Source organism: Pseudomonas sp. HP_12, assembly GCF_055283955.1.
This window is the reverse complement of the sequence record NZ_JBTOQG010000001.1, coordinates 1-55578: the sequence shown is the minus strand read 5'-3', so window position 1 is coordinate 55578 and position 55578 is coordinate 1. Positions and strand designations below refer to the sequence as shown.

The window sequence follows — 55578 nt, the reverse complement described above, 5'->3', positions numbered from 1 at the left end:
CCTGGCATCTGGTCGGTCTTCTGGCGATCTTCCTGTTCGCGGTGTTTCCGTTCTACTGGATGGTCGCCACCAGCCTCAAGACCCAGGCCGAAGCCCTGGCCTCGCCACCGATCTGGGCGTTCACGCCGCACCTGGATAACTACGTAAAAGTGCTGTTCGAGCGCGACGTGCTGCATAGCCTCGGCAACTCGCTGATCGTCGCGGTCTGCACCACGGTGCTCGCCGTCGGCCTCGGTACGCCGGCGGCTTACGCCCTGGCGCGGTTCGAATTCAAGGGCAAGGAAGACCTGTGGTTCTGGTTCATCACCAACCGCATGCTCAGCCCCATCGTCGTGGCACTGCCGATCTTTCTGATGGCGCGCAACATGGGCCTGATCGACACCCATCTGGTGCTGATCCTGATCTACCTGACCTTCAACCTGCCCATCGTCGTGTGGATCTGCACTGACCAGTTTCGCGGCGTGCCGAAGGACCTGGACGAAGCCGCGCGGCTGTCGGGCGCGTCACGCTTCACCATCTTCTGGCGCATCGCCCTGCCCCTGGCGATGCCGGGGGTGGCGGTGTCGGCGATCTTCTCGTTCATCTTTTCCTGGAACGAGCTGCTCTATGCCCTGGTGCTGACGCGCAACACGGCCCGCACCGCGCCGGTGACCGCCACCAGTTTCATGAGCGGCTACGACTTGCCCTGGGGCGAGATCATGGCCACCGGCACGCTGATCGTGTTCCCGGTGATCATTTTCGCGCTGATGGTATCCAGGCATCTGGTACAAGGGCTGACCATGGGCGCCGTGAAATAGACGCCCCGCTTTACCGGCCACAGTAAGGACACCGCCGTGCAGAACCTTTACCCGGACACCCCCTTCGCCACCGAACCGGTGAACGCCGAGGATCAGCTCAATATCCGCATCGCCTGGTCCTATTACGTCAACAGCATGACCCAGCAACAGATCGCCGACCGGCTGGGCATCACCCGCGTGCGGGTCAACAAGGCCCTGGCGACCTGCCGCGAAACCGGCGTGGTGCAGATTCGCATCACCTCGCCGCTGGCGGCCTGCATCGAACTGGAAGAGCGTCTGCAGAATCGCTTCGGCCTGCGTCGCGTCACCGTCGTGCCCTCGCCCGACGATCCGTCGACCATCTTCCGCGTGCTGGGCGTCGGCATTGCGCCGATCATCGAGGAATACCTCACCGACGGCAGCATCGTCGCCGTGGGCTGGGGCCGCACCCTGCGCCAGGCGGTGCGCGAACTGTCCGCGCGGGCGCTGCCGAACCTGACCGTGCTGTCGCTGCTCGGCGGCCTGCATTACGGCTCGGCCAACAACACGGTGGAGATCGCCTCGAGTTTTGCCGGCCTGTTCGGCGGCTCCTGGTACTACCTCGCCGCGCCGGTGTTCGCACCTTCAGAGCAATACCGCGACATGTACCTCGAAGAAGCCTCGGTGCAGGCCGTGCTCGGCAAGGCGCGGCAGGCCGACCTGGCCTTGCTCACCGTCGGTGATCTCAGCGAGCGTTCACTCATGCTGGAACTGGGGCTGGTCAACGATGAGGACGCGCGCTCGCTGCGGGCCGCCGGTGCCGTCGGTGACCTGCTCGGCCGCTGGCTGGACCGCGACGGCATCGAAGTCAATCACCCGCTGAACCGCCGCGCCGTCTCCCTGGACCTCGAAGAACTGCGGCGGATCAAGAAGGTCGTGCTGGTCTCCGGCGGGCCGTACAAGGCCGACATCATTCGCGCAGTGCTGCTGCGCAATTTCGTCCACGAGCTGGTCATCGACGAAAGCGCGGCGCGGCAACTGCTCGATCAGGACAAATAAATCCCCCTTCTGGAGCGATCGCGATGGCCCATCACGACTTTGGCGGCAAGCGGATTCTGGTCACCGGCGCAGGCAAGGGCATCGGCCGGGAAACCGTGCAGTGGCTGGAGCGATGCGGTGCAGAGGTGATCGCCATGGGACGCAATCCGGAGGATCTGGCCTATTGCGCGCACTCAGCGGTGGCGGACCTCGCTGACGTCAGCGCCACGCGCGCGGCCGTGGCGTCGGTGCTGCCCATCGACTTATTGGTCAACTGTGCGGGGGTGGTCGAGCTGGAGTCTTTTCTCGACACATCGGTCGAGACCTTCGACCACCTGATCGCGGTGAACACCCGGGCGCCCATGGTAGTGGCGCAAATTGTCTCCCGCGACCTCATCGCTCGCGGCGTACCGGGCGCCATCGTCAACGTCTCAAGCCTGGCGGCAGCGGTGGGCACACGGGATCATCTGGCCTACTGTGCGTCGAAAGCGGCGCTGGATGCCATGACCCGAGTGATGGCCGTTGAGCTTGGCCCCTACGGTATACGGGTTAACAGTGTGAATCCGGTGGTGACACTGACGCCGATGGCAGACAAGGCCTGGAGCGACCCGGTCAAGGTCGGCGCGATGCTGTCGCGGATTCCCCTGGGCCGCTTCGTTCAGCCCGGGGAAATCGCTGCGACCATCGCCTTTTTACTCAGCGACGACGCCGGCATGATCAACGGCGTGACCCTGACCGTAGACGGCGGTTTCAGCGCGGGCTGAGGCGCACGTCTAAACCGGCGCTCAGCCCCACAAGGTGCGGCCGAAGAACGTCAGCGCGCGGTCCATGGCCAGTTGCGCCCAGACCGGGTCGTATTGCGTGCCCGGAATGCGGCCAGGGCCGACGGCTTCTTCGTTGGCGAAGGCGTGGTGCGCCAGGTAGCGGTGGAATTCCAGGTCGACGCCGCCTTCGCTGAGTTTGGCTTCCAGCTGATCGACGCCGTCCGCCGGGAAGAATTCATCCTGAGTGCCCCAGTGCGCCTGCACCGGCACCTTGATCGCCGCAGGGTCGAGGAACTCCAGCGGCGGCATGCCGTAGAACACCACGCCGGCGGACAGCTCGGGGATGAAGTTGAGTGCCAGCAGGGTCAGCGCGCCGCCCATGCAAAACCCGGTGACGCCGACTTTCTGGCTGTGACCCTTGAGGTATTGCACGGCGCCGCGGATGTCCTGGGTGGCGGCATCGGCGAAGTCGAGTTTGTCCATCAGGTGATGGGCTTCTTCTTCCTCGACCGTCATTTCGCCGCGATAAAGATCAGGCACCAGCGCCAGGTACCCGGACGCCGCAAGACGATCGGCCACGCCACGGATCTGGTCGTTGAGGCCCCACCACTCCTGAATCACTACCACGGCCGGTGCGCCTTCGGTCTTGGCCGGGCTGGCCAGGTAGCCACTCAACTCTTTGCCGTCCGGGCGTTTGAACGTGATGGTCTTGCCCGTTGCCTGTGTCGATGCTTGAGTCATGGGGTTCTCCGGATAAGAAATTCGGTTGGATTAACAGCGTAAGACGACTGACCGTCAGTTCTACGGCAGCAACACGACGGTGAACAGCGTGACCCACGTGAAATTACTGACAGGTTCGGCGTGGACCCCGTTCAACCGTTCTGCAGATCCGTGCCCATGGCAGCGCCGGTCATGTCTCGACGACGCTCGTCACGTGGGGCAGCGCGATGCTCGCGCAACTGCTTTTTCAGGGTGGCCGCCGAAGGCGCGTAGAGAAAGCCGAACGACACGCTGTTGCGTCGGCCTTTCACCGCGTGGTGCATCAAGTGCGCGTGGTAGAGGCGTTTGAGGTAGCGATTGCGCGGCCGTGGTCGCGCAGGCCAATGGCGATGGACCATTCCGTCGTGGACCAGCATGTAAATCAGGCCGAACGCCGCGACGCCTGCGCCCACCCATTGCAGCGGGTCATGGCCGTGGTTGCCGGCAACGATCAGCGCGACCGCCACCATGCCCAGCGCCAGCAAATAAATATCGTTGGTTTCGAAGGCGCCGAGCTGTTCTTCGTGGTGGGATTTGTGCAGGAACCAGCCCCAGCCGTGCATGACGTACTTGTGGGCGAGAAAGCCGACCCCTTCCATGGTGACAAGGGTGAGGAGAAAAATCGTGAAGTTGAAGATCATAGCGTCGGGAAGGCCGATGGGTCTGGACGTCGACGTGCAGCATACCGGGGTCACGGGAAATTTCCAGATTCGCGCTCACAACGTTTGCTTTCCTGACCAACCGATGTAAAAAATGGCCCCATGGGTGAGCGTCCCGGACGTTCACTGTATTCGTGCCCTGCCCCTCGCGGCGGCCGGCACCGCTTTCAAGGAATCAAGCATGGCTCCAAGACACGTCATCAACGCTTCGGTCAGCCCCAAGGGCAGCCTGGAAACACTGTCGCAACGTGAAGTCCAGCAACTCAGCGCCGCAGGCTCCGGCAGCATCTACACCCTGTTCCGCCAGTGCGCCCTGGCTATTCTCAACACCGGCGCCCATGTCGATAACGCCAAAACCATCCTCGAGGCCTACCAGGACTTCGAAGTGCGCATCCACCAGCAGGACCGTGGCGTGCGCCTCGAACTGCTGAACGCCCCGGCCGACGCCTTCGTCGACGGCGAGATGATCGCCAGCACCCGGGAAATGCTGTTCAGCGCCCTGCGCGACATCGTCTACACCGAGAGCGAGCTCGACAGCCAGCGCATCGACCTGAGCAGCTCCCAGGGCATCACCGATTACGTTTTCCACCTGCTGCGCAACGCCCGCACCCTGCGCCCCGGCGTCGAACCGAAGATGGTGGTGTGCTGGGGCGGCCACTCGATCAACACAGAAGAATACAAATACACCAAGAAAGTCGGCCACGAGCTGGGCCTGCGCAAACTGGACATCTGCACCGGTTGCGGTCCCGGCGTGATGAAAGGCCCGATGAAGGGCGCGACCATTGCCCACGCCAAGCAACGCATCACCGGCGGCCGTTACCTGGGCCTGACCGAGCCGGGCATCATCGCGGCCGAGGCGCCGAACCCGATCGTCAACGAGCTGGTGATCCTGCCGGACATCGAAAAGCGCCTGGAAGCCTTCGTCCGTGTCGGCCACGGCATCATCATTTTCCCGGGTGGCGCAGGCACGGCAGAGGAATTCCTCTACCTGCTCGGCATCCTCATGCACCCGGACAACCAGGACCTGCCGTTCCCGGTCATTCTCACCGGCCCGAAAAGCACCGCGCCGTACCTGGAGCAGCTGCACGCGTTCGTCGGCGCGACACTGGGCGACGCCGCGCACAAGCATTATCAGATCATCATCGACGACCCGTCTGAAGTGGCGCGGCAGATGACCCTGGGCCTTGCGTCGGTGCGCCAGTTCCGCCGCGACCGCGCCGACGCGTTCCACTTCAACTGGCTGCTGAAGATCGAAGAGAGCTTCCAGCGTCCCTTCGACCCGACCCACGCCAACATGGCCAGCCTGCAACTGCGCCGCGACCTGCCGCCCCACGAACTGGCGGCCAACCTGCGCCGGGCGTTTTCCGGGATCGTGGCGGGCAACGTCAAGGACAAGGGCATTCGCCTGATCGAGGAACACGGCCCGTACGAAATCCACGGCGACGCGGAAGTGATGCAGCCGCTGGACAAGCTGTTGCAGGCCTTCGTCGAGCAGCACCGGATGAAACTGCCGGGCGGCGCGGCGTATGTGCCGTGTTATCGAGTGGTTTCCTAACGGCGCATGGCCTGAGGTCATACTTCAGGCACGATACTGCATCACCCTTGTGGGCGCCCAATTGTGGGAGTGAGCTTGCTCACGAAGGCGGCATCACTGCCGCCAGAGATGCGCAGGCCGAACGGGCCTCTTCGCGAGCAAGCTCGCTCCCACAGGTATTTCGTTCGCTGCAGAAAACCGTTGTGCCTGGAAGACTTATTTCCACACCTGCATCTCCCCGAAATTCCGGAACCCATCCATGATCCACATCCGCCCCATGACCGCCGATGACTTCGCGGTCTTTTGGCCCACCTTTCAGGCCGTCGTTCTGGCGCAGGAAACCTACGCCTACGCCCCCGACCTGAGCGTCGAGCAAGCCCGGCACCTGTGGCTGGAATACCCGCTGCACACGCTGATCGCCGAAGAAGACGGCATATTGCTGGGCAGCTATTACCTCAAGGCCAACGCGGCCGGCCCTGGCAGCCATGTCAGCAACTGCGGCTACATGGTCACCCCGGCCGCGCGCGGTCGTGGCGTCGCGCGCCTGATGTGCGAGCACTCTCAGCAACTGGCGCTGGACAGCGGCTTCTCGGCCATGCAGTTCAACTCCGTGGTCGCCACCAACGACGTCGCCGTCGCGCTCTGGCAGAAACTCGGTTTTGAGATCGTCGGCCGTCTGCCCCGCGCTTATCGCCATGCCCGGCTCGGGCTGGTGGATTGTCTGGTGATGTACAAATGGCTGGCGGACATGCCGTCCTCGCGCAAAGCCAAAAGCCCGTTGCTGATCGGGCGCAAGAACATCGAATCGGTGATCTCCCGCCCCCGGCGCAAACCCTCTGACGGGCCTGTCTGATCTTTCCGGAAATCGGGAACCACCTGCCTGCCTGACGCCACTCACCCTGCAAAGTACTCACTTGCACGGACGGCGTCAGCATGGCTTTATCTCCAGTCTCACGTGGCCAGACCACCAATGTCGGCACCACCCATCTGAATCCTGCCGCTGCAACGGCAACCGGCCCCACGCAGCGTAAAAACGTTCTGGCGCGCATGGCCACTGCCAGCCGGTCGACGCTGCAGAAAAGCCGCCACTTCGCAGGCGGTCTGTTCAAGGCCCGGCCGGGCGATGCCTCGTCCATCCCACGCGCCTCCGGGGCCGGGAACACCACCAACACTGCGCTCGCACCCAACGCGGTGGCGGCATCAACTACGGCCGCTGCATCAGCCGCGCCACAGGCGAACGCGCCGGTGCCGCCCACCGGTCCTGCGACAACCCAGCTACCCGCCATGGCGATGACACCCCGGCTGAGCATGGCGTTGCACAATCAGCAACTCACTTTTGGCGGCTCCGGCCAGCCCAACCGCACCGAGCGCCTGCTCGAAGGCATTCTGAGCAAGCACGACCAGCGTTATCAGGGCTTGGCGGAGCTCAATCAGACTGCAGAGAAAACCGAATACCTGCTGGTCGACACCCAGAACCGGCTGCTCCACGCCCATGCCAGTGACGCGGCCATTTCCCTGTTCAAAAGCAGTGAAAAACGCGCCAACAACGCCTTCGATGTGGCGATGCCCACCGATGCCCACCGCGCGCAGGTCACCGGCGTGCACAAAGACGCCAACAACACCGCCTGGCGCATTCACGAAAATAAGCTGTACGCGTTGCAAGGGGGCCAGTGGCAGGAGAACACCCAAGGCGCAACGCTGAAAACCCTGCACAACATCGGCGCTGGCAACCTGTTCGGGCTTAACGACGAGGGCAAGGTGTACTCGCTGAATGATCTGAATACCCCGTTGAATTTCGATCACAAGGTCACAGCACTGGGGCGCTCGCCGGAGGGTCAACTGATGGCGCTCAGCGAAGACACTCAAGGCCAGCGCTTGCTGGTGCAGCGCAATGCCCTGGGCGCGGGCGTGCACGATGTGCACCACTTGATCACGCCCACCGGCACGGACAACGACGAAGCCCTGAAACCCAAATCGGTGGCCATCGCGGGGCAGCGCCTGCTGGCGACCACGGCGTCGGGCAAACTGCTGCAGGCGACGATGCCGGCGGTAGATGATCGCAAGAAAACGATGTTCGTCACCGGCGAGCTCACGCTGCAGCCAGCGCCACCCTCACCCGCCCTGCTGGCCGCCTTCGGCAATCACACCGTCAGCGACTTCTTCCACGACGATAAAGATGTCCTGCACGCCCGAGTCAAGGACCAGCAAGGCCTGGAGCACAGCGCCGCATGGGATGACAAAAGACAGGACTTCGTCCCCGGCTGGTCCATGGCGCCGCTGGTCATGGACCGTCAGCACGGCTTGCCGGTCCTGACACCTGACGCCGCCGCGCAGATCCAGCTGCCACGGGGCAAAATCGCCAGCCACGACAACACGCTGCTGGTCCAGGACCCGCGCACCGAGGAATGGAAGAAGACCACCGAAAAGGACATCAAAGCCCTGCAGGCAGGCCAGGACGGCTTCGCTTACATCATCGACAAGGACGGCAAGCTCAAACAGTTGAAAGTGGTGCCCCAGGCCGCCGCCCATGACATGGATCGCGGCGCCGATCTGGCCCTGCAGGGTCGCGGGACCGAAGCCAAGGGCACCGCCCTGCGCGGCGCCGAGCATCTGGTGGCAGACAAGCTGGCGGTACAGAACGATCAGAATTTCATGACCCTGAGCGACGGTGAACTGCGTTTGCATGACCAGAACGGCGAACGCGCGCAGTTGCCCAAGCCACCCGGCACCGGTGATATCCAGGCGATCAGCACGGGCGGCAAGGATTGGTTCGCCCTGCGCGGCGGCGCCCTGTTTCGGCTGAGCGGCGACGATGCCAACGCTCGAAAGCTCAATCCTCAGCGGACCTGGCAAGCGGTTCAGGGCCCGGCCACCCCGCCGGGGGCCGTTCTTCAGGACCTGCGCCCCAATCACGACGGACGTTTGCTGGCTACCACCAGCGCGGGAGAATTCGTCAAAACCGCGACCGGGTGGGAAGCCGCAACACCCGCCCCTGCGGCCCCGCGCAATGACCACGCGGCCTTCAATCGGCTGGCAGCGGCCGAGCCGGAAACCCTGCGCAGAGGCTCGGCCAAACTCACCGTCAACGTGATGGGCAGCAACAACGTCGAGAGCACAAAGGTGAAGCAATATGCCCCCGCCACCCTCAGGCAGAATTACCTGACGGCTCATCTGTCCTTGACCGGCGCGGCGAAAGTGCCGGCCGACAGCCTCCAGCACGCCTGGAAAGGCCGCGAAGGCCTGAGGCCGATCTATACCGAAGAAACCACGCTGCTGCGCGAACTCCACACCCGCGCGACGGCGGCGACCGGAGCACCGGGGCGGCCAATGGCACAGCGCATTGATGACCTGGCGCCCCGAATGACGTCACCTGAATCGGGCGAGCTGGCAGAGCTGTTCAACTGGTTTCAGACCAGCGTCACCGAGGACCTGCAGAAAACCCTTCGTGAACTGGCCCAGGACGAGGGCGCCTTGCTAAAGAACGGTGCCGTCAATCCGGCCTTTCGGGGCAAGCCGCGCACCAACGACATGCTGCCGCAAGTGGCCAGCGTCTTGCGCCACAGCGGCATCGACAACGCCCATGAGCTGGGGCAGTTGCTCAATTCGCTGGAAAATGCGCATTTCACCCTGGAGCGTCGCAACACGGAGAAACCGCTGAATGGGTCCCGCACCCAGGGCGATAAACAGGCGCTGCTGCGCGCCCGCCTGGCCCTGGACGTCAAGGTGCTCAACGACATCAGCACCGCCCTCGACGGGTTCGCCGATGAAGTGAAAAAACCGGGCGCCAAGGATTTCGCCCCCATCGCCACGGCGCTGGCCGCCCTGCACAACGACACCTACGAAGGCAGCCCGGTCAAACGCTACACCGACGCGGGCTTTCGTGACCACGCCTCCCTCGAAGCCAGTTACGACGCCACCAAGAACCTGCTCAAGCACTTGCGCAAGGACAACCACCCGCTCAAGCGCAACATATTGCAGGGCCTGGAAACCCCTGCCGGCCCCAATAACGCCGATGTCACGCGCAGCCTGACCCAGGCGCTTCGCGATCTTGAACCCCGGGAAAGCGTCAAGCTGAACCGCAACTACGGCGGCGGTATCACCGGCGGCGTCGCGGGCCCGGCGGAACCGGCCTTCCTCGGCTTTCGCGGCAACATCGATCCGGAGCGCACCTACGGCCTGACCTTTACCCGCTTTGATCGCGGCCTGAAAGTGTCGATGAGCCGCGAAGGCGCCATCAGCGGCACAGGAAGCTTCGGTTTTGGTGGCGGCAAAAGTGACACCAAAACCACGCCGGGCGACAGCCACGCCAACATCCAGTCCAACGGGGGCTGGTTCGGCGGCAGCCTGGACGCCAAGTACAAATACGCCAACGGCACGGCGCTGAGCTTTTTCATCCGTGACGACGAAATCGATGATTTCATGGCCGACCTGATGCAGACGCCGCTGGCCAGCAGCAAGCGCCCGACCCAGGGTGGCCTCAAACCGATGGAATTGATGGATCGTGGCGTCGAGAAGGAAGTGCGCACCACCGGCAAGCACGCGTTCGACCTGGATGCAGGGGTCAACCTGGAATCCCGTACCAACAAGGGCCAGACCGATGCGGAGCCCGTCGCCGGCTTCATGCGCTTCGGCGCCGGCCTGCTGGGAACCGTGTCACTGCTCAGCGCCGAACGGGAACGCACCGAGGGCCATGGCAGCGATGGCCTGCACACCGATATCTACAGCAGCAACCGCGCCCGCTTCCTCGAAAAAGGCTCGGTGACCGGCTACGCGCGGATGTTCAGCACCGTCTTTACGTCGCGCCCCAGCAACCTGTTCGTGGCTGGCGGTGCACCCTTGGGGGTCAGCGCGACACTGGCGTTCGACAACAAGACCGGCAAGAGCTACGACGTGCGCTTCAAGAACGCCCTGCCGCTGCAGACCGCCGACGTCAAAACCCTGGGCGAAACACTGGAGAAGGCCTTCCCCGGCATGAGCAAGAATCCGTCGGCTGAAGGGAAGAATCCTGAGCAGGTGCTGCAGGACCTCAAGAGCAAATACCTGACGGCCACGCCAGACGAGAACGACGCGCAATACGCCGCGCGCCAGAGCCTGCGCCAGCTCGACCGGCAGAACACCGCGGCCGGCCAGGGCTCGAGCCTGATGTCCCTGATGGACATGGTGGTCAAGCACAACAACGTCAACCGGCTGGATCAGGCGGCGCCGTCCAAGCGGCAGATCGACCGGGTCAAACAGATGCTCGGCCGCGACTGCAACGAAGGCAACGCCGAGCGCATTCACGACATGATGAGTGCCGACCCGCAGTTCAAAGGCCTGCTCGACGCGATGAAGGACACCAAGGGGACCACTCGCGCGGAAATCAAGCTTGAGGTCCGCGACGACATCAAGGAACGCATCGAAACCAGCGCGTTGGACGGAAGCCTGACCGACGCGATGCTTAAGGACATGCTCAGCGACAAGAACAATCTGCGCATCAAGAGCATCGCGGTGTTCAAGACCGCAGCCAAGGAAGACTCGTTCGGCACGCCCTTCCCGTTCGTCAGCTACAAGAGTGGCAGCGCCCTGAGCATCGAACGCCTGATGGGCGAAGTCACCTTCGAGTACGGCATGGACCCGACGAACCCGAAAAAGGCCACCGCCGACGGCGACATTGCCGACCGTGGCGACGCGCAGCCCGCCCTTGAACTGGGCCAGGTCGGCAACGGCGCCTTCCGGCCGCGCTAGGCCGACGCCCATGACTTTCCATTGATCCAATCGAAACCCCGGACAGGACACCGCAGATGATGAACACGACGACACAAGCAGACGCCTGCATTCAGGCACTGGGCAAACAACTGGGCACGGCGTTGCAACTCGAAAACGGCGTGTGCGCGCTGTTCGACGAGGGCCGCGAGGTGGTCATCATCGAGATCCCGGCGGGCGGCGACGTCGCGATCCTGCATTGCAAACTGTCGCTGCGCCCCGACCCGAGCCTGTACGAGCGGCTGATGAGGCTCAACTTCGACAGCGGCGCCATGAGCGGCTGCTGGCTGGCGCTGGATGAACAACACTCGGTTCGCCTGTGCACGCAACTGCCACTCAAGGCATTGGATGAGCTGACCTTCGTGGACTGGGTGCAAGGGTTCGTCCTGCAGACCCGTGACGTTGCCGGCCTGCTGCAACAGCGCCCTTCATCGCCGGCAAAGGCACCGACTCATGCCCAGGGACAAGGTGGCCTGTCGCGGCGGATCGGCTGACATCGTGCCGGCGCGCCGATGCTGCATCGGCAAACCGGGCCGGTGACGTTTTCAGGGCCGGGCATGGCGCTTTCAAACTTGCCGGAATGCCATCTCTCGACGATTCTCTATGCACGGCCAGACAGGCCGTGCTCACAAGAAACGCGCCGGAGAGGCCAGCATGACGACCGTAGCCGAACTACTGAAGTTGAAAGACCCGCATCACGCTGACGTTCACACCGTCGGGCCTGGGGAGATGGTCCTCGAGGCGATCAAGTTGATGGCCGAAAAGAACATCGGCGCCGTGCCGGTGGTGCGCGATGGCAAGGTGGTTGGCATCGTCAGCGAGCGGGATTACGCCCGCAAGATGGAGCTCAAGGGCCGCGCCTCGGCCGGCACGCCGATCAGCGAGATCATGACCCACGACGTACAGACCGTGGGTTCGCAGCACACCGTCGAGCACTGCATGAACATCATGACCGACCGCCGGCTGCGCCATTTGCCGGTGGTGGACGAAGGCCGGCTGATCGGTCTGCTGTCCATCGGCGACCTGGTCAAGGCGGCCATCGCCGAGCAGGCCAGGCTGATCGAAAAAATGCAGGAATACATTCGCGGCGAAAGCTACTGAGCATCCACACGAAAAAGCCGGAGCTTTAAGGGCTCCGGCTTTGTGTTGTGCGAGTGAATGAATCGCCGGTTAGCGAACCTTGAAGCGATCGATCATCGCCACCAGTCGCTCGTTGGACGCCATCAGCGCGTCAACGCTGGTGTCGGTCTGCTGACCACAGCCCACCAGTTCACCGACCATGTGCCGGATGGCGATCATGTTCTGGTTGATCTCCTCGGTCACCGCGCTCTGCTCCTCTGCCGCCGTTGCGATGTGCGCGCTCAGGTCATGAATGCGCAGCACAGACCCGGCCATGCCATCCAGGCCTTCGTTGACCCGCGATGTACGGTCGGCGGTGGACTGGCAGCTGACTTTGGTTTTTTCCATGGCGCCCACGGCGGTGCTCACGCCCTGCTCCAGCCGCGCGAGCATCTCGTTGATCTCCGACGTGCTCTGCTGGGTACGACCGGCCAGCGCCCGCACCTCATCGGCCACCACCGCAAAGCCACGGCCCTGCTCGCCTGCCCGCGCCGCTTCAATGGCCGCGTTGAGGGCCAGCAGGTTGGTTTGCTGGGCGATGCCGCCGATAACCCCGAGCACATCGGTGATGCGCTTGGCATCGACCTGCATTTCCTGCACGTATTTCGTCGCGTCTTCAACTTCCGCCACCAACGCCCGCACGCTGACCGACGCTTCGTCGACGACGTCACGGGAACGCTGCGCTGCGTCATTGGCCGACTGGGTAAAGCTCGCCGTCTGCGTCGCGCTCTCGGCGACGCTGTCGGCGGTGGCGCTCATCTCGTTGATCGCGGTCACCGCCTGATCGGTTTCCGAAGCGTGGCGGTTGAGGATCTGGTTGATGTTGCGCGACTGATCCTGCAACTGCACCAGCCCGGCCGAGATCTGCTCGGTGCCGTTGCGCACCTCGACAATCATGGCTTGCTGGAAGGCGATGAACTTGTTGACCGAATGGCCAACAGCGTCCAGTTCGTCCTGGCCTTTGATCGGAATACGGCGGGTCAGGTCGGCTTCACCCGAAGACAGCGCGTCGATGTTGGTGCGCAGAACGGTCACGCGTGCCAGCAGACGGTGGAAGGCAAAGCCCAGCACCACCAGCAACAGAATGACCAGCGGGATCTGCAACCAGCCCAGGGTCTTCAGCACTTCGGTACTGCTGGCGGTGAGCATGGCGGTCGGCAGCGACGTGGCGATGACCCACGGCGTGCCCGGGACCGGACGCAGGAAGAAGGTCAGATCACCCAGTTGCGGGTCGATGTATTCCTGGGAATACACAGCGTCGCCGGATATCTTGCCCAGCCCCTCCTGAATGGCCTTGGCGAACATCGACTGGCCGCTGAAACCGGAAATGTTCTTGAGGATGATTTCGCCGGGGATGCGGCTCTGGTTGGTCAGGATCTTGCCGTCGCGCTCGACGATCATCACCTGACCCTGAATGTCTTTTTCCTTTTCCTGGATCAGGCCGTTGAAGAAGCCCAGGGTGACGTCGATGGTCGAAACGCCGTACAGCGCGCCATCCTTGTAGATGCCCATGGCGCAGTTGGTGCGCGGCTGCGGGCTGGCTTCGTCCTGATAGGCAGCGGCCCAGGCGCATTTGCCCTTGGGTGCGTTCTGCCCGGCGCGGTGCCATGGCTGTTCCCAGTAGTTGGGCGCAGGGTCGGAGTTCCAGAAGCTGCTCACCACCAGTTGGCCGCTGCCGTCACGGTGGAAAAACGAGCTGTGCTTGTTGCGCCCCGGGGTGCGCTTGTCCGGCATCGGCCAGACGCCGCCGCCAAATACTTTCTGATCGCCGTATTGGTCAACCAGACCTGGCAGCACCTTGTCGATACCATCGCTGTCCAGCAGCGGCACCGCCTGGGTGATCGCCCGGGACTGGGCCTCTACGCGGGCCAGGTCCGACAGGATACGCGTGCCGATCTGATCAACCTGGCTCAGGACTACCTGCTCCTGGGTCGCGCGGACCTTGGGCGTGACCAAGTGAACGATGCCCTGCTCGGTGATCACCGCGATCACCACAATCAAGGCCACAAATATGACCGTATAGCGCGCCTGCACTGTTTTAAACATCGTCGTCCCCATGCCAAATATTTTGTAATTGTTTTGCATACTCCTGATGGGCTATCGACCGAAAGTCGCCAAGGATGAGGGGCGCAAAAAAAGGTTTTTCCCCCGGCCCGGCGGGGCGTTATTGCACCGGGAGGAAGTTCAGGAACAGCAGGCTCTGGGCGTAATTCAAACCGATGCGTCTATATCGCTCGTCGAGCATCTGGGTGAGCAGGTCGAGGAGCGCCACGATCTTGCCGAATTCGGTGGCAAAACTGAGGTTGCTGCCCTCCTCCGAAATTTCGTTGGAGAACAGCAGCAGCTCGCCATTGGCGTTCTGTCGCTGGCTCAGCAGCCAGGTGGCCTTCTCGATATTGCGCGCGGCGTTGCTGACGAAGGTCGGGTTGATCTGGTCGGTCATGAAAAATTCCAGGCGCCCGCCGTGGGCCGTGACCAGCATGCTGCCGATGGCATAAATGAACGCACCGACGCGGTCGCCAAGAAACTCCGGGCTCAGGGCGTAGCTCAGCGCGGCGAGGTCACGCCGGGTGCCCAACTGCGGCAACGGCTTCTGCTGCTCGATGGCCTGTCGCACGTTGCGCTCCGCACTTGCGGCGTCAACGAAGCCGGACTTGCGCCACTCGGCGGGATTGCGCAGGTAGAGTTTGTTCATCAGCAGATAGAGGCTGTCGAGGTTGTCGGCCATGGCCAGTGTGGCCATGCGGTCCACGCTGGTCTGGAAGAACTCCTGGGGGCGGGTCTCGCTGAACTGCGTGGCGACATCCCGGCCGTCCTGGCGCGTACAACCCGCCGCGCAGAGCCCGAGCATGCACAGGGCAAACAGCGGGCGCAGGTGACGGCAAACGGATAAAACAGTGAACACGGCGAGCATCAATCCCAGGTTTCAACGAACGGGACACCGCGTCAATCGCCGCGTCCCGGCCAAGGTCAGAACGGCTGAAGGCAAAAAAGTGCAATGTCGGCGGCAAATCCGCGTTTAAAGCGATTCGGCGGGCATGTGAGCTTTCATGCAAATGATTCCCTCATCCATTTGACGCCGCCGTCCGCTTTCACCAAGCTAGCCGCCTTCGCATGATTCTCAGGAAACACCCCGCGTGATGACCACAAGCCTGCACTGGCGCCGTTTCGTATTTTGCCTCGCTCCCCTGATCGCCCTGCTCGCCGCCTGTGACGGCGGTGCGCCGAAGACCAAGCCCTCCGAAGCGACGACCTACGTCAGCGTCGAGTGGGACAAACTGCCGGCGGTGAACGACACCGACCTGATGGCGGGCTACAACAGCTGGTTCTCGGCGTGCAAGCGTCTGGCCAAGGACCCGGTCTGGGGTGGCACGTGCGCCCTCGCCGCCCAGGTGCCACAAAATCCTGCGGCGGTGCGCGACTTTCTCAAGAACCAGCTGCAGGTCTACAGCCTGCGTTCCTCCGAGCACGGCGCCAACGGCCTGATCACCGGCTATTACGAGCCCATCTACAAAGGCAGCGAGCAGCGCAACGACGCACACCCGGTCGCGGTGTATGGCGTGCCCGATGACCTGATCATCGTCAACCTCGACAGCATCTATCCCGAGCTCAAGGGCAAGCGCCTGCGCGGGCGCCTTGACGGCCGCGTGCTGCGTCCCTACGACGACGCCGCCACCATCGGCAACAAAGGCGCCAATGCCCCCGTGCTGGCCTGGCTGGAAAACCCCATCGACCTGCAGTTCCTGCAAATCCAGGGATCGGGTCGGGTTCAGCTGGAGAACGGCCGTCAGCTGCGCATCGCCTATGCCGATCAGAACGGCTACCCGTACAAGCCGATCGGCCGCTGGCTGGTGGAGCAAGGGCAATTGACCAAGGACGAAGTGTCCATGGGCCGCATCCGCGACTGGGCGATTGCGCACCCCGAACGCGTGAATGAACTGCTGGGCAGCAACCCGAGCTACGTATTCTTCACTCAGCGCCCCGACAGCACCGAAGGCCCGCGCGGTTCGCTGAATGTGCCACTGACCGCTGGCTACAGCGTGGCGATTGATCGCAAGGTCATCCCCCTCGGCAGCCTGTTGTGGCTGTCGTCGACCCGCCCCGACGGCACGCCGCTGGTACGTCCGGTTGCTGCACAGGACACCGGCGGCGCCATCGCCGGCGAAGTCCGCGCCGATATGTTCTGGGGCACCGGCGACGCGGCCGGCGAGCTGGCTGGCAATATGAAGCAGCAAGGCCAGATCTGGATGCTATGGCCTAAAGGCGCGGCCCTGCCGGATGCCAAACCCAAGGACTGATCGAGCTGAACCGCCGACTGATGCGCCTCCCGCGTCAGTCGGCGTGTATCGCGGGTTGAACTGAAATCGGTTTCAGGTATCACAGCATGCTTCTTCCCGGAAACCCTTCTCGATCTCCCATGAATACCTCCCACACCCCGCATGAATTCAACATGGGCTGGCTGCTCTTCGCCCTCGCCATGGGCGCGTTTGCCATCGGCACCACCGAATTTGCCTCGATGACCCTGCTGCCGTTTATTGCCGGCGACTTCCACGTCACCCAGCCGCTCGCCGGGCACGCCATCAGTGCCTATGCGTTGGGCGTGGTGATTGGCTCACCGGTGATCATGGTCCTCGGCGTACGCCTGCCGCGACGGGCGTTACTGGTGGCCCTCGCTGCCTTCATCGGAATCGCCAATGGGCTGAGTGCCGTGGCGCCTTCGCTGCCGTGGCTGGTGTTCTTCCGCTTTCTGAGCGGGTTTCCCCATGGCGCGTATTTCGGCGTGGCCATGCTGCTGGCCGCGTCTCTGGTGCCGAAGAATCGCCGCGCCCAAGCCGTCTCCCGCGTGTTCATGGGGCTGACCATCGCCACCATCATCGGCGTGCCGTTCGCCACCTGGATCGGCCAGACCATCGGCTGGCGCTGGGGCATGGCCATTGTTGCCGGGCTGGCTGCCATCACGGCGGTGCTGATCCGCTGCCTCGCGCCCGCGTCCCCTGCCCAGGCCGACGCCAGCCCGTTGCGCGAACTCAACGCCCTGCGCTCGCGGCAGGTGTGGCTGACCCTGGGCATCGCCGGGATCGGCTTCGGCGGGATCTTCTGCGTGTATACCTATCTGGCCGCCACTCTGATCGAGGTCACCCATGCCTCGAGCTTCATGATTCCGGTGGTAATGGCGGTGTTCGGTCTGGGTACCACGGTGGGAAATCTGATCTGCGGCTGGGCCGCCGACCGCGCCACCATGCTCGCCGCTGGCGTCTCGCTGGGCTTCACCGCGCTGGTGCTGGCGCTGTATCCCTCGGCCACCGATAACCTGTGGCTGCTCATTCCGCTGGTGTTTTTCATAGGCTGTGGCGTAGGCCTGGCGGCGATCCTGCAAACCCGCTTGATGGACGTTGCGCCCCATGCGCAATCTCTCGCGGGCGCACTGGTGCAGAGCGCGTTCAATATGGCCAACGCCATTGGGCCGCTGGCGGGTGGCGCCGTGATTGCGGCGGGATACGGTCTGCCGGCCACGGGCTATGCGGCAGCGGCATTGACGCTGGGCGGTCTGGGCATGTGGTATTGGGCGCTGATGGATGCACGGCAAGGTGATCGCCGCGTTGCCCGGCAGGCTTCCGGGTCAGTCTGAAGCCGAGAGCTGTTTGATTGCGCGGTTGATCCGAGCTCTGCCCTGACACTGCGTCCGGGCGAGCTCCAGACCTGTCACACGTTGGGGTCTGCCTCATCGGGCGACGGGAACAACGTATCGACCTTGTGCTTGCTTGAAGTGCGAACCGGCGCCATGGCAGCGGACTCCGCCAGGCGTGTGGCCATTTCCCAGTGACGGGATTCCTGCCCTTCAGGCTTGCCTTCGGACTCCCAGATCAACTGGGCCAACTGACGAACAGTGTCTTCGTCGACATTCATGCGTATCCCCCATTGATGCTTGCGCAGGACATTGGCCGGCGCCAGAGCGGTGCCGAATCCAGCGTCCGCTACGGTACCCGCCATGAATAGTACCAGCCGATAACGAGGGTAAATGACGGGCGTGCAAAGGCCGGCGAACGCAAGCCGGCCGCTGGTCGGACTTAACGGATCCACCGGAAATCGGCGGCGAACCACGATGGCCTCCTCAATCCCTGTTGCGTTTGAGCAACAGGCTGGCAACCAGGCCAAGGCCTGCAGCCACGCCAACGGCGGCCCAGGGATGGGTCGTCACGTAGGATTTGGCATTACCCACCGCACGGGTCAACGCAGGTTGGGCTTCCATCTCGATCTCGGTCACTGCGCTGGTGCCGCGGGCCAGAAAATCCTTCAGCCGCTCACGGGCCTGGGTGGTGCGATCCTCATTCAAGGCATCCCCTGCCGCCAGCAAGGCATTGGTCTCGTCGAGAAAAGTGTTCAGCTCGGAACGGGTTTTCTGATAAAGATCGTCACGCAGTTGTTCGGTGATATCGCTTGCCATAATAGTTTTGCCTCCTGGGTGTGAGAAAGGTTGACTAAATCGCCAATCGATTCGTTCCAGTGACTTCGAAAAAACCTCTTTTCGACGCACCGCAATTGATCATGCACCGCTCGCGGTGCAGCCTGAATCGGGATTCAACAGCCGTATGACGTGTTTAAAAGGGACTAAATGAAAGCCGTGCCGATCCTCGAACTGCCCGCCGATCAACAGGCCAGCGTTCGGCAACTGCGCAACCAGCCAGACGTGCGCAAGTTCATGTACACGGACCATGAAATCGGCGAGGCCGAGCATCTGAATTGGCTCGAGGGGCTGCGTGACAGCGCCCGGCAGCAGGTCTTCGTCATCGTGATTGACGCTACGCCCGTCGGTGTTGTGTCCCTCAGCGCCATCAACGCCACCCACGGCACGGCAGACTGGGCCTTTTACCTCGACACCACGCTGCAGGGCAAAGGCCTCGGCAGTCAGGTGGAGTTGTGGATGCTCGACCACGCGTTCGGCGCCGCAGGACTGGAAAAACTCAATTGCGAAGTGCTTGAGATCAACCCGGCGGTGATCAAGATGCACCAGAAATTCGGCTTTGTGATCGAGGGCGTACGGCGGGAACACATCGTGCGCGATGGCAAGCGTATCGACGCCGTGCTGCTGGGTATCACCAAAAGTGAATGGCAGGCGCAGCGGCCCAGGGTACTAGCCGCGGTGGAGCGGATTGCAGGACGTCGCTAGCGCATTGTGCAGAAATGCGCGCCCATGCTTGGCTTGATGCGGGTGGAGCTGTACGCAGATCAGGCGATGTTAAGCAGGCGAACCGCCGGGCGTTCATCGGCTTTGCAGTACAAATAGTCTCGCCATTTTCTAAAAGCGCTCTGCTGCCGCACGAAGGCCTCTTCCCATTGCATGCCGCCGATGTGCTCGACGGGGATAGACATCATCTGCTCAGTTGCCTGATCCAGCTCGCTGATCAGGTCGAGTGCGTTAGGAATATCGTTGGTCTGAGGTCTCATCCGGGGCACCTTGTTTTTTGATTAATGAATGGAGTGCCCAACCCCTTGTTAGTGCTCGCGTTCCGACGAGTGGCTCGCTTGTGTAACACATTCGTCGTGTTGTAAGAAAAACCCCACGCTGGGTGGGGTTTGGTGTGACATCGGCCGCTAGCTGTTACCGGGAGAGGGCTCTTCGTCCTCGTCGACAGGCGGATTGTCAGGAATCTCCATCTCATCCAGCCCCTTGTTTCGGGCTGCAGTTGCCGCGTCTTCACCCTGCCGGGCTGACTCGTTATCAGCGTGCGTGTCGGGATAAATCTCTTCTTCGCTGCCCGGCTCCGCTGGACCCTGATATGCGTTATCTGGCCCGTTGTCTTCGATACCCATGATGACCTCCAGTACGAGTCGCAGGAAATCTGCGCTTACAGGACAGAGGTGCATCAGGAAGGATTAGTGCCCGGTGGAAGATGAATGGCGCGTGAAGCCGATGGAAACTGATCTGCCGGTCATCGCGATCAGGCCGGCCTCCACAGGCGCATTTCAAGATCTGCCCCCGGCGCCAGTCTGTTCCCCGGCTCCCCCCTTTGCCCAGCCTTCGGCCCAGCCAGTCGCTCGAAATGACTCTTCAACAAGCCTGTACACTGAGCAACGCACTGAATGCTACGAACAAAAAAACCGCCGAAGCGGTTTCTTTTGTGCAGCCCACCGTGGGGGTCGTCACACCTTGAAGCGAGCCACCATGTTCTGCAGCGTATTGCCCAGGCGCGCCAGTTCCAATGTCGAGGCAGCACTCTGCTCCGTCGCGGTAGCAGACTGGTCAGCGACGTCACGAACACTGATCACGCTGCGATTGATTTCGTCGGTCACCGCGCTCTGCTCCTCGGCCGCAGCCGAAATTTGCTGGCTCATCTGCTCTATCGTGCCAATGGAATGCGTAATCTCTACGAGGGCTTGCTCGGCCTGCCGCGCCAGCTCGACGGTGCCCTCTGTTCGCCGCATGCTGGCGTCCATCAAGCTCGACGCTTCCACAGTGCCGTGCTGGAGGGCCTGGATCAGCGCTTCGATTTCAGTGGTCGAGCTCTGTGTCCGCTGGGCCAATGACCGGACCTCGTCGGCCACCACTGCAAAGCCGCGACCCTGTTCGCCGGCGCGTGCAGCTTCGATGGCGGCGTTGAGTGCGAGCAGATTGGTCTGCTCCGCCACGGCCTTGATCACGTCGATGACGCTGCCGATCTTATCGCTGTCATGGGTCAGACGCTGCATTGCCACGCCCAACTGCCCGACCTCTCCAGACAGCTGACTGATTTCCTTGGTTGCATGCTGTACGACCGTGCTGCCATGGGCCGCACGCTCGGTCGCTTGCCGGGCCGCACGCGACGCATCCTCGGTGTTTTGTGCAACTTCCTGCACGGTTGAAGCCATTTCATTCATGGCAGTTGCCACCTGGTCCACTTCCAGTTTCTGCTGGGTGACGCCAGCGCTGGTCTGTTCGGTCGCGGCCGACAACTCTTCGGCGGCGGTTGCGATCTGGGTAATGCCCTGTCCGATGCCACCAATCAGTTCACGCAAGGAAGACGTCATGTGCTGCATGGTGTTTTGCAGCAGGCCCAGTTCGTCTTTCCGGTCTGTGCCAATGTCGTAGGTCAGGTCGCCATCGGCGATGCGACGGGCAGCGATGACGCTGTCGTTCAGTGGACGAGTGATCTGGCGGGTGATCAATGCTGCGGCGAGAACACCCAGTAACAGCACCACTAACGCAACACTGAACAACTGGATGATCGCATTGCTCTTTTCATTGTTTGCTGCAACGACCTGGGAGGCCATCAAGTCCTCGACACTTTTTACGGTGTCGGTCGTGAGCTTTTGTAACGCGTCACGTATCTGGTCATTTTGTTGCAGCATCTGCGAGATCGTCGCCATGTTCTCCTTGTACTGCCGGAGCGCGACAAGCGAGGTGTCAACGGCTGCAGTTGACTGCGCGGGTAACTGGCTTCGGGCTTCAGCCACCTGGCTAACCAGCGCGTCGGCAGTCGCAAAAGTGGCCTGGCGATTGTCTTCGGTAGGAATGCTCAAGTAGCGACGGAATACCAGACGGAAGTTGGTCATACCATTGCGCAGGTCGCCTGCAATTCTCACATGGTCGATACCGGCCTGGTCTGGCGAGTTTGAAGCATCGTCCAACGTCTTCTGCAGCAGGCCCTCGAAGGTCGCGCTTACTTCATCCGAGACCTTGATCAACGGTTTCATCGCCCCATCGATTTTCTGGTTGTTGCTGACCAGTTGATCGAAGGTTTTCTTGAGTTCTGCTGCCTGGTTAGCGATCCCCCTGAGCATGTCCACGTTTTTGGCGACGGTCAGGATCTGCAAACCTTTATTGATGGTGCTGTTCAATGACGCAAGGGCAACGCTATACGCTTCCGCAGCGCCGGCACTGGGGCTGGCCGCGTAGGTTTGCGACGCCACTTTAACGTCGAGCATATCGGCTTTCACTTCAGCGACCCTGGCTGCTTTCTCCAGTCGCTGGATAAGCAGGTTCGCGCTGCCATAACCAATCCCGGTAACCACCAGAACGCCCAGCAGAATGGCACCAAAGCCCAAGCCGAGCTTCTTGCTTACTTTCAAATTATCCAACCAGTTGGATCTCATCGCCTTTTAACCTTTGATTTTTTCGTAATGCTCTGTTATCGACTCCTTATATAAAAAGTTAATCAAAAGGATCATCGTTAAAACTGATGATTTAGTTCGAATTTCTCTATCGATCGTGGTTGATCACCCTCGGCCCCCGGCCAGGCTTCAGAATCCGGGCTCTTCGTTCGGGAGGCTTGAAGGGCACGCCCAACCTCATTCGAATGGCTGATTTTCGCCATTCGGGAGCGGGTGCCACGGTGGAATTAAGGGAAACCACGTGCAACGCTCGTTTCTGACAGCGATGACCCTAATTGCACCTCACGATCCACAGCTGACCGATTTGTGTCGTAAAGCTCTGACTCATCAGATCCCGCCGCATGGCCCACTCAGGGGCAGCCGGCACACTCGCCGCGCGCAGCGTTCCACGCCCCCACTTGGCATTGATCTCATCCAGCACGTTCATCACCTTCTCGGCTTCCACGGGTTGCGAATGGGCGAACAGGTCGTCGGTAAATTCGCCGGGCTGCCGCAGGTCCATCAAGAGGACTTCGGCCTTGCTGTATTTGAAGCCTTCCCGGAATAACCGGTTGACCGCTTCCGTTGCCGCTTTCGTCATCAAGCGCACGTCATTGGTGGGGTAGGGCAATTCGACCAGAGCGCCGTTGGCATATTTGGCCTCCTCAGGATTGAACATCCCCGTTCGGATACTGACCCGGATTTTTTTGCACAACGAGTTCTGTGCCCGGAGCTTTTCCGCGGCGCGCTGGGTATAGGTGGCGACGGCTTCCCTGATGGGCTCGATAGTTGTCAAACGGCTGCCAAACATTCGGCTGCAGCAGATCTCCTGCTTCGGCGGATCGGCCTCCCCCAACTCCAGGCATGGAGTTCCCGACAACTCGCGCGCAGTCTTCTCGATCACAACGCTGAATTTCTGCCGCAGCGTCCAGGGATCGGCCTTCGCCAGATCCATCGCGGTCTTGATCCCCATGACTTCGAGATGGGCCTTCATGCGCTTGCCCACGCCCCACACTTCGCCGACGTCCGTGTTACGCAACGTCCAGTCGCGGTTGAACGGATCGCAGATATCGACCACCCCGCCGGTCTTCGCCAGCAAGCGTTTCGCCGTGTGATTGGCGAGCTTTGCCAGTGTTTTGGTGCGGGCTATGCCCACGCCCACCGGAATGCCGGTGCGCTTGTAGATGGTGTTTCGAATCTGCCTTCCGAACGCCGTGAGGTCACCGGGGATGCCCGAGAGGTCAGCAAAGGCCTCGTCGATGCTGTAGACCTCCAGCGCGGGGACCATCGATTCGATGATGCTCATGACCCGCTCGCTCATGTCGCCATACAGCGCGTAATTGCTGCTGAACGCGATCACACCGTCTCGGCGCAACTGGTCCTTGATCTGAAAGTAAGGCGCACCCATTTTCACGAAGGGCTTTGCGTCATAGCTTCGGGCAATCACGCAGCCATCGTTATTGGACAGCACCACGATGGGCGTTTTGGCGAGGTCAGGCCGAAAGACACGCTCGCAACTTGCATAAAAGCTGTTGCAGTCGATCAGCGCAAAGACGGGCTCAGGCTTTGTCATGATCGCGAACGCTGAATCACCACGCCCCAGATCACCCGATCGGCCGGTACGTGAAAGAAGTAAAGACGCAGCTTTTCGGCGCCGGCCGACGATGGGCCAAGAAAGGTGACGCTCATGATGCAAGCCTTGCCGTGAATAACTGTACGCATATACAGTTAACGTTTTAGCCTGCCTCCGGTCAATGTACAGTGTAGGAATTTCGACGGGTGACCGTAGGTGCGGACGCTACTCGATCTACGAGTCTGCGGACCGTTGCTCTGAGGGGCTTGTGCCAGAGCAGTTGGTCATTAATGGATACGACTTTTGGCTGATCGAGCTTACGATGTCGCGCCGGCGGCTCGTATTGAGGGTATGGCGATGTGCGGCACGCCGGCGGGACAATTCGCTGGGTTCGAAGTGTGACGGAAGTGGGAAATGTGAGGAATCAGGGGTTGCGAATGCAAGTCAAACTTACACATATAGGGAAAACAAGATGAAATCTGGGATGCTGGCTTTACTGGTCATTGCAGTCGCTATGCTGTCGGGGTGTAACCACTTTAGCCAAGGCGATTATCGGGGCATACACAGAGCCGGAACCATTCCTTGCAATGGCACACCGCCGAATCAGCCAGGATGTTATTGAAGGCACACGTGGTGCCTTCATTCGCAGCAAGATGAATGCATTCAACCGGCTCATGCAACTCATGTCGACGAGCTCGTCGAGGTTTTACTGCAATATCGTTTCGACGAGCCTCGGCGCCTTCATCGGGGAGGCTATACCCAGCTCGGCAGAACAACTAGCCTGCCGCTGGGAAAGGATAAGGCAATTTCGGCCACGATGAGTACCGAGCCTGAAGTTCAGCTCATCACAGCAGACTCTCCCCCTGTTCAGGATAATTAGTACAGATTGTCGACTTTTCGCTTTTCCAGGGTGTAGGTTTTCAGATCAATCTCGTTAGCTGAAAGCTTGGCGTCAAGACGATCCATGTCCCGGCGCTTCAAGCTGGCTACATGAGCTTTTGATGCCTGATAGTTGATGGACTCAGCTGCGTCGTAGCCACTGACAGGATCCCAGATAATGGACAATGGCCACAGCAGCAGGTTGACAACGCCGTAGCCGTAAGCGCGCCCGTAGAACGATCCACCGCCAGGCAGGAGGCCCAGTCCTGCGGCCAGGCCTGGACTTTTTTCTTGAACGTCAAGATGGTTGGCACGATAGCCAGCCAGTTCAGATTCCTGCGTGTGATCCAAACCGGAGGCACAGCCAGCAGTCAAAACTAACAGAACGGCTGCTGACAAGTTGCGAAGAGCGTACATCTGAATTCCCTATATAAATAATGCTCAGCCATAGCTGGAACTGAGCGCCGCGCATTGTACACACTTAAATCGCCCATAGATGGCCTAATGCTACATTTCTCTTACTGCTCATATAAGGTGCGATCCCCCCTGCCCGTCCGCGCTTCGAAAGGGGCGCCCGTTCAGTGCCAACTCTCCGTATCGGTACATGGCCCTCTGAACCATTGCAAGCAGTCGGGGCAACAGGCTGGCCACAGTTTCCAACTTGCTGGCGGTTCAGGTGCACTGCGCGGGTCATGAAGCAGAAGAGAAGCGGCCTGGCCCTGGCTGACCATGACGATAAAGTTCTTGTGTACCTCGCCGATAGGTACACATTCCCCCGTAAGCCATGGAGCATTGGATGTTTAATCCACGTGAGGCAGAACTAGACCATCTGTACAACCGGGTCGTCCTGCTAACTATCGCATGCTGTGTTTTATTAGCATTTGCCGCGATGGCGAGACATGAAGGTTTCACCTATGCAGCCCTTCAGTGGAATGGGGCCCAAGTGACCGGCACGGTGACGCAGCTGGAGGAAATCCCGAGAAACCGACTTGCTAACATCGTCCACTACCGTTACGTGGACCAAGATAACCGACCTCACGAAGGGCAATACCTGGACACTGGATGCGGCGAGAGGGAAAACTGCGGAGTAGACGAAGACGTCACCCTGATCTATTCGCGTTGGTTTCCGGATTACAGCGCCGTCGCAGCCAACGTCCGTAGCTTTCGGCCGGCTTTTTACATCATGAGCGGCGGCGTACTGATTTCGCTGCTCTTCTTCGGAATTTCCTTCTGGACGCTCGGTCGCATCAGCGCCATGAAACGAGATGACGCACAGCACCTCCATACGAAATACTGAGCGTCAGCCTCGAATACTGAGCAACGATCTCGGTGATTTTCGGGTGCGCTGCGGTGGAACTGACTATTTCGAGCCGTAATTCTTGCACATGTCTTTGGCGACATACGCCCCCATTGGGGAGTGCATCAAGTTGTCGGCCATGCTGCTAACCTTGAATTTATAGGCAGGGTCAGATTTGATTTTTCTCACTTCCGCCTTTGTTGCCTCATCAATGGTGGAATCCGATGCCATGGCGTTCTCAACATCGCTCTTCATGCCAGGATTCGCGTTATTGCAGACCTGCTCCATTGCAACCAGCACTACAAGGCCTTGCTGCTTTTCATCTTCCGGGCTCGCGAAAGAGTTGCCGGCATAGCCCAACAGAGCCAGACAAAGCGGCAGAGCAGACATTCTGATCGACAACATTCAAAAACTCCCCATGAACAAAAGTTCGGCGCGCACGCTACTTACGAAGGCGACCCGCACTCTAAAACGCAGCATTGAAACCCATCAGACGCCGAGCTATTTGCCACCGTCGAAAGCGACCATCGGGCCAACTGCTCAGGCTTCGCGTCCAGTATGCACAATGAGCACGCTGATGAAGATTGTGCGATCAGCCAGTCATGATCCCGTTTCCCGAATGGTCGCAGCATTCCCTCAGACAACCCGGTAGCGCATCCATCCATAAATTTGATGCCTTGGAATCTGCCATTGCCGCCGAAGGCCTGCCATCCCCCTCTTACCTCTATCCACATGACTACCGGTGTGAGGCGAGCTGGAGAGCGAAACTCTTGGCGCATCGGTCCCCAGAGCCAGCCCCTCAACCATTATCTTCAAGGACTCGTACCAGCCAACGACGCGGGAAGTACCGACGCGACCGTAAAGGTGCTTGGTCAAATCATGGCCAGACCGAAAAGGAACAGGGCTGCGGCTGAAGCATCCAGATCGAAGGACAGCAAGAAGAGAGCCATGGCTCATTGGGCAATCCCGAGCAGCACGAGCATCGCAAACCAACCCACTTCAATTTCGTTATCTGACGGTAGTGCATTGAATGCCGCCGTCCACACCTCCACGTTGAAGCCTGCCGGCGCACGGCGGACGAGGAATTGCTATGTCTGCAACAATGAAGACAGGATGAGCCCCGAAAATCTCGAGACATGAAAAAGCCCAACCTGAGAAGATTGGGCTTAGTCATTGAAAAATATGGTCGGGACGGAGTGATTCGAACACTCGACCCCTAGCACCCCATGCTGGGGACTATGGACCTGCAAGCCTTTGATTTTCTTAGATAATTGAGTCTTAACAGCTTCGCAAAACACGAGCTTTTTTGTGATTTTGCAAACGAAAATACGCCGCCTCCAGGGGAGGTTTTGCGCATCGTAATTACACGTCGACACCCCTACTGCGATCAACCTGACCCACTACAAATTCCAGCGATCAAATGTTCGGGGCCATGCTCTGCTGGGTCAATTCGGGGTCGTCGCGGCAGGCTTCAACAGGTTCGCTCGAATTAGATGAAGGCGTGCCTGATCGAACTTGCCGGAGCGCTCCAACTCAGCCGCGATCTCAAGATGCCAGTCCACCATTGCCTGAATCCTCGCTATTTGGCTCCGACTGCGTCCATTTACTTGGGGCATCCTGCCCTCCTTTATAATGTGTGATCTTGTTGTCTAGAGCATAGACGGCGGCCTGCTGAAGCCTGGATTGGACTTTAGTCTTACGCGGAAAACTTCTCACACATGGCGCTACAGCAGCTAGAAAACGGGTGACCGCCACAAGCACCGACGCGGTTTTCAAGACCGTTACGGAAAACCCAGCGGGCCGCATCCTTGGAGGTGATTGACGTTCCCATACTTTTTTAAAACCACTGGGCTACAGACCGCATTCCACGCGGGGCGAGCGTTGAGTTTCGGAACGGATTCAGCCCACTTTCAAACCCTATTTCATGTGACGCCTCGTTGAGGCTTCACCCCTCCCCGGCGTCCTGCCGATGTTCACAAAACCCTGACGAGCTTTCCTTTACAGAAACACTGCGTCCCGGGCTCAAGATTATGCTCGGGCGTACGGAACATTCCCAGAAAGTGGCCGTGCTCCAGCTCCAACAAACCCCACTCCCGCGCGGCGTCCGTAACCTCAAGCATGTCCGACAGCTCATCGGCATCAACCTGATACCGTTGATAGGCAAGCATTGCCAATTGCCGCAGCTTCGCCCGCTGGCCGTCAGGGTCGGTGACAAGGTCTTGCATGTCCTCGACCATGAGCCGCCATGTAGCCAGAGGGTCGGCGACGTGCTCATTCAAAGCGGCACCACCATGACTGAAAGTAGAACGCCTCTCCGATCTGCTCGATGCCGGAGATGGTGAACCCGTTGGTGCCCATGCTCGTCACGCCAGCGTCCAGCAACCTTGGCAGCGGATCTGGGGTGTGGCTGGCACTGTTCAAAATGAAAGCTTCACGGGTGATCCGGCCAAGGATTGAGCATTGAGATTCGACAATCTGCACGTCGCCCCTGAACGGGGTGATTATGCTGAGCTGGTCTTTGGGGACGGCGACGCCGAGATTGCGACGCGGGGTGATGAGGACATACATGCTTGGTCGCTTGGATTAACTGTATATATATACAGTTAATCGCAGCGCCGCCGCCGACGTCAATTACTGCCGACCGGAGGCCATCAGACCTTGCGGATGCCGAACTGCGCAACCTTCACTCTGGAGTCCTGAGCGATGCCGGCAGCCAGGTACAGCCCCATGCGTGAGGTGATGACGGTTTCCGTGACGTCGCCTGTGTAACGTTGCGTCTCCAGCACGCCCTTCCAGTTGGCCGGTAGAGTGAACGGCTCCTGGTATTTGTCCATCGAGCGGTAATAGATGGTGGTGGAAGTGCTGGACACCGGCTTGGTGATAATCAGCTCCGCTTCCCAGCCGAGGATTCCACGGCTGTTGCCTACAATCTCCGGCGCCGAAACCATCTCGATCATATCCCCTGCCAGCACATTCGACAGCGTAACGTTCGCAGCTGGCTGCACATAGATGTAGCCGCCGGCGGCGGCCATAGCACCGACCAGCTCTATGCACTGTGCCTCGCCATATGCGGCCGGCTCCTTGTACCACCGAGTAGTGATTCCGTTCAGGCCTGAGCCGGAGGCTTTATAGTTGTCCGCCAGCACCGATCCGGCCACCGGGTTTACCGATGCGTTGATGACACCGGTCGAGCCCGCCATCAACGGGTTGGCGTTCAGACAGCCGAACGGGCGAATCGCCGAGTAGAGGTCGGCGGCGTCCGTCGGCAGTGGCACGCCGAAGAACTCGAAGTTGGCATTGATGACCGGCACGCACTTAGACTGGATGAAATCTGCGCCGATCAGATTCGGGTGCAAGTCATCGACGGTCATGGCCTGGGTGAAGCCATCCCAGATGTTCACGACTGGCACGAACTGTATGACGTAGGTCAGCACCCAGTCCTTGTAAGCAATCGCGTCCGCCAGCGCCTGGCCGGTCAAAGCCTTCGCGCCGAAACGCGGCGTGCCGGTGCCGACAATCAGGTACTTCCCGGGCGTGTTCTGGAACGCTGTGATGGCCTTCATCACGTTGGCCTTGCTGTCGGCGAGCGTCATGCCGGGCGTCGTGCTGTCGTTCGTGCGCGACAGCAGCATCCACAAATCAGCCGTCGCTGAAGTCAGGCAGGATGGCAGCCTTGGCATGAACTGCCCAGAGTGGTCGCCCACCTTCCCCTGATTGTCCAGATAGCTGGGAAACAGACCTGTTTTTGCAGCGATAGCGCCGGCGTAACCGTAGGCTTCTGTGCCGTATGCCTTCGGATCAATCGTGTGGCAGTTCGCGCTGAAGCTGTCGCCCAGCAGGCCCAGCCCACGGCGAATACGTCTTTTGCTGGTAGGCGCAGCGCCTATTATCAAGGTCACTTAGCCACCTCATAAGCCGCGCCGCCTTTAGGCGTGAAGCGTGTGGGCGAGTTGCCCAAATCCAGACGCCAAGCGCCATCAGTGGCAAATGTGTCTGCGGTAACCCAGTCAGTGCCCACAGCCTTTTCCACAAGCACGCTTCCGCCATTTGCTTTCACGGACAGCGTGTGCGGTCCGTAGCTGTACTTCATCACAAATTGATCTGTACGCACTGCGCCTCCTGGGCCTTCATAGATGGGTAGGTGGTTGGTGCTGAGTGCGCGAGGCGCCAGCATTCGCCGAATGCTTAGGGCACGTCCTTAAAAAATACGTGGTTGCCGAGCCTCAGCGTGCGTTTCGCCTTCGCCGCCCAGTCAGGCGCCTTTGGCATGGTGGTCGCGTAGTAGTGAGTCGCGCCGCCGGTGGGGTCCGGCACCTTGCCGTCGATCACCTGGTCAGCAGCAATGCGGCACTGCGCCAGTTCGCGGAATGGGATCGCACGCGCGCCGCTCAGGAACTGATAGTTGGGGTCGTTCCGGTTCCAGCAGCTGAACTGGTACGGCTTCTGGCAGACGCCGGCGTAACCCTCGCCCCACCAGGACTTGTCCCTGCCATCGTCCACGCGGTTGCGGATCGTCCACGCCACGGCCACCATCCCGGCCAAGCCCTCCCCGCGCGCTTCACCCCACAGGGTGCGCGCCAGCACGTCACGATCTCTCTCGATCACGGTCATCCAATTTCTCCAGGCAAAAAAAACCCGCTCATCGCGGGCCTAACGAAACTATCTTTCTGAGGGGGTTCAATCCGCTGGAATAGGCGCGTAACCTAATGCTCCAGTCGGAGATCACAATGTCGCTGCACTTCCGAAGAATCACAGGTTCCGAGAGACCTTCGCACTTCAAAGATCGCCGTGTGGAAGTGGTCTTTAGGGTGACGTCCAGCAATGGAAACCATTTCTTTTTCGATTCGGTCTCGGAAGCTGCGCGCTGGGCCCGACAGTTACATTTCTTAGACCTCGACCCGGACTCACCAAGGCAGAAGCACCCGACAAGGGCGCGCGCCTGATAAGCCACTGCGCAGTGCAACCTTTGCGTGGTATCCGGCTTACTTGCTAAGCGTCAGGGCTGGCAATTCGGCGAGGAAGGCTTCCGGCGTCGGCTTAGGACGTTGCTTCGTCGCGATCAGCGGGATCTGAACCTGAGCATACTCCCAGACCAGCGAGCGCCATTTCCGGAAGGCGAGACCATCGTTTTGGAACTTGGCAACAACCGGCTCATCTGCGTAGCTGATGACTTCCAGCATGTTCAAATAGCCGTGAGCCACAGCGGTGTTGTTCATATACAGTTCAACTTGGCCTTTATATTCGGCAGTGATTGCTGCAATCAACTGATCAGGGTCGGCAGGAAGGACAATCCATGCTTGGTGATACTTGCCATCCTCCCTTTTTTCAATGGCGCCGGGAATTGCAGTTTCCAGCATCTGCAGGTCCGGATAGACGTCCTCGTAGATCCGAAATGCCCCATAAGGAGCCAGCATTTCGTCATCCCAGTCACTCTCAAAAGGAAACGAAACGTTTGGGTATCGCATTTTGAAATCCCAACCACTAACAACTTCCTGAGTTTCTTCGATAATTACGGCCATTTTTAGCGGTCCTTATATTTTGATCATCCGAACAGCACGGACAAGCAATTGAGTAATTTTGTTAGCGGAGCTTTGCGCCCCGGTTAGAAACTCTTGAGTGCCATTAATGTTTGTGCCTAGCTGGGTAGAGGTCCAGTAGGTCTGACCGCTACCCGCAAGAAATGCTTGAGGGCCATATGTGCCAGTGGCAAGCGTATATAAAAAATCATCAGATGCAGTCTGCGCGGGGTTGGCTGTTGTATATACAGCCCCAACAGGATCGGAGCTTGCGTTATAGCCGGATGCGGTATCGTTAGGATTGGTTTTAGGTTTCAGATTCCGATAGCAAAGTTCGAGTTGATCTTTGGCCGGGAGGAACCAGTCGGCATATCCGTTTATAGCAAGGCCGGCGCAGAACTGGGCAGCAGGATGGGTCGCGCTATCTGAAAGCATCGCCGCTGTATTGCCTTGGCCGTCCCAGGCACTGGTCGCGTTCAGCGTCGGCCCGCCTGAAGGCTTTACCGCGAGCGTTGTTTCGCCTTGCGCCTTCGGTGAAACGATCAGGGCATAGCTCTGGCCACTGATCTTGATACGACCAGCATAGTAGCCACCAGCATAAGGAACGCCGGGCTTGGTCGGGACTTTTTGCTGCGATCCCAGAAGCGCCGCAGCCAATCTCATGTCGAAGCCCCCACTCGACCATACCAGTTAGCGGGTGAGCCAACAGTCGAAAAAATATACTCAACGATTTGACCAACAGTCGGCGTCTGAGGGCTGATGCCTTGCGGAGTCAACCAAGTTATATTCGACGGCCATGTAATCAGGCGAGCGGTAGAATCTTGCCGAATTCTGACCACCACCGTGATGGTTTCACCAGCAAGACTAGGGACGTTCGCAAAACTGAAAGTTGTCGCAGCGGCCAGCAAGAAGTCGAATATCGAGTAAACGCTGACGTCCAGTGTTTGCGCAGCCGCCGCGGTGCCGGTAAAGCTTCTGTCGAGATAGTTAGCAATGCTGAGGATGTTTGACCATTCATCGCTAACACCATCGGCAGACGCAACCAGTGGTTTACGAGCGTTTGCCGCGCCCGGAACCGGGCGTGGGAGTTCGCGCCAGCCAGCCCAGGAGCCACCACTGTTGCGACGAACCCATACGCGTGTCGTTGTTTCAGAAAAGAAGAACTGATTGACCCGCGCATCAGTCTGAAACGCTCGACCGGACACAAGAAGCGTGCCCCATGATTCTCCCGGCGGCCTTGAACCGGTCGAAGTATTTGCAACCCCATACCAACCATTCGTCAAATTAATAAACTCGTCCATGTTTGCAATGGTTGGCAAAACCGCAGGCCCAGCAGTCATTCCTCGCGCAAATATGGAAAGGTTATCAACCAGCGACAGACCGAGGTCGGCCTTGTTCAGAGTTACAACGCCGGTCTTGCTGTTGACGCTGGTCACCGGGCCGCTAGAAATGCTGTCCGCCGCCTGTTTGGCGCGCACGGCAGATGCCTCGGAGTTAGTGGCGCTGGTGGCCGCCGCCGTCGCGCTGTTGGCCGCTGCGATCTTCGAGGTATTCGCAGCGGTCGCAGAGTCAGCAGCGCTCGTCGCGCTGGTCGCGGCATTCGTTTTCGAGGTGTTAGCGGCACTGGCCGAGTTCGCGGCATTGGTTTCGCTGGTCTTGGCATTGGTCGCGCTGGTTCCGGCGGCGTTCTTTGAGGTGTTGGCAGCATCCGCAGCGCTCTGCGCATCAGTGGCAACCTGGTTCACCTGCACAGAAAACGTGGGCAGCTTGGTGGCGAAGAAAGCATCGACGTCGTTTTTGAACGTTGCCGCGGTCCGGTCAAGGAGCGGGAGTGGAGTAACTGCCATCAGATGAGGCCCTCGATATCAAGCGAGCAGAGGTGGTAACTGGGGTAGGAAATGTCGATGTTGAAGCTGGTGAAGAATCCGTAGATCAGCAGCGGCTCATAGCCGGCCGCCTCCGTGCCGATGTAAACGCACGGCGTTGCCCGCAGGGCCGCCAGCGTTCGATAGATCCGGTTGAAGGTGCCCAGCGTGGTCAGCATCGTGAAACTGCCGCGCTTGCTGTAGGCGCGCTTGGTGATGACCGTGTTGCCGAACGGGTCTCGCTCCTTGCGGCTGTAGTCGTCGATGCCGACCCGGGCGCCGTATTGGGTTTCACCCAGGTCGCTGATCAGCCCCGGCTTGATCACGCCAACGGACGCGCCGCCGCTGGTTGAGGTAATCGTTACAGAGAGCTCAGCGCTCGCGTATTGGCCCGGTAGGTCGGTGATGACGATGTCGGTCCGCAGATCCAGATCGCTGAAGAACCAGTCGAAGATCGTCTCGATATCGGTGACTTCGAGGTCGATCCTCTTTTGGTACACAACGACACCGCCGGTGCCGTCCTTCATCACCACATCCACGTACCGGCCGCTCAGCTCAAACAACGCCAGGCTGTCGGTGAACCCGACGCTGAGCACATAACTGAGCGGAGACGGGCCAGTCGCGAGCGTGCCCACCACATCATCGAAAGGCGCCCACTTGTTTGTCGGGCCGACATCCATCCACACCGGCGGGCTGGTGGTGTCCAGCTCGGGGGCGACTGTCCCCGCCCCCGCCACCAGCCTTTCATAAACCCGATGCACGCTGGTCCGGATCACCCGCGCGCCGAGGGCGTAGGTGGTGCCCGATGCCCACGCCGGATAGTCGTTCTCCTGAACTGACGAACTCAGCATCATCATGTCCGTGATGACGTGCGGCTTAATCACCTTCATGCAAGTTCCTTGGTAAGCATGGCGTTCCCGCCGTCAGTCACGCGATCAACGATCCTCACAAGCTTGCTGCTGTTCACCGCGCCGGCCTGGGTGTTGGCTTTGATCATCTCCAGTTCTGCGCGAATAGAGCGCAGCTCTGCCACGACGCCAGCGTCTGAGCCGCCACCGTTGAGCATTGCTGCCGTCGTGCGAGCATCGAAGATCCGGCTCGGGCCCGTTACTTCAAGCTCCGGGCCGTTCTCACCAACCAGGCGCAGACCACCGCCGAAGTTGCCGCCGGCGGCGTAGCCTGGGATTTTCACGGTTTCGCCGTTCGCCTTGCCGCCCTTGGCGATCATGTCGACCAGGTTGGCGTAGGTGACCGTCCCGTTAGCCAGGCCCGCCGTCCAGGTCGCAAGCCCGTTCCCATCCAGATCCCGACCGAGAACCTGCTTGTAAACCGATCGGATCAACGCGACGTTGTTGTCGTACGTGTTGCCGGCAGCCGCTCCCGTTTCCTGCGCCTGGAGCGCAGCCACAACGGCGGCGTTCATTTGTTGGATGGCAACGGCCACCGACTGCACCGATGTGTCGACGCCGTTCAACGCATCCAACTGCGACTGAGCAAATGCCAGTTGCGAATCGAACTGCGCGACCTGCGCGTCATACGTCTTCTTCGCCTGATCGAGCTGATCTTGCAGCGCCTTTGCCGATTTCTCGGCGCTGGTCAGCTGCTTCCCGTTCAGCAGGCTGAGCTGCGCCACCACATTGGCCGTGCGGCCCTGATCGCGGTTGAAGTCCTCAAGCGATGAGTACAGGCCGGTGGTGTTGCTGGTGACCGCATTCAGCGCGTCGTCCAGGCCGCTGAAGTTCGCCAACGACCCGCCAGCTCGCGCCGTTGCCAGCGCACTTTGCAATGTCGCTTGCGCCTGGCGTCGAAGCATCTTCACTGTGTCGTCAGAAGTGCCGCGCAACGACTTCAACGCGCTATCGAGCGAGTTGCTGATCGATGTGAGATCCGAAACACGCGTGTTCGCGGTGCTGAGCATGTCGTTCAGCGATGCGACGCGAGCGTTGTAAGCATCCTCGGCCGCTTTCTGCTGGGCAGTGATTGCGCGCTGCAGTGCGGAAAAGCCATTAGTGACCGCGAGATTCAAAGCGTCCTTGATGGCTTGCGCGGCTGACTCTGCTGCCTCTTTGGCCGCCTGTGCCGCAGCGGCGGCAGCTTCGTTGGCCGCTGCGGTCTGTGCCTCAATGATGTCGAAGGCGGCATCAGCGTTGGTCGCCAGCCCGAGCAGCGAGGCAAACATCGCCTTGCCCTTCTCGGTCGTCTGGTCAATAGACGCCACCATTGCGGTGAAGCCGTCCCGGGTTGCAGGCATCGCCAAGCCCAGCGCGGCGAACTGCTGACCGACCAGCGACAACGTGTCGGCGGCTTTCTGGGTGTCAGAAGTGAACAGGCCGTAGTAGTTCGACCATGCATCTGCGGCCGCCTGTGCTGCCTCCTTGGCTGCATCCACTGCTGCCTGCGCCTGTTTGTCGATCTGCGTGTAGTAGGCGTCCGCGTTGGTTGCCAGACCCATCATCGTCGCGAACATCGCCTGTCCCGCGGTGGTCGTGACGTCAATGTCTTCAACCATCTTGCGATAGGCGGAACGCGTGTCCGGCAGCTTCAGGCCGAAGCCAGCGAACGCACCCTGCAGGCTTTTGGTCAGGTCGGCAAATTGCTCGTCGGCGCTGAAAAAAGCCTGGTAGTAGGTGCCCACGCTCTTATTGAGCGCGTCGACCTTTTCCTTCGCAGTTGCGGTGGTGGTGTCCAGATCTGCGAGCGCGCCGATCATGTTCAGGATCGCATCGGAGGCAATGAGGCCGGTGTTATCCAGCTTCAGGTTCGCGACGTTGATCAAGGACAGCGCGTCGTTCACCCCGTTGAAGCGGGTAAAGACTCCCTCGATTGCCTTGATGACCTGGTCAGCGGTGGTGTTCCAGTCATTGGCAAAGGCCGTGAACTGAGATTTGAAGTACTCCGGCAGCGACTTCGAGCTCACGATCGCCTTCGCAAGGAAAGTGCCCATGATGTCGTCATAGTCAGCGGTCAATGCCGAGGCGATGTCATTCGCCTTGAACTGCTGCTTCGCGCTGATGACCGAACCATCGTCCAACTGAACGCCGAAAGTGCTCGAATATTTCCCAGAGGTCTTGCGCTGCTGCAGGGTGCTGTAAGCCGAAACCTCCGCCCCATTGCCGAGCGCCTCATAAAGGTTGCCCAGCGTTGAGGCGAATTTGTTCAGTGTGGAAGACATGGCGTTATCGGCTGCAGGTCCATACTTCGGGGCCTTACGCTGCCAAGTGGTTGCTATGCCCTGATCCGTGTACACGCCGTTATCGTAATGACCCGTGGCCGACGTGCTCAGGTCGGGGTACTTCTCCCCGCTGCCGAACAGCGAACTGGAAGCAATCGAACCGATCACGGCGCCGATTGCTGCACCGAGCGCCGTGCCGATGACAGGGACCACTGAGCCGATAGCGGCGCCGGCCGCTGCGAATCCTGCTGTTGTGGCAGCGCCCTTTGCACCGTACGCCTGGTACGACTGAATGACGGCGTACACCGCACCGACGTAGCTCAGAGTTGCGCTTAACGCACTGAGGCTGGAGGAAGCAGCAGACGCCGAATAGGACGCGGCGGCGCCGCTGAAAGAACCTTGCGCCACCCCGGTGCCAAACTGTGCGCCATAACCAGCGTAGGAAGTGGCGAGGGTCGACGTCAGGCTTTCAGCGGTCGTGGAGGCAACGGCGCTGGCAGCGCCGAGCCCGCAGTGAAGCCGCTGGCGATCGCGTCCTTGACGTAGGAAGCACCATTACCAAACGCGCCTTGGATACCGCCGACAATCCCCTCGCCTGCATTCCAGCCAGCCATGATGGACTGCCCGAAATTGCTGCTAGCGACCGAAAACACGTTTTTCGCGGTGCCGAGCCACGACGTCAGCCCGCCTCCACTACCACCAGTCAAATCTCCAAACAGTCCGGAGGATTGAGCCTGCGCGCCGCCAACACCCAGCGCGCTGGCGAACTGAACCAAAATCGGCTTGGTGATCGCCATGTGAAGCATTTCCGCGAGGAACTGCCTGAAGCTGTCCTTGAGGGTGTCCATGAAGTTTCCGGACTTGCTCAGAACGGACTTCCACATGTCCGCAAAGGCGTCGTCGATTCGATCAATCGCACCCTCAGTGAACTGGCCCCAGCTTGTTGCGGCGTTCTTGTTCTGCTGGTACTCGACGCCCAGCCGTTGAAGCGCATCGCGATAGGCATCAGCTTTTTCAGGGTAGAGCTCGATCGCCTTATTCAGCGCTTCCTGCTCTTGGGTGTAATCGCGTAAAAGCTTCGTCTGTGGATAAAGCCGGTCGACGATGCTGTTCGCCGCGCCTGCCTGTTCCAGCGCCTTGTTATGGTCCAGCTGCGCCCGTGTTGCCTGCAGAAGTTGGTCGTACTCTTTGGAACCGTACTCGATGCTTTTGCCAATCAGCGCCAGTTGCATCGCCTTTTGGACATTAAAAGCCTCAAGTGCGTCCGTGCCCTCCAACGTGGCAGTGGCTTGAGCCAGAGTCTGCGTTGCTTCCACGCGCAGATCAGCGATGTTCTTCGCCACGTCACGGCGATCTTCCGCCGCCATCTGAGCGTTTATGGCTGCCGTGACTTTTCCGCGCGCTGCGGCGCCAGTTTTGAGCAGTTCCTCTTCAACCTTTTGTTGAAGGGTGATCGCGCGGATGTTGTCGACCCCAGCAAGATAAGCGTCTGCGAGATCGTTGGCGGCCTTGGCCGATATGGCTGATTTTGAGGTAAGTTCTTCAAGGGCTTTTTGCTGGTTCTTCAGCTCTGTGGCTGCTTCACGGGCAGCCGCGTTGCCGAGTTTGGTCTCGTCCTTCGCAGCTTTTGTCGCGGCTTTGTTGACCTCGATGGCGTTCGCAGTCGAAAGAATTGCAACACGATCAGCCTCAGACAGAGTCTTGTGATCCGCGATATATCGGTTGGCCTCCTTGATTGCATCGCCACCATCCTGCAGGCCCGCCAGCTGTTTCTGGATCGTGTCCAGATACTTCTCGCCCTCCGTGGTAAAGCCAGCTTTCGCCTGATTATTCGCGTGGGTCGCGTTCGTGTTCAGATTAAGGGCGGTGGTCAACTCATCAAGACGCGCTTTCACCTGCGCGGCTACTGCAGCGTTGTCGCTGAATGAACCTGCCAGCGTCTCCCACTGACGCAGCTGCTCCGGGGAAATCTGCCCGTTAGCTGCGGCCTCGCGCAGAATGGGGCCGAGTGCCTGACCAGATGCTCGCGCGGCGTCCATCTTTGCTAGAAGGCTTTCAAACGAGCGCACTTGTTCGGCAATCTTCGCCGGGTCAACCATATCCGGATTAGGGGGCTCTACTATCGCCGCCTGAACCGCGGCAGTAAGGCTCTTGTAAGCATTTTCAACAGCAAGCGTTGCCCCGAGCTGCTTGTCTTTCCAGGTATTGATCTGGGCGCGCTGCTGGTCCTCGTTCAGCTTATTGAACTCGGTCCGAACCTGATCCACCGATTTTCCGAGATCGCCCAAATCGCCCATGAGCGTTTTGGACTTATCGCTGAAATCAATGAACGACAATGCTACGGCGCCAGCCATGAATGCCAGGCCGACTGGTCCGCCCAACAAACCGAGCAGCCCCGCAGCGCCTGTTCTCAAACCGCCCCACGCCCGAGCGGCGAATGTAGCGGAAGCGGCGCTCTCACTTGCGGCGATAGTTGCTGTTTTGATCGCGAGCGTTGTTTCCGCCAAGGCGACTTTCGAAGCCGTTACCTGTGCGTTGGCCGCTTGGATTTGGGCTGAAGTCGCCACCGTCGTTGCCGCGAGCGAGCGCTCAGCCGCTTCCACCTGCTTGGTGATCGCAATCTGCGCGCCGCGAATCTCAACCATCCGTGCCAAGGCAGCATTACGACCGGTTTCAGAAATCTGCGCCTTGAGGCGCTGCTGCTCCAGCGCCAATTCTGCTGCCAAAGCGGCCTGCGCAGAGCGCACGCCAGCCAGATCCGACTCTTGGCGCAGGCGATCCGCTGCAACCTTGCTCTGGGCTGCTTGCAGCTCCTGACCAGCACGCGCTACGAGTGCACGGGCGTCCAGCTGCTTTGCCTCTGCGGCCAATAGATCCTGCTGCGCAGTCTTCGCAGCAGCGGAGAGCGCTTTCTGGTTGGCAAGCACAGATGCGCCAGACGCGGCGGACCACTGCACCAGGCCTGCGGCAACTTTGCCGAGGGCTGCATACAGAACTACGTTCAACACCGTCGACAAGGTCTCGGCGTGCTGCGAAATGACCGCGAACGCTTCAGGGACCTTGATCTGGTCAAGCGCCCGAGATGCCTGGTTTATCGCGCCAGCCAGCGAGACGCTGGTTCCGGACAGCTTGTCCGTTTCGCCGATGATTCGCGTGAAGGACGTTTGGATGCGGGTGAGCGCGGTTCCGATGGTGCTCTGCATCTGGTTGAAGAGACCGTCGACAGCGGCGGCTTGGGCTTGCAACGCTGCCACAACAGCGGCGGAGGTCAACTTCCCTTCTGTACCCAGATTTCGAAGCTCGCCTACGGTTTTCCCCATGCCCTTAGCGATCGCTTGGGCCAGTGCTGGGGCCTGCTCCAGAACCGAGTTGAGCTCTTCGCCGCGCAGCGTCCCGGAAGCGAAAGCCTGGCCGAGTTGCACAAGGGCAGCATCCGCCGACGCAGCGGAAGCACCACTGATAACGAGGGTTTTGGAGATCGTTTCGACAATCCCGGCAACGCCTTGGCCGCTCAGCTTGAGTTCTTTCTGATTGGTGGCGATGCGCTGATACAGTTCTGCAGTCGCGCCAAGCGGCTGCCCTGATTTTTGCGCGATACTGAAGACAGCGCTTTGTGCCTCGGTGAATTCCTTGCTGGAAGACGTCACCAACTTCAATCGGTTGGCGACAGTGGTATATGCCTCAGCCTGATCGATGATGGCGCTTACGCTTGCGCCGCCGATCGCGAGCGACAAGGCGCCCTTGAGAATACCTGCTGCTGACTGCGCGCTTTTGGCCGCGCGATCAAACGCGGTATCCACTTTGCTCAGCTGGGCATCGATCCGCCCGGTTGCCTTCGTGACCGAGGCGTCTGCTCGTTCCATCTCTTGACGGAGTTGTGCAGTCGTCGCCTCAAGCCGGATCAGCATCCCGCGAACTTCTTGACCTGCCATGCACTTTCTCCGGGCGAATAAAAACCGCCTCTTAAGGCGGTTCGATGTAATTGACTGGCATCAGGCCCGCGCGCCACGGATTTGCGCCTTGATTCGCTGGCGCTTTTCCTGCGGTGTCTCACCTGGAGGCGGACCGCCGGGTTTATCAGACTTGCCGAACGGGTTCGTGGCGCGCAGAAACTCCATGCGGGCCTCCCACGCCATCAAGATTTGCGGTACCGGCGTTTCCCAGGCGTCGCGCGGAGACCACTGAAGGCTGCCGGTAGCGAGACAGAAAACTTCGTCCACATAGCTGCCATTGCCCGGGCGGCTTACTTTTTTGCTTTACCCGAGCCCTCTTCCGCATCCTTCGCGAGCTCTTCTTCGCTCTTGGCGGCAGGGTTGAGCAGCGCCAGCAGGTACTGGATCAGCGGCGGCGTGACCTCGCCGATGCCGTGCTCGTAAATTTCTTCCTCCAGCGCTTCGAACTCTTTCGGCTTGAGCGTCAGGTTCGCGCCGGCCGCGATGATGGATGCCGCTACGTTCAGGCTCAGCTTCTGCACTTCCTGCAAAGCCGGGGACAGGCCGCCAAAACGACGTTCGATGTTCTTCACCGCTTTGAGGGTGAAAGCCAGGCTGTAGGTTTCGGAGCCGACAATTACTTCAGTTGCGCCGTGGTCAGTCTTGGACATGGATCAGTGTTCCTTGCAGAAAGAGGAAGATTCAAAACAGGCGCCGCGATGGCGGCGCCTGGGCATCGCGTCAACCGCTCGGTTTAGGCGCTGGCGGCCGCTTGCTCGTAGATCGCAGAGTTGATCGCCACCGACACCGAAGCCTTGCGGATCGATTCAGCGGTGCCGATCTGTTTGCGGAAGCTCAGCGCCTGGCCGAGATAGAAATCGGCCGTTCCGTCGCCGTAATCGATCTGGAAGGCGAAGTTGGCGTCGCTGGACACCGCCGCTTTCACTGCTTTCTGGCCGGCATCAGTCGGATCAGAACCCAAGGTGAACTGCTGGGTGCCAGCGTCGAAGGTGCCTTTCACTTTGCGCTTGCGGCGGTTAGCCAGCGCGGTGAAGTCAGCGGTGCTGGCCTCGTCGCCAAGCTCGCCAGCGTCTTCCACTTCGCCGATTTCGACGTAGGTCAGGGCCTTCAAGGCGGTCAGCGCAGCAGCGCGGCCGGCGGCGTCTTCGCCGTAGGTGACATTGACAGCCGGGCCGATCAGGACTCGAACGCCGGCAGAAGTTTTGATAGTCATGGTTGCCCTCCAGGGCGCGGGTGGTTTTTTGGCAATAAAAAACCCGCTCGATGGCGGGTGTTGGTGTTGCTCGGCGGTGTCAGTGCTGGGTGATGATCCGAAGCGTCACCGATCCCATGTAGGTCTTGCCGTCCGGTTCGCGGTTCGTTTCCGTGCGCAGCACACGGACCGAGACAGCCGTGCCCGTGCTCAGCGGCAGCGCAACTTCGTCCAGCGCTTCGGCAATCTCGCCGTTGATGCGTTTTACTTCGGCCTGCCCCTGATAGTCCGACCAGACCGACAGGTAGAACAGGCGGTTTTCGCGCTTCTTACCGCTGACCGGTGTCGTGTTATCGGTGACCTCATAATCCAAGGTCACATACGGATACGGCGTGCCGGTGGGCACGGCATCGAACACCGGTGCCGTCAGGCTGGCCGACAACTTCTCGAAGAGCGCCTTCTGCAGCGCGAGGCCTGGGTCACTCATTTGGCCTCCGCAGCCTTGCGCAACGTGGAATCGATCGCTCTGCTGATCAGCAAGATGATCTGCTCACGGTTGAGATCGTAGGACGGACGCAGCCACGGATGCGCTGGCCTGGCCGGGATCTGCGTTTCGCCCCGGGCGTAATCCTTGGTGCCGTACTCGAGGAACTTCGTGTAGAAGTACCGCGTGTTGTTTCTCTTGCCCCTGATACCGATTTCCGCATCCAGCCCGCTTTTCGAGACGAAAGACGTCAGCGTTTCCGCCGCATCACCGGTATCCCTAGGGATGAGGAACGTCTGAGTTTGCAGCACCAGGTCAGCCGCCTGAACCATGGCCGGGCGCAGGTCGCTCTCGATCTCGTTGCCGATCCGGCGCAGCAAGCCGCGAAGCTTGATATCACCCTGAACGCTTGAGCGCCGGCCCATGGTCAGGCCTTCGGTTTGGCGGGTTTGGCTGCTTTCGGAGCCGGCTCAGGATCGGCAACAGGCTCGGCGTCAGAGCGCTCAACCAGACCGCGTGACATCAGTTCTTCAGCCTCGGCCGCGTTTACGGTGAATTCGTCGCCCGCGGCTTTCCAGCCTTGAGCAGTGGACAGGCTTGCCAGTGCTTTCACTTTCATAAGGACCTCAGGGGTGTGGAACGTTTGAACACAACAGACGGAGCATGGAGCGATCGTTGTCAGGCAGCGCTGCCTCGATGAGGTAGGTAACGCCCGAATTGACCAGGCGAACCCCGGCCACCAAATCCGCCGCGGGCCTGACCTTTATCTCTGCGGTCACCAGTGCGGTGAGCTGCTGGGAAACAGGAGACGTCCGGCCTGTAGGTGCGGTGATTTCTGCCCAGATCTTCCGGGCTTCAATCCAGCCGTCGACCCCGCCGCCCATGCCGTCAGGCACGCGCTGCTTCGTCTGCACAGAGCACTCATGCCGAAGGTTTCCTGCTCTCATCAGACCCCCATATCAACGCGGTAGGGGCTCAGCAGCGAGCGGGAGCCTTGCGGCAGGTCTGAGACGCTGACGCCAACCACAACATCCTCCCGGTTGGCGTAAAGGTCGCCCAGAATGAGCAGGCACGCCGCCGTGATGGCTTTGGTGATAACGATCGGATCGTCGCCGGCCGTACCATCCAGCACGGCGGCGGCCATGGCTTCTGCATCCGCGTAGAACGAGCGATTCAGGTAGAGCGCGGCAGATTCCTCCGCCGCCTCCAGCTTCAAAAGCACGTCATCGCGATCGCCTTCCTCGGCGCGGCAATGCCGCATGGCGACGCCGATATCGATGACCGACATGTCACTCGCCCTTCGCAGGCTTTTCCGGCTTCTTGGACTTTTCAGTCTTCGCAGGAGCGGCCAACGCTGCGCTGGTCAAAACGCCAGCGCCAGCGGCATCTTCTTCGCTCAGAACAACAACGGAATCGTCGTCACCCGAGTCTGGCTCGGCGTAGCCTTTCTGGATCAGCTCGCGTCCGTGCTGCTCGATGGTTTCGAAGGACGTGCCCTCGACCAGCGTTTGTCCGCCCAGATACAGCGGTTTCAGCGTCTTCAGCTTCATGATTGCCTCCGGTGGGCCGCCTCTACGGCGGCCCGGCTTGAGTTAAGGAGTGACGGGGGCGTTGAACGCGCCGTAGATGAACGCCTCAGGGCGCTTGACCGCCAGCGCGACGCGCTCTTCGCAACGGACCGAGATCAGGTTTTTCTCGAAGTCGTCGGCGTTCTCGGTGGAGATCACCACGTTGGCATCTTCACGGTCGAACAGCTGAGCGCCGGTCTGGAAGGCGCCAGTCAAGAACTTGCCCTGGAAGCCAGCCGCTTCAGTAGCCACCACCGGAAGGCCCCACAGCACCGGACCTGCCAGACCCAGCGGGTTCGCCAGGATGTAGCGGCCAAGCGAATCTTTGGTCAGCTCGATTTTCGCCCAGTCGATGAAGTGAAGGACGTGACCGGAAGCTGGCAGACGGGCCAACTGTGCCTGCAGCATCGCCAGACGCAGGTCGTCAATCCCGGAGCGGGCCTCGACCTCAAATGCCGGGTCGAAGACAGACGCTTGAGGCACGATGCCGTGCAAATGAACGCCGGTGCCGTCGCCAAACAGAATTTCCTGCTCCTCCGCGTACTTCAAGCCGTAACGCATTTCCACATCGATGGTGGACTGCAACTGAGCGAAGTCGTCCATGATCTGCTTGGACGCTTTGAACATGTGCGCGATCGTGGATACTCCGGTCAGCTTGGAGGCAAAGTTGATGCTCGAGTACGGCTTCGCCATGCCCTCGGCCACCACCTTCGCGGCGTTGACGAAGCCAGTCTGCTGGACCCAGAAAATAGCCGGCGACGTGGTGCGACCAGGCGCAATCAGGTCGCGGATGAACAGGCGCTGCTTCGCCGGCGTATCGATGCCAGGAAGGCGCTGCGGCTCTACGACGCCCTGAGCGACGTCAGTCGACAGCAGCGCAGCACTGACCGGAATGTTGACACGCTTACCGCCTTCAAGGCTCGCAGCGAAGGCCTTCAGCGCCTCGCTTTTGATGACGGTTTGGCCGAGGCTGTCGCGGTTCTGGGGCGCGCTGGCCGACGGCAGGCGTGCAAATTCCTGCTCAACTTCGCCCAGCTTGGCCTTGAGCTGCTTCTCGGCCTCGGTCAGGGAGTTGAACTTCAGCGCCAGCTCGTCGACGGCGGCCTTGGTTTCAGCAGACAGGTTGCCTGCTTTCTTCGCTTCGGACAGTGCCGATTCGGCCTTGATACTGAACTCACTGGTGGCTTTCGCCAGTTCAGCGGAGACACTCTTGAGCAATTCGTTTGTATCGGACATGGGTCAAACTCCGGGTACGGTAGAGGCTGCCGACTTGAAAGAGGCCAAGGCCTTTTCGAAATCAGCGATTACGGAGGCCGAAACGGCCGGGGATTCGGTAGCGCTCGGCGTACCAGGGCCGGCAGCGCTGGGCGTACCGGTTTTAAGCTCTTGAATCATTGCGCGGCGCTCGGAACGGGGCATGCCCTGCTTCGCGAGAATCACATCGAGGCGGCGCGCGGCGATCTGCTGCGGGGTGGAGGCCTTGGTGCCTTCCTTCAGCTCGGCACTGTCGAGCAGCGAGTCAGCGAAGCCCTGATCGACAGCGTCGCCGCCACTGATCCAGCTCTCGGCATCCATCAGCGTCTGCATCGCTGCGACATCCTCACCGGTGCGCGCTGCGTAGATGTTCGCCATGGCTTTGTCGAACGGCTCCAGCGTGTCTGCCATCTCGCGCAAACCAATTCGGTTGCCGGCCACGCCGACCCAGCAGTTGTGGATCATGAGGAAAGCGCCGAGGCCCATGCGGATTTCGTCGCCGGCCATGGCGATGACCGATGCGGCCGAGGCTGCGATGCCGAGAATCTTCACGGTCACCTTGCCTTTGTATTCGCGCAGGATGTTGTAGATCGCCAGGCCTTCGAACATGTCGCCGCCAGGCGAATTGATGTTCACCGTGACGTCAGCGCCTGCCAGGTTGCGCAGCACCGCACTGACCCTCTTCGCGGTAACGCCATCGCCCGTCCAGTAGTCGTAACCGATCGGATCAAACATCGAGATGGTGTTCTCGTCGTCAGCCGCAGCGCGGATGTCCGGGTTCCAGCGCTCGAGCGCCATCGGCAGCAGATCCGAGGAAGCGCTCGCGCGCGGTCGCTCCGCCGGCGCTGCAGGCAGGGTTCTGATCGTCATGGTTACTCCGCTGGTTCGGTGATGCTGAGGCGTGAAATCGAGATAAGGGCGTGAGCCATGGTCGGGGCGTCTGGATCCCCGCCATCAAGCGCTGAGCAGATGTCCTGGAGCAATTCGCGGGTTGCCTCGCGGTTCCCGTCCTTGTGCGCGTGGAGCGCCTTGGACATGAAGCGGTTGAACTTGGCCGAGATATCCTCGCCCTGCTCCAGGCTTTCCAGAGCGACCATCGCCGACTGAACGGTGTAGATGTCGCCACCAGGAATCGGCGGCAGGTTTTCCAAACGGCGGACCTCGTTGCGGGACATCCAGCCATTCATCAGCGCGGTGTTGTACCAGGCGCCACGGCCAGCACTGTCGGCACGCAGCAGGCCTTCAACTGCAAACTCGGCGAAGAACTCTTCGGCATCCGCCTCGCCAATCAGGCAGCGGGTGATTTCCTGCTCGATGTTGACCAGCAGCGGCCGCAGGCTGTTGGTGAGGAAGTGCAGGTTCTGCGCCTCGACACTGGCCGCCCAGCTCGACTGCTTGTCCATGTGCCCGACCATGAACGGCGGCACGCGGAACCAGCGGCAAATCTCCTCTACGTTGAATGCCCGGGTTTCTAGCATCTGCGCTGCTTCCGGATTCATCGTGACGCTTTGGTACTTCAGGCCCGCTTCCAGCACCATCGTCTTGCCGGCGTTCTTCGAGCTGCTGAACGCTGCCAGGCTTTTCTTCAACTGCTCACGTTGCTTCGGTGTCAGCGTGCCGGAGCCCTGGGCAGCGCCGCCTTCGACTGTCAGGAAGCCCGAGGCTTGCAGGCCGTTGGCAAACACCTTGGCGGCCGCCTCTTCCGATGACAGCGCGGTGCCGATGACGTCGCGGCCCGTGGTCACCGGAAGCATCCCGCACACACCGTCCAGGCCAAAGCCGCGGATGTGCATCAGGTTCTTTTCCGGAATGTCCCGCTCGGTGCCGTTTTCGTTGTAGGTGTACTTCAAGCGGCCATTTTCCAGGCGCTTTACCGTCATGCACTGCGGCAACAGCGGGTCGAGGGCGACGATCCGGGTGCCGATGAACTTCTTCTCGACGAAAGCGTTACCGCGCAGGCAGATGCTGGCCACGATCTGCAGCATGAAACGCTGCGGCGTCATCTCGGCATTCGGGGAGCGGCACAGCACCCGGAAAAGAGGATGATCCCGGGCGGATTCACGCGACCCGTCCGGCATCCGCCGGTAGAGCTTCAAGGGCAGCGTCGAAACGGACTCCGACAGCAGACGAACGCACGCCCAGACGGTGGACAGCCGCACCGCACCGTCGACGGTGACGTGTTTGCCGCTATTGGAAGTGCCGAACCACTCCTGCCAAAAGGCCTCACTGGTGAGCCCAACAGGAACACCCAGCCAGCTCTGTAGCGCGGAGCGAATGAGCCCCGGTTTGTTTTTGCTCGCCATTAGAGCCCTGCCATTATTGGGTCATCAAAGAAATCGTCGACGTTGCCCCGCGCGACGGGGTTGAGCGACAACAGGGCTACGGCGTTGAAGAACGCCATCAACGGGTCGATCTTCGCCGTCCCCGACGCTTGTTTCGTGATCAGGATCGAGTTTCCGGCCGGAACGACTTTCGCGTTACCGCAGCACCAGGACATCATCGGCTGGCCGCCGTGGACCATTCCGCCCTCCGCCAGCTTGCGTTCGGCAGTCTTGATTGAGCCGCCCAGCTTCCAACCCTGCGAAATGCCAATCACCTTGTCCTGTGGAATCTCGGCCTCGATCAGGCCGTCCAGGATGCCGCCGACGCCGGCCGGGTCGACGCCGATCATGTCGAGCTTCCCGGACGCGTGGATTTCGGCTACCAGCTCTGCCACCTCGGCAACGTCCTTGCCGATGTACTCCACCAGCGTCAGGTTGCCGTCTTTGGCAAAGTCATGGAGGCGCGGGGCCTCGCTCTTGCGGCGTTCCAGCACCGAGGGATGGGCCCAGGCATGAGTCCACAGAAGCCAATTGCGTGATTCGGTCTCACGGCCCAGCACTGCGAACCCCAGCAGGTCGTCAAGACCGCCGCCGTCGATCCCGACGTCGATCACTTCGCAGCGGGCGATGAGCTGGGCGAGCGTCAGGTTTTTTGCCTTGGCCTGGGCCTGCCAGAACTCGGCGCCCGCCCACCGGTTGGCCCGCAGGTTCATACCGATTTCGACGTTCAGGTGCTTGGCGAGGAACTTGCGCTGCGCGCCTGGCTCTTTCTTCGCCTCCTTGACCATCTGGTCTTCCAGCCATTCCCGGCTGACCGACCGACCCATGTTCGGGTTGGTGATGTAGAAGTTTTCAGGCTTCAGGTATTCCTCAGACTCCACCATCGCCTTCGGAAATTCGTACAGCACGCCCAGCGACTTCTTGTCCTGAATCTTGCCGTCCCGAACGTCGCGGTAGTAATCGAGCTTTTCCTTGAAAACCCCGGCCGGCGGCTCGTCGCTCTGAGTCGAAAGGAAGATCACGAAACCTTCGTCCCGCGAGATCTGGCCGCCGGTGGCTTCCATCAGCATTGCGTCAGCGTTCGGGCGCTTGCCGAAAACCCAGAGCTCGTCGACCAGGATCTTGCCGGACTTCTTACCGGACACAGTGTCCGAGTCAGCGGCGACCACCTTCAACGCCGCCTTGGTGGTGAGGTGCGTGATGGTCCGAATGTGATCCTGGACGTGGAGCATCTTTTCCAGTCGGGGATTGGCCCGAACCATCGCCGCAGCAGGCTTGTAACTGTTCTGCGCGACCTCAATGGTCGGCGCGAGAATCAACAGCTCTTCGTTGTCGCGCCAGTTGCGCACCAGGGCGGTGACCATGATCCCGGCGGCTATCGTTGATTTGGCGTTCTTCTTGCTGATCAGCAGGAAGTACTCGCGGATCTTCTGGTTGCCGGTCTCGGCGTCGTAAGCGCCGAAGATCGCCGCCACGAAATCAAATACCCACTGCTCGCAGCACTCGCCGAAGGTCGGCTGGCCTGGCACATCGACAACCTTGAGCGACTTGAACAGCTCAAGCGCGGCATCAGCCTCAGAACGGAACAGCGGCGGAAACGGAATCAGCGATTGGCGAGAGAGAATCCGTCGCTCCCAGTCTGGGCACGCGGTAGACCACTCCACTTACTTCACCGATCTGAGTGGTGGTTTGCTCGTCCCGTACATGCCGGCCGCCGCCTCTTCCGCCGCGGTCTGCCTGTCTTCTTTCTTGCCAGACTCGCCTTTGCGCTGGTGCATGAACGGCATGAGCGCCTTCGCGGCGTCGACTCTGAGTTTTGCCTCGGCTTCCGGGTCGTTCATCGCGGCAATCAGGAAGGCCTTGGGATCGGTAAAGGTCAGGGCGCGGGCCAGGTCGAATGTCGGGCCCGAGTCCTCCTCGTCCGCGTCAGGCTCGACCGGTTTTGACGCCTTGGCCTTCGGCTGAGCTTTAACATTTTTGTTAACGGCCCCATTCGCCAGCTCGGCCAAAACGTGAGGGTCTCTTGCAAGCCGTGATCCGGCGGCCGATGCGCTGGAAGCGCTGTAGCCCGCGGCTATCGCTGCTTCTTTGTTGGACGCACCTCCCCTCAAAGCGTCGGCGAATGCGCGCTTTTTGGGTGTTAAAGCCATTAACAAAAAACCTCAAAACAGGAAAAAAACTCTGAATGCGGGACCGGGTGGTCTAGAGCGCCAAGGCTCCGAACTTTCGAGGCACCCCTGCGCTTGTTGCACGTCAGTGGCGTGCCAGAATCGATCAGCTCGGGGCGTTGGCGTGCTACAGGCTGCTGGCCTCCTCGCGCTGCTTCACGGACGAGTGACAGGTGGTGCACAGCGGCTGCCAGTTGGATCGGTCCCAGAACAGCTTCATGTCGCCACGGTGCGGCTCGATGTGGTCAACCAGCGCTGTCGCTGTCACTCGCCCCGCTGCATCACACATCACACACAGCGGGTTATCGATGATGAAGGCCTTGCTCGCCTTCTGCCATGCGTACGTGTAGCCGCGCTGGCCGGATGTGGCCTTGTCGGTGCGCCACGAACCAGGCTGCATGATCGGCAGCTTGTTGCCCTGCGTGCTCACCCGGTTCCCTAATGATTTGAGCCGTGACATCACTCACCTTCCAGCCGAACCATCTGCCCATCTACCGCGAACTCTACTCGTAGCACAGCAAACGATTCCGGCTCCTGGATAAGCTCAACCCGAAGTTGCCCGCCGAGCACCTCACCACTGAATGCGTCATGCACGCAGACATGCACGCCGTTCTTCTTGATGACCAACGGGCGTGACGACAGCAGATAGCTGAGTCGGGATTGATCAGAGCGTTTCATCGGTAGCTACTCAACAGTGCAGGCCGGCCACTTGCATCGCGCGAATGCCAAGGCACCAGCGTGGTCGTGGTCTTCCGGCATGATCATGGGGAATGGTGGGTAGCCCGGTACTGTGACGTACCAGGACTTCTTCACTTGCTTTGGCTGCGCACGATCTGCGCATCGACCTGGTCAGCGCACGTGTCGAGCAGCTTGATGGCCTGATCCTTCAGTTCCCACACGTCGCCGTTGTCACGTAGATCGGTATCGTCTGCATTGACCCGCTCGCAGGGGATCAGCTCAGGGGCTTCCAGTCTTATTGCCGTGGTTTTTGTTACCACTTGCGGCTTTGCCGCGCAGGCCGTCAGGCAAAGGCTGAGCAGCCCAATCACGAACCGGTTTGCTGTTGCGCTTGAGATCATCGAAATCCTTCTTGGCCTTTTTGGCCTTGTCTTCGCTGGCCTTGATGCGTTTGTTCAAGTCGGCGGTGTAGTCGGCGTTGCGCTGCGCTTCTGCGCGCAGCGTGGTGATCGTCGCCTGGCTGGCGTTGTTCGCATCCACCGCTTCCTGCTTGGCTTTAGCCTCGACGGTCACAGCGCCTTGGAGCGTGACGACGCGGATCTGCTGGATAGCGATCAGCAGGCTCATCACGATGACGATGACGATGGCCGCCGCAATGGCTCGCAATGTCGAGCCAACCTTGGCTACTGCGACAGCTGGTTCGAGGCTCATAGTGAGTCCGCCTTGCGGCCGAGGAATCGGATGATCAGTTCGCGAATCGCGGTGACACCGATGAAACCAATGGTGCCGCCGGCGGCGACGGACAGGCTCGACGGCCAGGCCATCCATTCGATGACGCTGCTGGCAGAAAGGCTGAGCGCGCCGCAGATCAGCGCCTCAAGCACGACCCGCCACTTGTTGGCCTCTTTTCCTTCGTACAGCACGCGCAGCAGTGAAATGGTTGCGGCCATGATCGCTCCTTGCCAGAGCGGATTCGACAGGACGAGCCAGACCTGCGCCCAGAAGTCAGGTGATTTTTCAGGCATGTTCGTCGCGGTCCGACATCCACCCTTTCGGGATCGGAAATGAATCAGCCCCGCAGCACTCCCAGCTTGGAGCGATGGGTGTGGCGGGGCTGAAAACGAAAAAGCCCCGCACGATGGCGAGGCTCAGTTAGCAGTAGAAAGCAAAAAGCCCATCGCGGGGATGGGCTTTGCTCGCGGAAAAACCGCAAAGTAGTGCGAAATCTATACATTAGGACCGGGGCTGTCAACGCCTATTGCGGCGGCAAGCTCTTACGGTCTGGAACAGCTGCAGTTGCTGCGGGAGCGGCTGGGGATGAAGGGGCAGGAGCAGGAGCACCGGTATCGGCGGCAGGGGCTGGCGACAGCTGCCCGATATCCGATAGCCGCAACGCCTGGGGCACCGACTTCAACTCGATAATTTTGAAGCTCGGCCCGACTTTTGAGCCATCTAGCTCACCGGTCAATACTAGGTCTCCATAGAATCCAAGTATCACATCTTTACCCGTTACCCAATATAACTTCTGGGTGGCCGCTTTTTTCACCCCCACTGCGGACCACATGCCAACCAATCCGAAAATAACAACGCAGCTTATTAGTCCTTTAACCATGAAAAGAGTATGCCGATCGGTCAACGAAAGCGGCGTGGCTGGCTTACCTACATTCTCATTCCCTATTTCTAATAACGGACGATTGATCGCCACAGTGCCGAAAGCTGCCAGCATCGTCGCAACGCCCCAGACCCACTGCCATGTTCGATCCAGAGACACATACCAAAGCACTAGTAAAATATAGGTTACAACTCCCCCTGCCATTGCATACTTATAGGAGCCAGGCAGCCGAGCGAACCCTATAAGCAATCCAGCAAGCAGCAGAGTAACCAACAGCGCGGGATAAATCGCATCCACCATCGGACGGACGCCAAATGAGGATATTTGTAGAAAATCCGTAGGCGCACCAAAAAAACTAAGTCTCGCCGATTCAAAAAGGGCAAAAAATAGATAGGCCAACGGGCCGAATAGCGCCGCTATCGAAACCAAAAATGTGATTAGGTTCTTTCCGGTCGGCATTAATTATCCCGTTAGCAACAAAACTATCTGAGTTCGATCAAGCAGCCTGCCTCCTGAATTCTAGCGCGCCGTCGATCCATGCGATACCGGCTTTCCAGAGCTGCCGGGTCTTCTCCTCACCAAAACCCATCTTTTTTCCGATGACCATCAGCGAGGTATCACGACAGGTGTAGTACTTGATGATCACGTTGCCCGCCTCTTCATAACGATTGCGCAGCCTGCCCACCAACCGGTCTATCAGCAGGGCTTGGTCATCGCTGATCATCGGAGTGGCGATATCATTTTCTCGGGAAGCGCAACAGGAGACGCCGGAGCCCAGCACAACCCAACGGCCCCAATGCTCAAGAAGGTCTTCTACAGTTCGTTCATGCTTGGTCATCGCTCAGTCCCCAGTGAAATTTGATGCGCCGGCGCCGCGGCGGTTGTTCTGTTCGTATTGTTCGTGCGCGCCGCCCTGGCTGTGTCGGGCCCGATTCAGCTCGGCGGCCATGTGACGCAGCTTCATGTTCAGTTGCGGCACCAGGTCTTCCAGCGGCAGTGCATCGCCGGTCGACTGATCGACCCAGCCCGAGGCGTTGCAGGCAGCGCAATCGATGTCGAAGAAAATGCCATTTGTGCTGCCGGCGCCGCGGCAGGTGGCGCACTCCATGAGCGGCTTCAATTCCTTGCGGAAGGCAGGGCCATGGCTCTTTTTCATGCTTTTGAAACCTCGCCATTCACAATGTTGGAAACAGGCTCGCAGCCCTCGCCGCTAGTGGCTTGCGCTGGGTTTTGCGAATCTTCATATTGGGTGTCTGTCAGGTTGTGAATCGCGCTCAGGCCGCGCTCATCTAACCAGTTGTGCCACCTCTCTAACGCCGCCAGACGCTGCGCCCAGGCCTGCGTGTTGATGTAGGTGGACGCGATCTTGCCCAGCGAGTGGTTGAGCAGCATCTCGCCGATGTGCCCGTCGATGCCGAGGTCGGTCCACGCTGTTCGGGCGACCTTGCGCAGGTCATGACTGGTCCACTCACCTTGGCCGATGCGGGTGAACACCGCGCTCGCCTGCCCTTCGCTCAGCACACGGCCGCGGCGTGACGGGAACAGGTAGATGCCCTCGTAACCGCGAGCCAGCTGAATGGCCCTGTACCGGGCTAGCAGCGCCTTAGCCTGAGCGGTCAACGGCACGCGGTGTTCGGTCCGGGTCTTGGTGTTCGCGGCTGGGATGAACCACTCGCCGTCCGGGATGGAAATGTCTGACCAGCGCGCCATTCTGGTTTCACCGACTCGGGTGCCGTGGCACAGCATCATCAGCGCCAACATGGACTCGCCGGGCTGGCTCTCGAACAGGCCGGCCAGCATGGGCACCACCTCCGCCAGGTGCCCGCCGCGCAACCGAGCTGCCTTTGGCATGATGCGAGCTTTCGTAAAGTCAACGAACTTCATTTCGGCCATTGGGTTTTTATCGATCAGGCCCAGCTTGGAGGCCTGCAGGAACGCGACCACCAGCAGTACGAACAATTGGTGCACGTACGACAGCGACAGCTCTTGCTGGCATGGCCACATCAGCTCACGGTCCAACACTGCGGCGGTCAGGTCACGCAGGGGCACGTGCTCCAGCCTGGGCTTGAGGTGACACTTGATGGCCGACTTCGCCCCGGCCTTGCGCTTCGCCGAAAGCGAGCGGTCCAGGCTCATGCGCTCACCGTACCAGTCGATCAGTTGTCCGCACGTGGCGAGCTGCCCCACCGCTACGGCGGCTTCTGGATCGTGAAGCAGGCGCTGACGGAGCGCAGGCAACTCCGCGACGATGGCCGCCGCACTCAGTTCGGGCCAGCGCGCGAGGTGCTTCCACGCCTTGCCTTTGACCAGATACCAGGAGCCGCGCTGCCGATCTTTGCCGAAGCGCAGGTACAGGCCCGGGTGACGCGGGTCACGAAGGTCGTGCACAGCGACGTCGGCCGACTGCCGGCGGATCTCTGCATCGCTGAGCTTCACGGCGCGGGTCTTGCTCATGCGGATGTCTCGATGTAGTCCGTAATCCGCACGCGCACCGCGCCGCCCTTGATCGTCTCTTCACTGATCTGCAGCTGGGTGACGAACCTGCTGTCGTCAATGCCCAGAGCCTGCGCCACGCCGTCACGCCCGGACTTGAACGCGGCGATGCAATTGTCATCGTCCCGGCGGCGACGATCAGGCGGGACGAACTCGAGGGACAGCAGCGCGCGGCCGGTGGGAACAGGCAGGGCCGCTTTCAGACACAGCAGGAAGCAGGCAGCGCGGTAGGCCTTGGCGGCCTTGCTTTTCGTGGCCCAGTGCGTGCGAGCATTTGGGCTCAGCACCTTCGGCGGCCACGGCAGGATCAGCGTCTTGGTCATGGCCGGCCACCGTCCTTGCCGCCACATATAGGGCAAGGTTCAAAGCTCTCGCTGATCCGGTTATAGACGATGCGCTCGCCATGACACTGGCCGCAGGCACTAAGCCTAGAAAGTAGACGATGCCGAGCAACCGTCTCGCGCAGCTCGTTGAGCTCGGGAAGCATGCTCTTCAGCTGATGATTGCTGCCGAACAGAAACCCCACTGAGAAGAGCATCATCGCCGGGCCGCAAATCACGACCATCAAAAGGACGTCATTCATTTCAGAGCTCCTGCGAATGAATACCCGCCACGCCCGTCATGGAGCACCTTGGCAGTGTTCAGCAGCCTCTTGAGTTGAGACCAGGTCACGCGGCCACCTTCCCTTCGCTGACCAGAATGTCGATGGTCCGCACCATGCCCTGCATGTGCATATGGCTGAGCTGCTCGCGGGTGAATTCAGTTTTGCTGCGCGCGTCGACCGCAACGTGGCAAGCAGAGCACGCCCATGCACCCTGCAGGTCGTGGGGTTTAAACCCCATGCCGCAGCGAGTGCCGGCCATTCGCAGGTGGGCCAGCACCGTGGTTTCCGGGTTGCCGTTGCACACGCCCGGCACACGGATCTGGCAGTCGCGGCCGTGCGCGGCCTTGGTGAACTTCGTCTGCTTGGTCATCACATCCACGCCCCGAACTGAGATTCAACTGGAGGCACAGACCCGTCGTAGCCGGCCACCATGAAAGCGATGAAGCACCTGGCGACATTGGCGAGCGCCTTGATCGTTCTCATTGTGAGATCTCCATCAGGTCGACGACTT

At 60.3% G+C, this 55578-nt stretch carries 61 protein-coding genes and 1 pseudogene (1 of these 62 only partly in view); 12 read left to right on the top strand and 50 right to left on the bottom strand.

The window, feature by feature from the left end; translation table 11 throughout:
• The 3 genes in view from ACYASU_RS00310 to ACYASU_RS00300 are tightly spaced (at most 36 nt apart) and all read left to right on the top strand, a layout consistent with a single transcriptional unit that may run on beyond the window.
• Positions 1 to 797, top strand: the 3' portion of a protein-coding gene (locus ACYASU_RS00310; protein ID WP_192171927.1) for a carbohydrate ABC transporter permease. 70 nt of this gene lie to the left of the window's left edge; the window shows 797 of its 867 coding nt (coding positions 71-867); its start codon lies beyond the left edge, outside the window; the stop codon is at positions 795 to 797.
• Between the two features lie 36 nt (positions 798 to 833).
• Entirely contained in the window at positions 834 to 1814 is a 981-nt protein-coding gene (locus tag ACYASU_RS00305) for a sugar-binding transcriptional regulator (protein WP_463581534.1), read from the top strand.
• Between the two features lie 23 nt (positions 1815 to 1837).
• Positions 1838 to 2557, top strand: a complete 720-nt coding sequence (locus ACYASU_RS00300) for an SDR family oxidoreductase (protein WP_463581533.1) — start codon at positions 1838 to 1840, stop codon at positions 2555 to 2557.
• Positions 2558 to 2578: 21 nt separating this feature from the next.
• Here the strand turns inward: ACYASU_RS00300 and ACYASU_RS00295 are convergent, their stop codons facing one another.
• Both ACYASU_RS00295 and ACYASU_RS00290 read right to left on the bottom strand, forming a co-directional pair.
• Entirely contained in the window at positions 2579 to 3298 is a 720-nt protein-coding gene (locus ACYASU_RS00295) for a dienelactone hydrolase family protein (RefSeq protein ID WP_192171930.1), read from the bottom strand.
• A 131-nt stretch (positions 3299 to 3429) separates the two neighbouring features.
• Complete coding sequence (locus tag ACYASU_RS00290; RefSeq protein WP_463581817.1) at positions 3430 to 3957, bottom strand: sterol desaturase family protein; 528 nt, start codon at positions 3955 to 3957, stop codon at positions 3430 to 3432.
• Between the two features lie 199 nt (positions 3958 to 4156).
• Between ACYASU_RS00290 and ppnN the strand changes: the two genes are divergently transcribed.
• The 5 genes from ppnN to ACYASU_RS00265 all read left to right on the top strand — a co-directional run bounded on the left by ppnN (position 4157) and on the right by ACYASU_RS00265 (position 12352).
• Positions 4157 to 5530 carry a nucleotide 5'-monophosphate nucleosidase PpnN gene (gene ppnN / locus ACYASU_RS00285; protein WP_172612611.1) on the top strand — a complete coding sequence of 458 codons (1374 nt, stop codon included), beginning with the start codon at positions 4157 to 4159 and terminating at the stop codon, positions 5528 to 5530.
• A 238-nt stretch (positions 5531 to 5768) separates the two neighbouring features.
• A complete protein-coding gene (locus tag ACYASU_RS00280) occupies positions 5769 to 6362 on the top strand; it encodes a GNAT family N-acetyltransferase (RefSeq protein ID WP_172612612.1) in 594 nt (197 codons plus the stop codon).
• A gap of 80 nt (positions 6363 to 6442) precedes the next feature.
• Complete coding sequence (locus ACYASU_RS00275; RefSeq protein WP_463581532.1) at positions 6443 to 11233, top strand: AvrE-family type 3 secretion system effector; 4791 nt, start codon at positions 6443 to 6445, stop codon at positions 11231 to 11233.
• 56 nt (positions 11234 to 11289) lie between these two features.
• The gene (locus tag ACYASU_RS00270; RefSeq protein WP_463581531.1) at positions 11290 to 11745 is read left to right on the top strand and encodes a type III secretion system chaperone; all 456 of its coding nucleotides are present in this window, start codon (positions 11290 to 11292) and stop codon (positions 11743 to 11745) included.
• A gap of 160 nt (positions 11746 to 11905) precedes the next feature.
• Positions 11906 to 12352 carry a CBS domain-containing protein gene (locus ACYASU_RS00265; RefSeq protein ID WP_282369943.1) on the top strand — a complete coding sequence of 149 codons (447 nt, stop codon included), beginning with the start codon at positions 11906 to 11908 and terminating at the stop codon, positions 12350 to 12352.
• A gap of 69 nt (positions 12353 to 12421) precedes the next feature.
• Here the strand turns inward: ACYASU_RS00265 and ACYASU_RS00260 are convergent, their stop codons facing one another.
• Both ACYASU_RS00260 and ACYASU_RS00255 read right to left on the bottom strand, forming a co-directional pair.
• Positions 12422 to 14416, bottom strand: a complete 1995-nt coding sequence (locus tag ACYASU_RS00260) for a methyl-accepting chemotaxis protein (RefSeq protein ID WP_463581530.1) — start codon at positions 14414 to 14416, stop codon at positions 12422 to 12424.
• A 118-nt stretch (positions 14417 to 14534) separates the two neighbouring features.
• Positions 14535 to 15221, bottom strand: a complete 687-nt coding sequence (locus tag ACYASU_RS00255) for a hypothetical protein (protein ID WP_463581816.1) — start codon at positions 15219 to 15221, stop codon at positions 14535 to 14537.
• Between the two features lie 289 nt (positions 15222 to 15510).
• Between ACYASU_RS00255 and mltA the strand changes: the two genes are divergently transcribed.
• The gene (gene mltA, locus ACYASU_RS00250) at positions 15511 to 16668 is read left to right on the top strand and encodes a murein transglycosylase A (protein WP_192172280.1); all 1158 of its coding nucleotides are present in this window, start codon (positions 15511 to 15513) and stop codon (positions 16666 to 16668) included.
• A gap of 119 nt (positions 16669 to 16787) precedes the next feature.
• Positions 16788 to 17999: an MFS transporter gene (locus ACYASU_RS00245; RefSeq protein WP_463581529.1), complete on the top strand. Its 1212-nt coding sequence runs from the start codon at positions 16788 to 16790 to the stop codon at positions 17997 to 17999.
• A 74-nt stretch (positions 18000 to 18073) separates the two neighbouring features.
• Here the strand turns inward: ACYASU_RS00245 and ACYASU_RS00240 are convergent, their stop codons facing one another.
• Complete coding sequence (locus ACYASU_RS00240) at positions 18074 to 18361, bottom strand: DUF2934 domain-containing protein (protein WP_346628362.1); 288 nt, start codon at positions 18359 to 18361, stop codon at positions 18074 to 18076.
• A 121-nt stretch (positions 18362 to 18482) separates the two neighbouring features.
• Positions 18483 to 18815 (bottom strand): ElaB/YgaM/YqjD family protein, encoded by a 333-nt coding sequence (locus ACYASU_RS00235; RefSeq protein ID WP_192171937.1) that lies wholly within the window; start codon positions 18813 to 18815, stop codon positions 18483 to 18485.
• Between the two features lie 168 nt (positions 18816 to 18983).
• On the opposite strand from ACYASU_RS00235, the gene pseH reads away from it, so the two are divergent.
• Positions 18984 to 19538, top strand: a complete 555-nt coding sequence (gene pseH / locus ACYASU_RS00230; protein WP_463581528.1) for a UDP-4-amino-4,6-dideoxy-N-acetyl-beta-L-altrosamine N-acetyltransferase — start codon at positions 18984 to 18986, stop codon at positions 19536 to 19538.
• Between the two features lie 59 nt (positions 19539 to 19597).
• Here pseH and ACYASU_RS00225 read toward each other — a convergent pair whose 3' ends face one another.
• The 6 genes and pseudogenes from ACYASU_RS00225 to ACYASU_RS00200 all read right to left on the bottom strand — a co-directional run bounded on the left by ACYASU_RS00225 (position 19598) and on the right by ACYASU_RS00200 (position 25307).
• Positions 19598 to 19816: a hypothetical protein gene (locus tag ACYASU_RS00225; protein WP_192171939.1), complete on the bottom strand. Its 219-nt coding sequence runs from the start codon at positions 19814 to 19816 to the stop codon at positions 19598 to 19600.
• Positions 19817 to 19963: 147 nt separating this feature from the next.
• Positions 19964 to 20182 carry a hypothetical protein gene (locus tag ACYASU_RS00220; RefSeq protein WP_192171940.1) on the bottom strand — a complete coding sequence of 73 codons (219 nt, stop codon included), beginning with the start codon at positions 20180 to 20182 and terminating at the stop codon, positions 19964 to 19966.
• Positions 20183 to 20512: 330 nt separating this feature from the next.
• On the bottom strand, positions 20513 to 21376 hold the full coding sequence (locus ACYASU_RS00215) for a methyl-accepting chemotaxis protein (RefSeq protein WP_423574839.1): 864 nt from the start codon (positions 21374 to 21376) through the stop codon (positions 20513 to 20515).
• Positions 21368 to 22441, bottom strand: a pseudogene (locus ACYASU_RS00210) (methyl-accepting chemotaxis protein); the annotation flags it as partial. The gene ACYASU_RS00215 and the pseudogene ACYASU_RS00210, both read right to left, overlap by 9 nt.
• A gap of 289 nt (positions 22442 to 22730) precedes the next feature.
• Complete coding sequence (gene umuC, locus ACYASU_RS00205) at positions 22731 to 24011, bottom strand: translesion error-prone DNA polymerase V subunit UmuC (RefSeq protein WP_463581527.1); 1281 nt, start codon at positions 24009 to 24011, stop codon at positions 22731 to 22733.
• Between the two features lie 876 nt (positions 24012 to 24887).
• The gene (locus ACYASU_RS00200) at positions 24888 to 25307 is read right to left on the bottom strand and encodes a hypothetical protein (RefSeq protein WP_192171978.1); all 420 of its coding nucleotides are present in this window, start codon (positions 25305 to 25307) and stop codon (positions 24888 to 24890) included.
• Positions 25308 to 25686: 379 nt separating this feature from the next.
• Between ACYASU_RS00200 and ACYASU_RS00195 the strand changes: the two genes are divergently transcribed.
• Positions 25687 to 26187 carry a hypothetical protein gene (locus ACYASU_RS00195; RefSeq protein ID WP_463581526.1) on the top strand — a complete coding sequence of 167 codons (501 nt, stop codon included), beginning with the start codon at positions 25687 to 25689 and terminating at the stop codon, positions 26185 to 26187.
• A 63-nt stretch (positions 26188 to 26250) separates the two neighbouring features.
• On the opposite strand, the gene ACYASU_RS00190 is transcribed toward ACYASU_RS00195, so the two are convergent.
• From ACYASU_RS00190 to ACYASU_RS00005, 38 genes are all read right to left on the bottom strand, one after another.
• Positions 26251 to 26592, bottom strand: a complete 342-nt coding sequence (locus ACYASU_RS00190; RefSeq protein ID WP_108120176.1) for a hypothetical protein — start codon at positions 26590 to 26592, stop codon at positions 26251 to 26253.
• A 1568-nt stretch (positions 26593 to 28160) separates the two neighbouring features.
• Entirely contained in the window at positions 28161 to 28412 is a 252-nt protein-coding gene (locus ACYASU_RS00185) for a hypothetical protein (protein WP_463581525.1), read from the bottom strand.
• 46 nt (positions 28413 to 28458) lie between these two features.
• On the bottom strand, positions 28459 to 28755 hold the full coding sequence (locus ACYASU_RS00180) for a hypothetical protein (RefSeq protein WP_463581524.1): 297 nt from the start codon (positions 28753 to 28755) through the stop codon (positions 28459 to 28461).
• Positions 28756 to 28838: 83 nt separating this feature from the next.
• Positions 28839 to 30080, bottom strand: a complete 1242-nt coding sequence (locus tag ACYASU_RS00175; protein ID WP_463581815.1) for an SGNH/GDSL hydrolase family protein — start codon at positions 30078 to 30080, stop codon at positions 28839 to 28841.
• 2 nt (positions 30081 to 30082) lie between these two features.
• Positions 30083 to 30298 carry a hypothetical protein gene (locus ACYASU_RS00170; RefSeq protein ID WP_037013040.1) on the bottom strand — a complete coding sequence of 72 codons (216 nt, stop codon included), beginning with the start codon at positions 30296 to 30298 and terminating at the stop codon, positions 30083 to 30085.
• A gap of 74 nt (positions 30299 to 30372) precedes the next feature.
• Positions 30373 to 30798: a cell wall hydrolase gene (locus tag ACYASU_RS00165; RefSeq protein ID WP_463581523.1), complete on the bottom strand. Its 426-nt coding sequence runs from the start codon at positions 30796 to 30798 to the stop codon at positions 30373 to 30375.
• Positions 30799 to 31169: 371 nt separating this feature from the next.
• A complete protein-coding gene (locus ACYASU_RS00160; protein WP_463581522.1) occupies positions 31170 to 31706 on the bottom strand; it encodes a hypothetical protein in 537 nt (178 codons plus the stop codon).
• Between the two features lie 12 nt (positions 31707 to 31718).
• Positions 31719 to 32366, bottom strand: coding sequence for an Lcl C-terminal domain-containing protein (locus ACYASU_RS00155; protein ID WP_463581521.1), 648 nt, complete (start codon positions 32364 to 32366; stop codon positions 31719 to 31721).
• On the bottom strand, positions 32363 to 33550 hold the full coding sequence (locus ACYASU_RS00150; RefSeq protein WP_463581520.1) for a pyocin knob domain-containing protein: 1188 nt from the start codon (positions 33548 to 33550) through the stop codon (positions 32363 to 32365). Before ACYASU_RS00150 ends, ACYASU_RS00155 begins: the two co-directional genes overlap by 4 nt.
• Positions 33550 to 34458, bottom strand: coding sequence for a hypothetical protein (locus ACYASU_RS00145; protein WP_463581519.1), 909 nt, complete (start codon positions 34456 to 34458; stop codon positions 33550 to 33552). Before ACYASU_RS00145 ends, ACYASU_RS00150 begins: the two co-directional genes overlap by 1 nt.
• Positions 34455 to 37148, bottom strand: a complete 2694-nt coding sequence (locus ACYASU_RS00140) for a hypothetical protein (RefSeq protein WP_463581518.1) — start codon at positions 37146 to 37148, stop codon at positions 34455 to 34457. Before ACYASU_RS00140 ends, ACYASU_RS00145 begins: the two co-directional genes overlap by 4 nt.
• 53 nt (positions 37149 to 37201) lie before the next feature.
• A complete protein-coding gene (locus ACYASU_RS00135) occupies positions 37202 to 40672 on the bottom strand; it encodes a tape measure protein (protein WP_463581517.1) in 3471 nt (1156 codons plus the stop codon).
• A 60-nt stretch (positions 40673 to 40732) separates the two neighbouring features.
• Complete coding sequence (locus ACYASU_RS00130; protein WP_463581516.1) at positions 40733 to 40858, bottom strand: hypothetical protein; 126 nt, start codon at positions 40856 to 40858, stop codon at positions 40733 to 40735.
• 125 nt (positions 40859 to 40983) lie between these two features.
• A complete protein-coding gene (locus ACYASU_RS00125) occupies positions 40984 to 41343 on the bottom strand; it encodes a hypothetical protein (RefSeq protein WP_463581515.1) in 360 nt (119 codons plus the stop codon).
• Positions 41344 to 41426: 83 nt separating this feature from the next.
• Entirely contained in the window at positions 41427 to 41906 is a 480-nt protein-coding gene (locus tag ACYASU_RS00120) for a phage tail tube protein (protein ID WP_463581514.1), read from the bottom strand.
• A gap of 79 nt (positions 41907 to 41985) precedes the next feature.
• Positions 41986 to 42372: a DUF3168 domain-containing protein gene (locus ACYASU_RS00115; RefSeq protein WP_192133021.1), complete on the bottom strand. Its 387-nt coding sequence runs from the start codon at positions 42370 to 42372 to the stop codon at positions 41986 to 41988.
• The gene (locus tag ACYASU_RS00110; protein ID WP_463581513.1) at positions 42369 to 42794 is read right to left on the bottom strand and encodes an HK97 gp10 family phage protein; all 426 of its coding nucleotides are present in this window, start codon (positions 42792 to 42794) and stop codon (positions 42369 to 42371) included. The genes ACYASU_RS00115 and ACYASU_RS00110 overlap by 4 nt, the downstream gene beginning before the upstream one ends.
• Positions 42795 to 42796: 2 nt before the next feature.
• Positions 42797 to 42988 carry a hypothetical protein gene (locus tag ACYASU_RS00105; protein ID WP_463581512.1) on the bottom strand — a complete coding sequence of 64 codons (192 nt, stop codon included), beginning with the start codon at positions 42986 to 42988 and terminating at the stop codon, positions 42797 to 42799.
• A gap of 7 nt (positions 42989 to 42995) precedes the next feature.
• Positions 42996 to 43316 (bottom strand): head-tail adaptor protein, encoded by a 321-nt coding sequence (locus tag ACYASU_RS00100; protein WP_463581511.1) that lies wholly within the window; start codon positions 43314 to 43316, stop codon positions 42996 to 42998.
• Complete coding sequence (locus ACYASU_RS00095; RefSeq protein WP_463581510.1) at positions 43316 to 43657, bottom strand: head-tail connector protein; 342 nt, start codon at positions 43655 to 43657, stop codon at positions 43316 to 43318. The genes ACYASU_RS00100 and ACYASU_RS00095 overlap by 1 nt, the downstream gene beginning before the upstream one ends.
• A 1-nt stretch (position 43658) precedes the next feature.
• Entirely contained in the window at positions 43659 to 43919 is a 261-nt protein-coding gene (locus ACYASU_RS00090; RefSeq protein ID WP_463581509.1) for a DUF7210 family protein, read from the bottom strand.
• Positions 43920 to 43961: 42 nt separating this feature from the next.
• Positions 43962 to 45173 carry a phage major capsid protein gene (locus ACYASU_RS00085; RefSeq protein ID WP_463581508.1) on the bottom strand — a complete coding sequence of 404 codons (1212 nt, stop codon included), beginning with the start codon at positions 45171 to 45173 and terminating at the stop codon, positions 43962 to 43964.
• Between the two features lie 3 nt (positions 45174 to 45176).
• A complete protein-coding gene (locus ACYASU_RS00080) occupies positions 45177 to 46061 on the bottom strand; it encodes a head maturation protease, ClpP-related (RefSeq protein ID WP_463581507.1) in 885 nt (294 codons plus the stop codon).
• Positions 46062 to 46063: 2 nt separating this feature from the next.
• On the bottom strand, positions 46064 to 47494 hold the full coding sequence (locus ACYASU_RS00075) for a phage portal protein (RefSeq protein ID WP_463581506.1): 1431 nt from the start codon (positions 47492 to 47494) through the stop codon (positions 46064 to 46066).
• Positions 47494 to 49176 (bottom strand): terminase large subunit, encoded by a 1683-nt coding sequence (locus ACYASU_RS00070; protein WP_463581505.1) that lies wholly within the window; start codon positions 49174 to 49176, stop codon positions 47494 to 47496. The genes ACYASU_RS00075 and ACYASU_RS00070 overlap by 1 nt, the downstream gene beginning before the upstream one ends.
• Positions 49177 to 49662, bottom strand: a complete 486-nt coding sequence (locus ACYASU_RS00065) for a terminase small subunit (RefSeq protein ID WP_463581504.1) — start codon at positions 49660 to 49662, stop codon at positions 49177 to 49179.
• Between the two features lie 145 nt (positions 49663 to 49807).
• Positions 49808 to 50140, bottom strand: a complete 333-nt coding sequence (locus tag ACYASU_RS00060) for an HNH endonuclease (RefSeq protein ID WP_463581503.1) — start codon at positions 50138 to 50140, stop codon at positions 49808 to 49810.
• Positions 50140 to 50358, bottom strand: a complete 219-nt coding sequence (locus ACYASU_RS00055) for a hypothetical protein (RefSeq protein ID WP_463581502.1) — start codon at positions 50356 to 50358, stop codon at positions 50140 to 50142. Before ACYASU_RS00055 ends, ACYASU_RS00060 begins: the two co-directional genes overlap by 1 nt.
• Positions 50359 to 50489: 131 nt before the next feature.
• Entirely contained in the window at positions 50490 to 50678 is a 189-nt protein-coding gene (locus tag ACYASU_RS00050; RefSeq protein ID WP_074891356.1) for a hypothetical protein, read from the bottom strand.
• The gene (locus tag ACYASU_RS00045; RefSeq protein WP_463581814.1) at positions 50638 to 51024 is read right to left on the bottom strand and encodes a hypothetical protein; all 387 of its coding nucleotides are present in this window, start codon (positions 51022 to 51024) and stop codon (positions 50638 to 50640) included. Before ACYASU_RS00045 ends, ACYASU_RS00050 begins: the two co-directional genes overlap by 41 nt.
• A 41-nt stretch (positions 51025 to 51065) precedes the next feature.
• The gene (locus ACYASU_RS00040; protein ID WP_074893635.1) at positions 51066 to 51383 is read right to left on the bottom strand and encodes a phage holin, lambda family; all 318 of its coding nucleotides are present in this window, start codon (positions 51381 to 51383) and stop codon (positions 51066 to 51068) included.
• A gap of 230 nt (positions 51384 to 51613) precedes the next feature.
• Positions 51614 to 52429, bottom strand: coding sequence for a hypothetical protein (locus tag ACYASU_RS00035; RefSeq protein WP_463581501.1), 816 nt, complete (start codon positions 52427 to 52429; stop codon positions 51614 to 51616).
• Between the two features lie 37 nt (positions 52430 to 52466).
• Positions 52467 to 52808: an antiterminator Q family protein gene (locus ACYASU_RS00030; RefSeq protein ID WP_463581500.1), complete on the bottom strand. Its 342-nt coding sequence runs from the start codon at positions 52806 to 52808 to the stop codon at positions 52467 to 52469.
• 3 nt (positions 52809 to 52811) lie between these two features.
• The gene (locus ACYASU_RS00025; RefSeq protein WP_463581499.1) at positions 52812 to 53126 is read right to left on the bottom strand and encodes a hypothetical protein; all 315 of its coding nucleotides are present in this window, start codon (positions 53124 to 53126) and stop codon (positions 52812 to 52814) included.
• Entirely contained in the window at positions 53123 to 54424 is a 1302-nt protein-coding gene (locus ACYASU_RS00020; RefSeq protein WP_463581498.1) for a tyrosine-type recombinase/integrase, read from the bottom strand. The genes ACYASU_RS00025 and ACYASU_RS00020 overlap by 4 nt, the downstream gene beginning before the upstream one ends.
• Positions 54421 to 54786 carry an endodeoxyribonuclease RusA gene (locus tag ACYASU_RS00015; protein WP_463581497.1) on the bottom strand — a complete coding sequence of 122 codons (366 nt, stop codon included), beginning with the start codon at positions 54784 to 54786 and terminating at the stop codon, positions 54421 to 54423. Before ACYASU_RS00015 ends, ACYASU_RS00020 begins: the two co-directional genes overlap by 4 nt.
• Positions 54783 to 55046 carry a hypothetical protein gene (locus tag ACYASU_RS00010; protein WP_463581496.1) on the bottom strand — a complete coding sequence of 88 codons (264 nt, stop codon included), beginning with the start codon at positions 55044 to 55046 and terminating at the stop codon, positions 54783 to 54785. Before ACYASU_RS00010 ends, ACYASU_RS00015 begins: the two co-directional genes overlap by 4 nt.
• 85 nt (positions 55047 to 55131) lie before the next feature.
• Entirely contained in the window at positions 55132 to 55437 is a 306-nt protein-coding gene (locus tag ACYASU_RS00005) for a DUF1364 domain-containing protein (protein WP_463581495.1), read from the bottom strand.
• Between the last annotated feature and the right edge of the window lie 141 nt (positions 55438 to 55578).

Coding starts and splice junctions, on each gene's coding strand:
- ACYASU_RS00300 (WP_463581533.1), top strand. CDS start 1,838: ATGGCCCATCACGACTTTGGCGGCAAGCGGATTCTGGTCACCGGCGCA.
- ACYASU_RS00295 (WP_192171930.1), bottom strand. CDS start 3,298: ATGACTCAAGCATCGACACAGGCAACGGGCAAGACCATCACGTTCAAA.
- ACYASU_RS00290 (WP_463581817.1), bottom strand. CDS start 3,957: ATGATCTTCAACTTCACGATTTTTCTCCTCACCCTTGTCACCATGGAA.
- ppnN (WP_172612611.1), top strand. CDS start 4,157: ATGGCTCCAAGACACGTCATCAACGCTTCGGTCAGCCCCAAGGGCAGC.
- ACYASU_RS00280 (WP_172612612.1), top strand. CDS start 5,769: ATGATCCACATCCGCCCCATGACCGCCGATGACTTCGCGGTCTTTTGG.
- ACYASU_RS00275 (WP_463581532.1), top strand. CDS start 6,443: ATGGCTTTATCTCCAGTCTCACGTGGCCAGACCACCAATGTCGGCACC.
- ACYASU_RS00270 (WP_463581531.1), top strand. CDS start 11,290: ATGATGAACACGACGACACAAGCAGACGCCTGCATTCAGGCACTGGGC.
- ACYASU_RS00265 (WP_282369943.1), top strand. CDS start 11,906: ATGACGACCGTAGCCGAACTACTGAAGTTGAAAGACCCGCATCACGCT.
- ACYASU_RS00260 (WP_463581530.1), bottom strand. CDS start 14,416: ATGTTTAAAACAGTGCAGGCGCGCTATACGGTCATATTTGTGGCCTTG.
- ACYASU_RS00255 (WP_463581816.1), bottom strand. CDS start 15,221: ATGCTCGGGCTCTGCGCGGCGGGTTGTACGCGCCAGGACGGCCGGGAT.
- mltA (WP_192172280.1), top strand. CDS start 15,511: ATGACCACAAGCCTGCACTGGCGCCGTTTCGTATTTTGCCTCGCTCCC.
- ACYASU_RS00245 (WP_463581529.1), top strand. CDS start 16,788: ATGAATACCTCCCACACCCCGCATGAATTCAACATGGGCTGGCTGCTC.
- ACYASU_RS00240 (WP_346628362.1), bottom strand. CDS start 18,361: ATGGCGGGTACCGTAGCGGACGCTGGATTCGGCACCGCTCTGGCGCCG.
- ACYASU_RS00235 (WP_192171937.1), bottom strand. CDS start 18,815: ATGGCAAGCGATATCACCGAACAACTGCGTGACGATCTTTATCAGAAA.
- pseH (WP_463581528.1), top strand. CDS start 18,984: ATGAAAGCCGTGCCGATCCTCGAACTGCCCGCCGATCAACAGGCCAGC.
- ACYASU_RS00225 (WP_192171939.1), bottom strand. CDS start 19,816: ATGAGACCTCAGACCAACGATATTCCTAACGCACTCGACCTGATCAGC.
- ACYASU_RS00220 (WP_192171940.1), bottom strand. CDS start 20,182: ATGGGTATCGAAGACAACGGGCCAGATAACGCATATCAGGGTCCAGCG.
- ACYASU_RS00215 (WP_423574839.1), bottom strand. CDS start 21,376: ATGACGTCTTCCTTGCGTGAACTGATTGGTGGCATCGGACAGGGCATT.
- umuC (WP_463581527.1), bottom strand. CDS start 24,011: ATGACAAAGCCTGAGCCCGTCTTTGCGCTGATCGACTGCAACAGCTTT.
- ACYASU_RS00200 (WP_192171978.1), bottom strand. CDS start 25,307: ATGTACGCTCTTCGCAACTTGTCAGCAGCCGTTCTGTTAGTTTTGACT.
- ACYASU_RS00195 (WP_463581526.1), top strand. CDS start 25,687: ATGTTTAATCCACGTGAGGCAGAACTAGACCATCTGTACAACCGGGTC.
- ACYASU_RS00190 (WP_108120176.1), bottom strand. CDS start 26,592: ATGTTGTCGATCAGAATGTCTGCTCTGCCGCTTTGTCTGGCTCTGTTG.
- ACYASU_RS00185 (WP_463581525.1), bottom strand. CDS start 28,412: ATGCAAGACCTTGTCACCGACCCTGACGGCCAGCGGGCGAAGCTGCGG.
- ACYASU_RS00180 (WP_463581524.1), bottom strand. CDS start 28,755: ATGTATGTCCTCATCACCCCGCGTCGCAATCTCGGCGTCGCCGTCCCC.
- ACYASU_RS00165 (WP_463581523.1), bottom strand. CDS start 30,798: ATGACCGTGATCGAGAGAGATCGTGACGTGCTGGCGCGCACCCTGTGG.
- ACYASU_RS00160 (WP_463581522.1), bottom strand. CDS start 31,706: ATGGCCGTAATTATCGAAGAAACTCAGGAAGTTGTTAGTGGTTGGGAT.
- ACYASU_RS00155 (WP_463581521.1), bottom strand. CDS start 32,366: ATGAGATTGGCTGCGGCGCTTCTGGGATCGCAGCAAAAAGTCCCGACC.
- ACYASU_RS00150 (WP_463581520.1), bottom strand. CDS start 33,550: ATGGCAGTTACTCCACTCCCGCTCCTTGACCGGACCGCGGCAACGTTC.
- ACYASU_RS00145 (WP_463581519.1), bottom strand. CDS start 34,458: ATGAAGGTGATTAAGCCGCACGTCATCACGGACATGATGATGCTGAGT.
- ACYASU_RS00135 (WP_463581517.1), bottom strand. CDS start 40,672: ATGGCAGGTCAAGAAGTTCGCGGGATGCTGATCCGGCTTGAGGCGACG.
- ACYASU_RS00130 (WP_463581516.1), bottom strand. CDS start 40,858: ATGGAGTTTCTGCGCGCCACGAACCCGTTCGGCAAGTCTGATAAACCC.
- ACYASU_RS00125 (WP_463581515.1), bottom strand. CDS start 41,343: ATGTCCAAGACTGACCACGGCGCAACTGAAGTAATTGTCGGCTCCGAA.
- ACYASU_RS00120 (WP_463581514.1), bottom strand. CDS start 41,906: ATGACTATCAAAACTTCTGCCGGCGTTCGAGTCCTGATCGGCCCGGCT.
- ACYASU_RS00115 (WP_192133021.1), bottom strand. CDS start 42,372: ATGAGTGACCCAGGCCTCGCGCTGCAGAAGGCGCTCTTCGAGAAGTTG.
- ACYASU_RS00110 (WP_463581513.1), bottom strand. CDS start 42,794: ATGGGCCGGCGCTCAAGCGTTCAGGGTGATATCAAGCTTCGCGGCTTG.
- ACYASU_RS00105 (WP_463581512.1), bottom strand. CDS start 42,988: ATGAAAGTGAAAGCACTGGCAAGCCTGTCCACTGCTCAAGGCTGGAAA.
- ACYASU_RS00100 (WP_463581511.1), bottom strand. CDS start 43,316: ATGAGAGCAGGAAACCTTCGGCATGAGTGCTCTGTGCAGACGAAGCAG.
- ACYASU_RS00095 (WP_463581510.1), bottom strand. CDS start 43,657: ATGTCGGTCATCGATATCGGCGTCGCCATGCGGCATTGCCGCGCCGAG.
- ACYASU_RS00090 (WP_463581509.1), bottom strand. CDS start 43,919: ATGAAGCTGAAGACGCTGAAACCGCTGTATCTGGGCGGACAAACGCTG.
- ACYASU_RS00085 (WP_463581508.1), bottom strand. CDS start 45,173: ATGTCCGATACAAACGAATTGCTCAAGAGTGTCTCCGCTGAACTGGCG.
- ACYASU_RS00080 (WP_463581507.1), bottom strand. CDS start 46,061: ATGACGATCAGAACCCTGCCTGCAGCGCCGGCGGAGCGACCGCGCGCG.
- ACYASU_RS00075 (WP_463581506.1), bottom strand. CDS start 47,494: ATGGCGAGCAAAAACAAACCGGGGCTCATTCGCTCCGCGCTACAGAGC.
- ACYASU_RS00065 (WP_463581504.1), bottom strand. CDS start 49,662: ATGGCTTTAACACCCAAAAAGCGCGCATTCGCCGACGCTTTGAGGGGA.
- ACYASU_RS00060 (WP_463581503.1), bottom strand. CDS start 50,140: ATGTCACGGCTCAAATCATTAGGGAACCGGGTGAGCACGCAGGGCAAC.
- ACYASU_RS00055 (WP_463581502.1), bottom strand. CDS start 50,358: ATGAAACGCTCTGATCAATCCCGACTCAGCTATCTGCTGTCGTCACGC.
- ACYASU_RS00040 (WP_074893635.1), bottom strand. CDS start 51,383: ATGCCTGAAAAATCACCTGACTTCTGGGCGCAGGTCTGGCTCGTCCTG.
- ACYASU_RS00035 (WP_463581501.1), bottom strand. CDS start 52,429: ATGCCGACCGGAAAGAACCTAATCACATTTTTGGTTTCGATAGCGGCG.
- ACYASU_RS00030 (WP_463581500.1), bottom strand. CDS start 52,808: ATGACCAAGCATGAACGAACTGTAGAAGACCTTCTTGAGCATTGGGGC.
- ACYASU_RS00025 (WP_463581499.1), bottom strand. CDS start 53,126: ATGAAAAAGAGCCATGGCCCTGCCTTCCGCAAGGAATTGAAGCCGCTC.
- ACYASU_RS00020 (WP_463581498.1), bottom strand. CDS start 54,424: ATGAGCAAGACCCGCGCCGTGAAGCTCAGCGATGCAGAGATCCGCCGG.
- ACYASU_RS00015 (WP_463581497.1), bottom strand. CDS start 54,786: ATGACCAAGACGCTGATCCTGCCGTGGCCGCCGAAGGTGCTGAGCCCA.
- ACYASU_RS00010 (WP_463581496.1), bottom strand. CDS start 55,046: ATGAATGACGTCCTTTTGATGGTCGTGATTTGCGGCCCGGCGATGATG.
- ACYASU_RS00005 (WP_463581495.1), bottom strand. CDS start 55,437: ATGACCAAGCAGACGAAGTTCACCAAGGCCGCGCACGGCCGCGACTGC.